The sequence below is a fragment of the Mesorhizobium sp. ISC15 genome, from assembly GCF_037162615.1.
GTDB classification, from domain to species: Bacteria; Pseudomonadota; Alphaproteobacteria; order Rhizobiales; family Rhizobiaceae; genus Mesorhizobium; species Mesorhizobium mediterraneum.
Window position 1 is genome coordinate 2,516,934 of sequence record NZ_JAVSPX010000001.1, and the last position, 56,448, is coordinate 2,573,381.

The 56,448-nt window shown below is 63.5% G+C and carries 55 protein-coding genes (2 of these 55 running past the window's edge); 25 read left to right on the top strand and 30 right to left on the bottom strand.

Annotation, left to right across the window (positions count from 1 at the left end):
• The 5 genes from RPG13_RS12135 to RPG13_RS12155 form a co-directional block, all read left to right on the top strand.
• Nucleotides 1–122: the 3' portion of an ABC transporter substrate-binding protein gene (locus tag RPG13_RS12135; protein WP_126103449.1), read on the top strand. The gene continues 1,168 nt to the left of window position 1, outside the view; only the last 122 of its 1,290 coding nucleotides appear in the window; its start codon lies off the left edge, out of view; it ends in the stop codon at nt 120–122.
• 245 nt (nt 123–367) lie between these two features.
• A complete protein-coding gene (locus RPG13_RS12140) occupies nt 368–1,276 on the top strand; it encodes an ABC transporter permease (RefSeq protein ID WP_337125095.1) in 909 nt (302 codons plus the stop codon).
• 4 nt (nt 1,277–1,280) lie between these two features.
• Entirely contained in the window at nt 1,281–2,099 is an 819-nt protein-coding gene (locus RPG13_RS12145; protein ID WP_337125096.1) for an ABC transporter permease, read from the top strand.
• A gap of 8 nt (nt 2,100–2,107) precedes the next feature.
• A complete protein-coding gene (locus RPG13_RS12150) occupies nt 2,108–2,854 on the top strand; it encodes an aspartate/glutamate racemase family protein (RefSeq protein WP_337125097.1) in 747 nt (248 codons plus the stop codon).
• A gap of 5 nt (nt 2,855–2,859) precedes the next feature.
• Nucleotides 2,860–3,696, top strand: coding sequence for a GNAT family N-acetyltransferase (locus RPG13_RS12155; RefSeq protein WP_337125098.1), 837 nt, complete (start codon nt 2,860–2,862; stop codon nt 3,694–3,696).
• A gap of 165 nt (nt 3,697–3,861) precedes the next feature.
• On the opposite strand, the gene RPG13_RS12160 is transcribed toward RPG13_RS12155, so the two are convergent.
• From RPG13_RS12160 to RPG13_RS12190, 7 genes are all read right to left on the bottom strand, one after another.
• The gene (locus RPG13_RS12160; RefSeq protein WP_337125099.1) at nt 3,862–4,521 is read right to left on the bottom strand and encodes a GDSL-type esterase/lipase family protein; all 660 of its coding nucleotides are present in this window, start codon (nt 4,519–4,521) and stop codon (nt 3,862–3,864) included.
• On the bottom strand, nt 4,514–4,708 hold the full coding sequence (locus tag RPG13_RS12165) for a hypothetical protein (RefSeq protein ID WP_292623226.1): 195 nt from the start codon (nt 4,706–4,708) through the stop codon (nt 4,514–4,516). The genes RPG13_RS12160 and RPG13_RS12165 overlap by 8 nt, the downstream gene beginning before the upstream one ends.
• Before the next feature lie 180 nt (nt 4,709–4,888).
• On the bottom strand, nt 4,889–6,187 hold the full coding sequence (locus tag RPG13_RS12170; RefSeq protein ID WP_337125100.1) for an NAD(P)/FAD-dependent oxidoreductase: 1,299 nt from the start codon (nt 6,185–6,187) through the stop codon (nt 4,889–4,891).
• On the bottom strand, nt 6,184–7,161 hold the full coding sequence (locus RPG13_RS12175; protein WP_337127012.1) for a branched-chain amino acid ABC transporter permease: 978 nt from the start codon (nt 7,159–7,161) through the stop codon (nt 6,184–6,186). Before RPG13_RS12175 ends, RPG13_RS12170 begins: the two co-directional genes overlap by 4 nt.
• Complete coding sequence (locus RPG13_RS12180) at nt 7,158–8,066, bottom strand: branched-chain amino acid ABC transporter permease (protein ID WP_292219562.1); 909 nt, start codon at nt 8,064–8,066, stop codon at nt 7,158–7,160. The genes RPG13_RS12175 and RPG13_RS12180 overlap by 4 nt, the downstream gene beginning before the upstream one ends.
• Nucleotides 8,063–8,830, bottom strand: a complete 768-nt coding sequence (locus RPG13_RS12185; RefSeq protein ID WP_337125101.1) for an ABC transporter ATP-binding protein — start codon at nt 8,828–8,830, stop codon at nt 8,063–8,065. Before RPG13_RS12185 ends, RPG13_RS12180 begins: the two co-directional genes overlap by 4 nt.
• Nucleotides 8,827–9,627, bottom strand: coding sequence for an ABC transporter ATP-binding protein (locus RPG13_RS12190; RefSeq protein ID WP_337125102.1), 801 nt, complete (start codon nt 9,625–9,627; stop codon nt 8,827–8,829). Before RPG13_RS12190 ends, RPG13_RS12185 begins: the two co-directional genes overlap by 4 nt.
• A 128-nt stretch (nt 9,628–9,755) precedes the next feature.
• On the opposite strand from RPG13_RS12190, the gene RPG13_RS12195 reads away from it, so the two are divergent.
• The 6 genes from RPG13_RS12195 to RPG13_RS12220 are packed head-to-tail and all read left to right on the top strand — an operon-like array spanning nt 9,756 to nt 14,140.
• Complete coding sequence (locus tag RPG13_RS12195; protein WP_337125103.1) at nt 9,756–10,493, top strand: GntR family transcriptional regulator; 738 nt, start codon at nt 9,756–9,758, stop codon at nt 10,491–10,493.
• On the top strand, nt 10,490–10,978 hold the full coding sequence (locus RPG13_RS12200; protein ID WP_292219574.1) for a DUF3830 family protein: 489 nt from the start codon (nt 10,490–10,492) through the stop codon (nt 10,976–10,978). Before RPG13_RS12195 ends, RPG13_RS12200 begins: the two co-directional genes overlap by 4 nt.
• Entirely contained in the window at nt 10,979–11,338 is a 360-nt protein-coding gene (locus RPG13_RS12205; RefSeq protein WP_095483805.1) for a TIGR04076 family protein, read from the top strand.
• Nucleotides 11,335–12,390 (top strand): aldo/keto reductase, encoded by a 1,056-nt coding sequence (locus RPG13_RS12210; RefSeq protein ID WP_337125104.1) that lies wholly within the window; start codon nt 11,335–11,337, stop codon nt 12,388–12,390. The genes RPG13_RS12205 and RPG13_RS12210 overlap by 4 nt, the downstream gene beginning before the upstream one ends.
• Nucleotides 12,387–12,827, top strand: coding sequence for a DUF4440 domain-containing protein (locus RPG13_RS12215; RefSeq protein WP_337125105.1), 441 nt, complete (start codon nt 12,387–12,389; stop codon nt 12,825–12,827). The genes RPG13_RS12210 and RPG13_RS12215 overlap by 4 nt, the downstream gene beginning before the upstream one ends.
• A 53-nt stretch (nt 12,828–12,880) precedes the next feature.
• On the top strand, nt 12,881–14,140 hold the full coding sequence (locus RPG13_RS12220) for an ABC transporter substrate-binding protein (RefSeq protein WP_292219586.1): 1,260 nt from the start codon (nt 12,881–12,883) through the stop codon (nt 14,138–14,140).
• A 74-nt stretch (nt 14,141–14,214) separates the two neighbouring features.
• Here RPG13_RS12220 and RPG13_RS12225 read toward each other — a convergent pair whose 3' ends face one another.
• A complete protein-coding gene (locus RPG13_RS12225; protein ID WP_337125106.1) occupies nt 14,215–14,754 on the bottom strand; it encodes an Lrp/AsnC family transcriptional regulator in 540 nt (179 codons plus the stop codon).
• Between the two features lie 48 nt (nt 14,755–14,802).
• Between RPG13_RS12225 and RPG13_RS12230 the strand changes: the two genes are divergently transcribed.
• Nucleotides 14,803–15,975, top strand: a complete 1,173-nt coding sequence (locus RPG13_RS12230; RefSeq protein ID WP_337125107.1) for an MFS transporter — start codon at nt 14,803–14,805, stop codon at nt 15,973–15,975.
• A 148-nt stretch (nt 15,976–16,123) separates the two neighbouring features.
• A complete protein-coding gene (locus RPG13_RS12235; RefSeq protein ID WP_337125108.1) occupies nt 16,124–16,549 on the top strand; it encodes a GNAT family N-acetyltransferase in 426 nt (141 codons plus the stop codon).
• A gap of 79 nt (nt 16,550–16,628) precedes the next feature.
• On the opposite strand, the gene RPG13_RS12240 is transcribed toward RPG13_RS12235, so the two are convergent.
• The 9 genes from RPG13_RS12240 to murA form a co-directional block, all read right to left on the bottom strand.
• A complete protein-coding gene (locus RPG13_RS12240) occupies nt 16,629–17,744 on the bottom strand; it encodes an anhydro-N-acetylmuramic acid kinase (protein WP_337125109.1) in 1,116 nt (371 codons plus the stop codon).
• Between the two features lie 7 nt (nt 17,745–17,751).
• A complete protein-coding gene (locus RPG13_RS12245) occupies nt 17,752–18,756 on the bottom strand; it encodes a serine hydrolase domain-containing protein (RefSeq protein ID WP_292219600.1) in 1,005 nt (334 codons plus the stop codon).
• A 232-nt stretch (nt 18,757–18,988) separates the two neighbouring features.
• A complete protein-coding gene (locus RPG13_RS12250; RefSeq protein ID WP_337125110.1) occupies nt 18,989–20,734 on the bottom strand; it encodes an ABC transporter ATP-binding protein in 1,746 nt (581 codons plus the stop codon).
• Nucleotides 20,731–21,570, bottom strand: a complete 840-nt coding sequence (locus tag RPG13_RS12255; protein ID WP_127203650.1) for an ABC transporter permease — start codon at nt 21,568–21,570, stop codon at nt 20,731–20,733. The genes RPG13_RS12250 and RPG13_RS12255 overlap by 4 nt, the downstream gene beginning before the upstream one ends.
• The gene (locus tag RPG13_RS12260) at nt 21,570–22,529 is read right to left on the bottom strand and encodes an ABC transporter permease (RefSeq protein WP_337125111.1); all 960 of its coding nucleotides are present in this window, start codon (nt 22,527–22,529) and stop codon (nt 21,570–21,572) included. Before RPG13_RS12260 ends, RPG13_RS12255 begins: the two co-directional genes overlap by 1 nt.
• Before the next feature lie 43 nt (nt 22,530–22,572).
• Nucleotides 22,573–24,111 carry an ABC transporter substrate-binding protein gene (locus tag RPG13_RS12265; RefSeq protein WP_337125112.1) on the bottom strand — a complete coding sequence of 513 codons (1,539 nt, stop codon included), beginning with the start codon at nt 24,109–24,111 and terminating at the stop codon, nt 22,573–22,575.
• A gap of 113 nt (nt 24,112–24,224) precedes the next feature.
• Nucleotides 24,225–25,148, bottom strand: coding sequence for an N-acetylmuramic acid 6-phosphate etherase (murQ, locus tag RPG13_RS12270; protein WP_337125113.1), 924 nt, complete (start codon nt 25,146–25,148; stop codon nt 24,225–24,227).
• Between the two features lie 190 nt (nt 25,149–25,338).
• Nucleotides 25,339–26,229 (bottom strand): N-acetylglucosamine kinase, encoded by an 891-nt coding sequence (locus tag RPG13_RS12275; protein ID WP_337125114.1) that lies wholly within the window; start codon nt 26,227–26,229, stop codon nt 25,339–25,341.
• Nucleotides 26,226–27,482, bottom strand: coding sequence for a UDP-N-acetylglucosamine 1-carboxyvinyltransferase (gene murA / locus RPG13_RS12280; RefSeq protein WP_337125115.1), 1,257 nt, complete (start codon nt 27,480–27,482; stop codon nt 26,226–26,228). The genes RPG13_RS12275 and murA overlap by 4 nt, the downstream gene beginning before the upstream one ends.
• 180 nt (nt 27,483–27,662) lie before the next feature.
• Between murA and RPG13_RS12285 the strand changes: the two genes are divergently transcribed.
• Nucleotides 27,663–28,520, top strand: coding sequence for a MurR/RpiR family transcriptional regulator (locus RPG13_RS12285; RefSeq protein ID WP_337125116.1), 858 nt, complete (start codon nt 27,663–27,665; stop codon nt 28,518–28,520).
• A gap of 39 nt (nt 28,521–28,559) precedes the next feature.
• Here the strand turns inward: RPG13_RS12285 and RPG13_RS12290 are convergent, their stop codons facing one another.
• The 5 genes from RPG13_RS12290 to RPG13_RS12310 all read right to left on the bottom strand — a co-directional run bounded on the left by RPG13_RS12290 (nt 28,560) and on the right by RPG13_RS12310 (nt 33,501).
• Entirely contained in the window at nt 28,560–29,342 is a 783-nt protein-coding gene (locus tag RPG13_RS12290) for an ABC transporter permease (RefSeq protein ID WP_337125117.1), read from the bottom strand.
• Nucleotides 29,339–30,205 carry an ABC transporter permease gene (locus tag RPG13_RS12295; RefSeq protein WP_095483821.1) on the bottom strand — a complete coding sequence of 289 codons (867 nt, stop codon included), beginning with the start codon at nt 30,203–30,205 and terminating at the stop codon, nt 29,339–29,341. The genes RPG13_RS12290 and RPG13_RS12295 overlap by 4 nt, the downstream gene beginning before the upstream one ends.
• Nucleotides 30,202–31,263 (bottom strand): ABC transporter ATP-binding protein, encoded by a 1,062-nt coding sequence (locus RPG13_RS12300; protein WP_337125118.1) that lies wholly within the window; start codon nt 31,261–31,263, stop codon nt 30,202–30,204. Before RPG13_RS12300 ends, RPG13_RS12295 begins: the two co-directional genes overlap by 4 nt.
• Before the next feature lie 106 nt (nt 31,264–31,369).
• Nucleotides 31,370–32,407: an ABC transporter substrate-binding protein gene (locus RPG13_RS12305; RefSeq protein ID WP_337125119.1), complete on the bottom strand. Its 1,038-nt coding sequence runs from the start codon at nt 32,405–32,407 to the stop codon at nt 31,370–31,372.
• A 110-nt stretch (nt 32,408–32,517) separates the two neighbouring features.
• Nucleotides 32,518–33,501 carry an isopenicillin N synthase family dioxygenase gene (locus RPG13_RS12310; protein WP_337125120.1) on the bottom strand — a complete coding sequence of 328 codons (984 nt, stop codon included), beginning with the start codon at nt 33,499–33,501 and terminating at the stop codon, nt 32,518–32,520.
• On the opposite strand from RPG13_RS12310, the gene RPG13_RS12315 reads away from it, so the two are divergent.
• The 5 genes from RPG13_RS12315 (at nt 33,500) to RPG13_RS12335 (ending at nt 38,866) form a co-directional block, all read left to right on the top strand.
• Nucleotides 33,500–33,634, top strand: coding sequence for a hypothetical protein (locus RPG13_RS12315; RefSeq protein WP_292504741.1), 135 nt, complete (start codon nt 33,500–33,502; stop codon nt 33,632–33,634). The genes RPG13_RS12310 and RPG13_RS12315 overlap by 2 nt on opposite strands.
• A gap of 89 nt (nt 33,635–33,723) precedes the next feature.
• Entirely contained in the window at nt 33,724–34,884 is a 1,161-nt protein-coding gene (locus RPG13_RS12320) for a carbohydrate kinase (protein ID WP_245467567.1), read from the top strand.
• Between the two features lie 30 nt (nt 34,885–34,914).
• Nucleotides 34,915–35,844 carry a pseudouridine-5'-phosphate glycosidase gene (locus RPG13_RS12325; RefSeq protein WP_337125121.1) on the top strand — a complete coding sequence of 310 codons (930 nt, stop codon included), beginning with the start codon at nt 34,915–34,917 and terminating at the stop codon, nt 35,842–35,844.
• 70 nt (nt 35,845–35,914) lie between these two features.
• Nucleotides 35,915–36,736 (top strand): enoyl-CoA hydratase/isomerase family protein, encoded by an 822-nt coding sequence (locus RPG13_RS12330; protein ID WP_127203660.1) that lies wholly within the window; start codon nt 35,915–35,917, stop codon nt 36,734–36,736.
• A 3-nt stretch (nt 36,737–36,739) separates the two neighbouring features.
• Nucleotides 36,740–38,866, top strand: coding sequence for an acetate--CoA ligase family protein (locus RPG13_RS12335; protein ID WP_337125122.1), 2,127 nt, complete (start codon nt 36,740–36,742; stop codon nt 38,864–38,866).
• On the opposite strand, the gene RPG13_RS12340 is transcribed toward RPG13_RS12335, so the two are convergent.
• The 8 genes from RPG13_RS12340 to RPG13_RS12375 all read right to left on the bottom strand — a co-directional run bounded on the left by RPG13_RS12340 (nt 38,867) and on the right by RPG13_RS12375 (nt 50,550).
• Complete coding sequence (locus RPG13_RS12340; RefSeq protein WP_337125123.1) at nt 38,867–42,337, bottom strand: indolepyruvate ferredoxin oxidoreductase family protein; 3,471 nt, start codon at nt 42,335–42,337, stop codon at nt 38,867–38,869.
• Nucleotides 42,334–43,752 carry an FAD-binding oxidoreductase gene (locus tag RPG13_RS12345; RefSeq protein ID WP_337125124.1) on the bottom strand — a complete coding sequence of 473 codons (1,419 nt, stop codon included), beginning with the start codon at nt 43,750–43,752 and terminating at the stop codon, nt 42,334–42,336. The genes RPG13_RS12340 and RPG13_RS12345 overlap by 4 nt, the downstream gene beginning before the upstream one ends.
• 292 nt (nt 43,753–44,044) lie before the next feature.
• Nucleotides 44,045–45,325, bottom strand: a complete 1,281-nt coding sequence (locus RPG13_RS12350; protein WP_337125125.1) for an amylo-alpha-1,6-glucosidase — start codon at nt 45,323–45,325, stop codon at nt 44,045–44,047.
• Between the two features lie 41 nt (nt 45,326–45,366).
• Entirely contained in the window at nt 45,367–46,407 is a 1,041-nt protein-coding gene (locus RPG13_RS12355; RefSeq protein WP_337125126.1) for an ABC transporter ATP-binding protein, read from the bottom strand.
• A 21-nt stretch (nt 46,408–46,428) separates the two neighbouring features.
• Nucleotides 46,429–47,271, bottom strand: coding sequence for a carbohydrate ABC transporter permease (locus RPG13_RS12360; protein WP_126103406.1), 843 nt, complete (start codon nt 47,269–47,271; stop codon nt 46,429–46,431).
• Entirely contained in the window at nt 47,268–48,113 is an 846-nt protein-coding gene (locus RPG13_RS12365; protein WP_126103405.1) for a carbohydrate ABC transporter permease, read from the bottom strand. The genes RPG13_RS12360 and RPG13_RS12365 overlap by 4 nt, the downstream gene beginning before the upstream one ends.
• 76 nt (nt 48,114–48,189) lie before the next feature.
• Nucleotides 48,190–49,455 carry an ABC transporter substrate-binding protein gene (locus tag RPG13_RS12370; RefSeq protein ID WP_292623189.1) on the bottom strand — a complete coding sequence of 422 codons (1,266 nt, stop codon included), beginning with the start codon at nt 49,453–49,455 and terminating at the stop codon, nt 48,190–48,192.
• A 36-nt stretch (nt 49,456–49,491) separates the two neighbouring features.
• A complete protein-coding gene (locus RPG13_RS12375; protein WP_337125127.1) occupies nt 49,492–50,550 on the bottom strand; it encodes a substrate-binding domain-containing protein in 1,059 nt (352 codons plus the stop codon).
• 218 nt (nt 50,551–50,768) lie between these two features.
• Between RPG13_RS12375 and RPG13_RS12380 the strand changes: the two genes are divergently transcribed.
• From RPG13_RS12380 to RPG13_RS12405, 6 genes are all read left to right on the top strand, one after another.
• The gene (locus RPG13_RS12380) at nt 50,769–51,743 is read left to right on the top strand and encodes a sugar-binding transcriptional regulator (RefSeq protein WP_095483838.1); all 975 of its coding nucleotides are present in this window, start codon (nt 50,769–50,771) and stop codon (nt 51,741–51,743) included.
• 44 nt (nt 51,744–51,787) lie between these two features.
• Nucleotides 51,788–53,233: an ABC transporter substrate-binding protein gene (locus tag RPG13_RS12385; protein ID WP_127203671.1), complete on the top strand. Its 1,446-nt coding sequence runs from the start codon at nt 51,788–51,790 to the stop codon at nt 53,231–53,233.
• 206 nt (nt 53,234–53,439) lie between these two features.
• The gene (locus RPG13_RS12390) at nt 53,440–54,363 is read left to right on the top strand and encodes a carbohydrate ABC transporter permease (RefSeq protein WP_126103401.1); all 924 of its coding nucleotides are present in this window, start codon (nt 53,440–53,442) and stop codon (nt 54,361–54,363) included.
• A gap of 9 nt (nt 54,364–54,372) precedes the next feature.
• Complete coding sequence (locus RPG13_RS12395; protein ID WP_337125128.1) at nt 54,373–55,230, top strand: carbohydrate ABC transporter permease; 858 nt, start codon at nt 54,373–54,375, stop codon at nt 55,228–55,230.
• Nucleotides 55,231–55,235: 5 nt separating this feature from the next.
• Nucleotides 55,236–56,354, top strand: a complete 1,119-nt coding sequence (locus RPG13_RS12400) for an ABC transporter ATP-binding protein (RefSeq protein WP_128243575.1) — start codon at nt 55,236–55,238, stop codon at nt 56,352–56,354.
• Nucleotides 56,351–56,448, top strand: partial view of an ABC transporter ATP-binding protein gene (locus tag RPG13_RS12405; protein ID WP_128243576.1) — the 5' portion only. Its footprint extends 1,027 nt past the window's final position; only the first 98 of its 1,125 coding nucleotides appear in the window; its start codon is at nt 56,351–56,353; its stop codon lies beyond the right edge, outside the window. The genes RPG13_RS12400 and RPG13_RS12405 overlap by 4 nt, the downstream gene beginning before the upstream one ends.

Sequence of the window (56,448 nt, forward strand, 5' to 3'; positions counted from 1 at the left end):
CGGGCGCCGTGCGCGACGGCGGCTCCTTCGTCGAGCGCATGGGCAAGGTCGCCTGCTGGAACTCGGTCATGGACGAGGACCGCTACATGGTGAAGCGCTGGAACGAATTCATCGCGGCGTAGTGCAAGGCTGAGATGTTGCATTCCTTCGCGCCCCCCTCTGTCCTGCCGGACATCTCCCCCACTTGGGGGGAGATTGGCAGATTCGCTGTTGGCGCCTCTTCTTGCGAAGTTGGAGATTGGCGAAAGCAGCGGCGACGGCCGATCTCCCCCCTAGAGGGGGAGATGTCCGGCAGGACAGAGGGGGGCGCGAAGGATCACTGCTTGCCGGATTGTCGGCCCTCCTCATCGTCCCGAAGGGTTTCCGGATGACCGTGGCTCTCGACCAGCCTATAGCCGCCGCCAAACCCGCCAGACGCCGTCGGCTCTCGATCAGCGCCGTCGTCCCCTACCTCCAGGCGACGCCGCTAGCCCTGATCCTCGGCGCGTTCCTCCTGCTGCCGATCCTGATGATCGCCGTGGTCTCCTTCTGGGACTATGATTTCGCGGCGATGTATCCGGATTTCCTGACCACCAACTACGCCGACACGCTCGGCTCGTGGGTCACCTGGAAAACCTATCTGAACACGCTGAAATATGCCGCCATCGTCTGGGCGCTGACGCTGTTGATCGGCTTCTGGGTCGCCTATTTCCTCGCCTTCCATATCAGGACCACGGCCATGCAGATGGTGCTGTTCCTTGTCTGCACGGTGCCGTTCCTGACCTCCAACATCATCCGCATGATCTCGTGGATTCCGGTGCTTGGCCGCAATGGCCTGGTCAACTCGACGCTGGTGCAGATGGGACTGATCCCGAAACCGATCGAATGGCTGCTCTATTCCGAATTCGCCGTGGTGCTGGCCATGGTGCATCTTTACACGCTGTTCATGGTGACGCCGATCTTCAACACGCTGATGCGCATCGACAAGTCGCTGATCGAGGCCGCGCGCGACGTCGGCGCTTCCGGCTGGCAGGTCCTTTGGAACGTCATCATTCCGCTCGCCAAGCCCGGCATGGCGATCGGCACCATCTTCGTCGTCACGCTGGTGATGGCCGACTTTTCGACCGTGCAGGTGATGTCCGGCGGGCAGAGCGCCTCCGTCGCGCTGATGATGAAGAACCAGATGTCGCTGCTGCAATACCCGGCGGCCGCCGCCAACGCGGTCGTGCTCCTGGTGCTGGTGCTGCTGATGGTCGCGGGCATTCTGCGCATCGTCGACATCCGCAAGGAGCTGTGAAGCGATGAGCCAGGACAAGCGCTCCCTCGAATTCTACGTGCTGGCAGCCTTCTTCGCTATTTTCGTGCTGTTTCTCTACGGCCCGCTTTCGGCGATTCTCATTCTTTCGTTTCAGGGCGAGAATGGCGGGCTGACCTTTCCGCTGAACGGCGTTTCGCTGCACTGGTTCGCCAATCTGTTCGAGCGCCAGGCGGTCGGCGATTTCGGCGGCAGTTTCAAACGCTCCTTCATCCTTGGCCTTATGGTGATGATCGTGACCGTTATCGTGTCGCTGCTTGCCGGTCTTGCCTTCCGCCAAAAGTTTCGTGGCGCCACCGCATTGTTCTATCTGGCCGTCGCCAGCCTCGTCGTGCCGTCGATCATCATTTCGCTCGGCATTGGCGTCGTCTTCCAGCAGATCGGCTTTCGCCCCGCCTGGTACACGTCCGCCTTCGGGGCGCACCTGACCTGGACCTTGCCCTTCGGCGTGCTGATCATGTTCGCCGTCTTCAACCGGTTCTCGCCGGCCTATGAGGAGGCCGCGCGCGATCTTGGAGCATCGTCCTGGCAGACCTTCGCGCATGTCGTCCTGCCGATGATCGCGCCCAGCCTGATCGGTGTCGGCCTGTTCGGCTTCACCCTGTCCTATGACGAGTTCGCCCGCACGCTGATGACCTCGGGCACGTTCAACACGCTGTCGCTCGAGATCTATGGCATGACGACAAATGTGACGACGCCGGTGCTCTATGCGCTGGGCACCGTGACGACCGTATTTTCTTTCCTGGTGATCCTGCTGACGCTCGGCGCAATCGTCTATGTCGGCCGTCGCCGGGCACGTATTTGAGAACCGCAGTGCAGATCCTCGTTGTCAATCCAAACACCACCGCCAGCATGACCGAAACCATTGCAGCGGCGGCGCGGCTCGTGGCCGGCGCCGGCACGGAAATCGTCGCTGTCACCTCGTCGATGGGTCCGGTTTCGATCGAAGGCTATTATGACGAGGCGCTTGCCGTGCCCGGGCTGCTGGTCGAGATCGCCGCTGGCGAGCGCTCGGGCGCGCAGGCTGCGATCATCGCCTGTTTCGACGACACCGGCCTCGATGCCGCGCGCGCCATGGCCAACATCCCGGTCATCGGCATTTGCGAGGCAGCGCTCAGCACGGCCTCCTTCCTCGCCCAGCGCTTCACCGTCGTCACCACGACCGAGCGCTCGCGCGTGCCGGTCGAAGGGCTGGTGCAGCGCTATGGCATGGCGGGGCGGGCACGCGTGCGCGCCGCCGACATTCCGGTTCTTGCCCTCGAAGACCCGGCATCGGACGCGATCCTGAAGCTGCGCGGCGAGATCGCGCGCGCACTCGAGGAGGATCGCGCCGAGGCCATCGTGCTCGGCTGTGCCGGCATGGCCGATCTTGCGGCTGCGCTGCAGCGGGAGTTCGGCGTTCCGGTCATCGACGGTGTCGGCGCCGCCGTGAAACAGGCCGAGGCGTTGATCGCGCTTGGCCTGTCGACATCCAAGCGTGGTGCCTATGCAAACCCACTGGCAAAGCCTTATCGTGGCGCCTTGAAATCCTTCGCCCCCGGTATAGTTGCCGCCGAGTGATCGCAATGTCCCGAACGATCAGAACGCTCGCACTTGAAGAAGTGGAAACGCTTGTCGACTGGGCGGCAGCGGAGGGCTGGAATCCCGGCCTCGGCGATGCCGCAGCGTTCCACGCGGCGGATCCCGACGGCTTCATTGGCGCCTTTGTCGATGGCGAGATGGTGGCCGGTATTTCGGCCGTGGCCTATGGCGACGATTTTGGCTTCATCGGCCTGTACATCTGTCGGCCGGACAGGCGCGGAGAGGGCCATGGCAAGGCGGTCTGGGATGCCGGCACGGCGCGGCTCGGCAGCCGCACGATCGGCCTCGATGGTGTCGTTGAACAGCAGGCCAACTACCGCAGCATGGGCTTTGCGCCGGTCTACCGGACGATCCGGTTCGTCGGAGCGCCGAATGTTTCGGCAGGCACCGACAGTGACATCCGTGCCATAGGCCCTGACCTCATAGCGGATCTCTTGGGCTACGACGTTCGGTTCTTCCCCGCTCCGAGACGGTCATTCCTGGAACACTGGCTGCGCCCGCCGCACATGGCGCTTGCGATCGTCAGGGATGGTGCGATCGAGGGATACGGCGTCGCGCGCCGATGCCGGGACGGCTGCAAGATCGGCCCGCTCTTTGCCGACAGCCCGGGCGCGGCAAGCCGTCTCTTCGCCGCACTCGCCAATGCTTCCGGACCCGGAAGTATCCATCTCGACGTTCCCGAGACCAGCGGGGACTTTGCAGCCCGGCTGTCGTCCGCCGGTCTTCAACCGGGCTTCGAAACGGCTCGAATGTACAAGGGAAAAGCGCCGGAGCTCACGCAGTCCGGGGTCTTTGCGATAACGACCTTGGAACTTGGTTGAGACGGTGAAAGTCGACGTCGTTGTAGTGCAGCGCGCAAAATCAGTTGGCACCTCCGCGCAACTTCACTTGGCACTAACTCGCGCGCTTTCTACGGCCGTTAACGGTGTCTTAAAGCCCAACGTCACAGGTCAAACATTCCTGTTGGGGAGATCCGTGATTTTTGTTTATCGTTCCGCTGAAACCGCAGCCATCATCGGCCGGAGCTGGTTCTCCCAAACCCGATAGCCGGCGCCGTTGAGGTGGATCCCGTCAGTCGTGAGGTCCGGTCGCAGGCTGCCATCTCGGGAGAGAGGCACGTTAAGATCCACGAATCGGCAGTTTGCAGCCTTTGAGCACAGGGCGATGAGCGCACTGTTCAATCGCTTTATCGCGGCGTTGTGGACCTCGCTGTTCGTGAGCAACGTCGACTGGACGACGATGCTCTCCACATCCGCCAACCGATCGATGATCTTGTCGTAGGATGCAGCCACGTCGTCGGGGCTGGTTGACCTGCGAATATCGTTGATCCCGAGCATGATGAAAACCAGCCGGGGCTGCGCTGCCGTAATCTGGTCGAGCCTCAGGAGCGCGCTACCGACGCGTTCGCCAGATATGCCGCGATTGATAATCGACAGTTTGGGAAACATCTCCTGCCAATGGCCACTCGCAGTGAGAGAATCGCCAAACATCACGATGTCGGCATGTCCTTTGAATTGACGGAATTCGTCGACTTTGGCTTGCCACGCAGCGTTTTCGAACCGCGTAGCAAGGGCCGTCACCAACAGAATCGACAGTATTGCGCCAAAGATCAGCGCTGCCGATGGATGGATGAAGCACTTAGGCATCTCGCGGCTCGCACACACGGATCAGATATTTTAAGGAATCGGGCGCCATGGCCAACCCGTCATTGCCAAGTTTTGCTCTCATTCTTGGCGAGGCGTTCGGCAACTGCTCATCGATCTCCTTCAAGCGTTGCTCTAGATTAGCAAGAATGGTTTTGTCGAAAGCCAGTTTTCCGGTCTCCTCCGACACGACGAACCTACTCCAGACGCCTTCCTTTGCACGAATAGCTCTTTGCCGTAGTCGCCCTCGCTGCCGAAGTATTGGCGGGTCTAGCAGAAAGGGCCGAGTGCGGCAGAGCTATCCAATCTTGCGCGTTGCATAATGCATGTCGTTGTCCCAAAACCGCTGCGCACTTTTGGGCGACATGCGTTAACCTGCCGCATCCAGCCGGTCGCGCAGCATGCTTAGGGGAAGCAGCATGTTTGGCGCATGCCGCATCAGGCTATGGAGCGGGATCGGCGACGGCGGCGCAAACGGCAGCGGCAAGTCCTGCGGCTTCGCTCCACCAGCCCAATCCGCAAGCACCTTGCCCATGCTTGTCGTCATGGCGATGCCGCGCCCGTTGCAGGCAAAGCCGGCGATCAGGCCGGGTCCGAGATCGACGAGGCGCGGCAGGAAGTCGGGCTCCACCGCAGCTATCCCCGACCAGCTATATTCAAGCGGCGGGATCTCCGGGAGGTCGAGATGCTTTGCCAGCCGCCGCCAGATCGCTCGCGGCACTCGGGCATCGGCGCCCGGACCAAAACTATGCATGCCGCCGGTTATCAGCCTGTTTTCGCCATCGAAGCGGAAGGTGAAAAGATTGCGCCTGGTGTCGCCGACGCCTTGCCCGCCGGGAAGCAGGCGGGTGCGTATTTCGCGCGGCAGCGGAGCCGTCGCGATCTGGAAGATTTTCAGTGGGAAGTAGGTTCGCTCCAGCGTGCGGTCGAGCGGTCCGCCATAGGCGTTGGTGGCAATGAGGACCTTTTCAGCACGCACCGAACCCGATGCCGTCTTCAAGACCCAGCCGTCCCCGATGCGATCGATCGATGTGACGCGCGTATGCTCGAAGATGCGCGCGCCGGCATTTTCCGCCGCGTCGGCCAGTCCGCCCGCATATTCGAGCGGATTGAGGACGCCGCCCGAACGGTCCATCCAGCCGCCGACATAACCGCGAACGCCGGTCAGCTCTTCGACCGCCCGCCTGTCCAGCGCAACAGTCGGTCTTCCGCGCCTCGCCCATTGTTCGGCGCGCGATCTGGTTTTTTCGAGAGCGGCCTGTGAATGGGCCGGTTGTATCCATCCGCTCTGGACTGCGTCGCATTCGATGCCGTGCCGCCTGATCAGGTCGAAGACGAGGTCGGCGCTGCCGGCCGCGAAATCGATGAGGCGTTCGCCACGTTCTGGCCCGAGTTGGGCAATGATATCGTCGGGGTCTCTTTTCGCGAAATTCGGCACCACGAAGCCGGCATTCCTGCCGGTTGCGCCCCAGGCGATGATTTCCGCTTCGAGGACGGCGACCGAGATGCCTTTCCCGGCGCTGTGCAGCGCGGTGGAAAGGCCTGAGAAACCGCCACCGACAATTGCCAGATCGACATCGAGTGCGCCTTCGAGCGCGGGCCGGTCACGGCGATTGCGGCTGACGGCATGCCAAAGGGAAATGCCGTGCGGCCGGATCTCAGCGCTCATGAGCCGCTCTCGCTCGGGGCCACGCGTGCACGCTTGCCGAACCTTGGACGCCGCGGCCTGTCGCCAAACAGGCCGTTCGGCCTGACCAGAAGGATGACGCACAGCATCACGCCGATGGCGACGATCTGCAGCGAGGCTGCGCGCGCCTGTTGTTCCGGCGAGAACAAGACGCTCGTCAAGGCTCCCGATCCGGCCCAAATCGCCCAGACCAGGATGCTGCCGATGACGGCGCCGATATTGCTGCCCGAACCGCCGACAATCAGCATCACCCAGACCTGGAAAGTCAGTGCCGGCAAATAATTGTCCGGCGCGATGAAGCCGGTGAAATGCGCCTGCAGCGCCCCGGCCAGCGCCATGATTGCACCGCCGACGGCAAAGGCCTGGACGCGGTAGAAACGCGCGCTTTTCCCCAGCGATATCGCGGCCCGCTCGTCCTCGCGAAGCGCCTTCAACACGCGCCCCCATGGGCTGCGCGACAGATGCTCCAGCGCGAGATAGACGATCAGCGTCACCACCGAGACGACGGCTAGGTTCGACAGGTTGAACAGCAACGGCGTTTCGGCGAGGCCGCCGAAGGGACGCGGAATGAAGCCGATGCCGAACGGGCCGCCGGTCAGTTTTTGGGCGTTGAGCGCCACCAGCTGCACGACGACGGCGACGCCGAAGGTGGTGATCGCCAGATAGTCCGATCTCAGGCGCAGCGTGGCGATGCCGGTGATCGCGGCGGCGACCCCGCCAACGACCATCGCGCCGAGCCAGCCGACAAGAATCGGCAGGCCGAAGCCGCCGAGGCGCGCGGCATCGTCGGGCGTGGTCAGCAGCGCCGACGTGTAGGCGCCGATGGCGACAAAGCCGGCGACCCCGACATTGAAAAGCCCGGTCAGCCCCCATTGCAGGTTGAGCCCGAGCGTGACGAGCGAAAAGATCAGCGCGGTGGTCAGGAAGAAAGCGCCGTAGCCGAGCAGATCCATCAGCGTTCTCTCACTCCGAAAAGGCCGATGGGCCGCACGAACAGCACGGTCATCAGGATGATGAAGGAGACGGCCGCCCGCCATTCGGCGCCGATCAACTGCACTGCGCCGGCTTCGGCGAGACCAATGATCAAGCCGCCGAGAACGGCGCCAGGCACGCTGCCGATGCCGCCGAGGATGGCGGCCGCGAACATCGGCAGCAGCATGTCGAAACCCATGAATGGGCGGATCTGTATGAGAATGCCGATCATGACGCCGGCGACGCAGGCTAGCGCCCCGCCGACGATCCAGGTGACGCGCACGACCTTGGCGACGTCGATGCCGACAATGCGAGCCAAGGCCGCGTTCTGGCTCAGTGCCTGCATCGAGCGGCCGGTCTGGGTGCGGGTCATCAGGAGATGCACGCCGAGCACCAGAACGGCGGTCAGAAGCAGCAGCGCGATCTGGTCGGGGGTGATGCGAATGCCGAAGCCGACCGGCATGGCGATCTGGATGGCCCGGCTGAAATAGGTCGGACGCGAGGTGAAGATAAATTCGAGCAGGCTTCTCAGCGCCATCGAGGCGCCGAAGCTCGCCATCACCACGATGATTGCCTGGCCCTTGGCCCGCAGCCGCGCGAAAAGCATCAGGTCGAGCAGCAACGCCAGCAGGCCGGTGATCGCCATGCCGATCACCACCGCGGCGATCAGCGGCCAGCCGAAGGAGAGCGGAGCGATCGGCGCGATCTTGCCGAACATCGCGCCGATGGCGCCGACGACGGCGAGCGTCGCATAGGCGCCCCAGGCCATGAAGTCGCCATGCGCAAAGTTCGAGAAGCGCAGGATCGAATAGGTGAGCGTCACGCCGATGGCGCCGAGGCCGATCATCGAACCTGCCAGCAGTCCGTCGACGACAAATTGCAGGTTCATGCCGCGCTTCCTTTGCCGGAGTGCCGGTCTCTTTCAGCATCGAGGCGGCGCTGGCCAAGATAGAGCTCGGCGACGACCGGGTCGTTCCAGAGCTCGGAGGCGACGCCCTCGTGCCGGTCCTTGCCTTCGACCAGAACATAGGCGCGGTCGCCGATGGCAAGCGCTGCCTTGGCGTTCTGTTCGACCAGCAGAATAGTGACGCCGGATTTGCGTATACCGGCCAGCATCTCGAAGACCATCGCCACGAATTTCGGCGACAGGCCGGCCGAAGGCTCGTCGAGCACCAGCACCTTGGGATGGACGATCAGTGCCCGGGCGACGGCCAGCATCTGCCGTTGTCCGCCCGAGAGGTTTCCGGCGGCGGTCCTGCGCTGACGGGCGAGATCGGGGAAGGCCGCATACATTTCCTCGATGCGGGCAGGGGTCTCGCGCGGCTTCAGGATCCCGCAGGCGACCTTCAGATTGTCCTCGACCGACATCAAGGGGAAGATGTTTTCGGTCTGCGGCACGAAGGCAAGGCCGAGGCGGACCATGGTGTGGGCGGGTGCGGCTGTGATATCCTTGCCGTCCAGCAGCACCGTGCCGCCGGTGATCGGGACAAGGCCGGCGATCGCCTTGATCAAGGTCGATTTGCCGGCGCCGTTGGGGCCGAGAACGACGACGATCTCGCCCTTGTCGACGGTGATCGAGGCGCCGCGCACGATCGGAACGCCTGGCTCGTAGCCGGCTTCGAGGTTGCGGACATCGAGAACCGTTTGGCTCATGCCGCGCCTCCGAGATAGGCCTCGATAACGCGTGGATCGCGTGCGACCTCTTCCGCCGTGCCTTCGCAAAGAAGCTGGCCGCTCGCCATGACCAGCACGCGGTGGCAGAGCCGCGTCACCATGTCGATATTGTGCTCGATCAGCAGGAAGGTGATGCCGCTCCTGTTGATGTCGCGGATGCGGTCGATGATGACTTCGAGCAGCGTCGCATTGACGCCGGCCGCCGGCTCGTCGAGCAGGATGATCGCCGGGTCGGCCATCATGACGCGAGCGAGCTCGAGCAGCTTGCGCTGGCCGCCGGAAAGCACGCGCGCCGGTTCATGTGCGAGGCGGGCGAGCGTGACGAGCTCGAGCAATTCGATGGCCCTCGTCTCGGCAGCTCGCTCTTCGGCGGCGACCCGCCGGGGCGTCAGGAAATTGGCGAGCAGCCTTTCTCCGGCCTGCCCCTGCGCGGCCAGCATGACGTTTTCGATCAGCGTCAGGTTTGGCAGCGGCCGGGGGATCTGGAACGTGCGGCCGAGGCCGCGGCCGATGCGGCGATGCGCTGCTTCCCCTGATACGAGCACGCCGTTGAGAAGGATCTCGCCGCTGGTTGGCAGGATGCTGCCGGCCAGCAGGTCGAACATCGTCGTCTTGCCGGCGCCGTTCGGGCCGATGAGGCCGAGTATTTCGCCCGGCTGGACGTCAAACGAGACATTGTTGACCGCGACGAGGCCGCCGAAACGCCTGACGACATTTCTGGCCGTCAGAACCGGCGTAGGGGTCTCCGCCCGCTGTCGTGCGGCTGTGTCACTCATGGAACCCTCTGGCCGAAAGCGATCATCGCCGCCTTCTGGTTTTGATTTGTGATCACACTTGCTTTGATCACGCTATTCGGCTTTAATTTCTTCCGCAAGCCGAAAACGGCCAAAGATCGGGACTGCCCATGCAGAAGGCCGCCATCGAACGGAACAACGAAACGATCGCGGCCCAGCTTACGCCGGTCGGCCGCGAGACCGTGCAGGATCGCGTCTATTCGGAGCTGCGTCGCGCCTTGATCGGCGGCCTTTTCGAGCCGAGCCAGGTTCTGACCATTCGCGGCCTCGCCGAAGCGCTGGTCACCAGCACCATGCCGGTGCGCGAGGCGCTTGGGCGACTGATCACGGAGAAGGCGCTGGAGGCGCTTCCCAACCGCTCCGTGCGCGTGCCGCCGATCACGCTGGAACGTATCGACGATCTCTTGCGCGCCCGCTCCCTGATCGAGGGCGAAGCGATTGCGCTGGCCGCCACCCGCATGAACCCGCGCCAGATTGCTACGGTCGAGGCCATGCTCGGCGAGTGGGACGAGATGCGGGCGCTGAAGCATAAGAAGGATATCGACCGCGAGGCGACGCTCAACCAGAGCTTCCACTTCGAGATCTACCGCTGCTGCGGCTCCGCCGTGCTGATCCCGATGATCGAGAGCCTCTGGCTGCAATCCGGACCCTGCATCCGCGTCGCGATTTACGCCTTTTCGGATGCCGGCGAGGTCGATACCGCCCACTATCACCGCAGCATCGTCGCAGCGCTTGCGAGGCAGGATGCCCAAGCGGCGCGCGAGGCATTGGTGGCCGACATCAGCCGGCCCTTCGCCTTCCTGCGCGACAAGCTCCAATCCGCAAGCAAAGAAGGATTGAGGGCATGACGACGCCTGCCATCAGGATCACTGAGGGACGCTCAAAGCTTTCCGTGACGGCGTTGCTGTTGCCTGAAAAGGCGCCCGACAATGCTGCCTTCCTGCTGGCCTATCTCGAGCAGCCGCGCGTCGTTGCCGGCATCCATGCGATGTGGACGGGGCCGGAGATCTCCTGCCCGGTTCCATCAGCGGATCTTGAGGGCCAAACCTATGCCAGGCCCCTGCCGGCGGAGAATGCAACGCTGACGCCGCAGCCGGGCGACATCGTGCTATCCTACGTGCCGCCCCGCATGTGGGGCGGCAGCCCGAATGCGATTTTCGACATCGGCTTGTTTTACGGACAGGGCGCGCGCCTGCTGTTCCCGATCGGCTGGCTTGCCGGAAGCGTGGTGGCGCAGGTGCGTCCGGAGGAGCGCGACCGCTTCGCCGCCGCCTGCGGCGTGATCCGACGCAACGGCGCCTGCGACATCACCTTCACTCGTGTGGAGACATGAATGGCTGAGGACGACGACAGTTTCGAACTCTTCGATCTTCGTGTCGAGGCGGTCATTCCTGAGGGCAAGCCGATCTATTGCGGTGCCAAGGCGGGTGACTATTTCGAGCTCAAGGGCGAGATGCTGTCGATGCCGGCGGGGCAGGGTTTTTCGATCTATTCGATATCAGCCGTGCTGCCGCTGCTCGCGGCAAAACAGCGCCCGACCCACAAGAACGACTGGATGACATCAGACGCCGAGATCGCCTGCCCCGATCCCAATTGCGCCAGCCGGCTGAGGATCGTCAGGACGGGCAAGCGGCGGTTCAGCCACGCCGAAACCACGGCGGTGCCGCTGCCGAAGGAGAATGACCAGAGATGACCGAAAAGTCCTTCGAGCTCAGCCCCGGCTATACGATCTCACGCGTCATCCGCGGCGGCTGGCAGCTTGCCGGCGGGCATGGCGCGATCGATCGCCAACAGGCGGTGACCGACCTGATCGCCACTTTCGACGCCGGCATCAGGACCTATGATTGCGCCGATATCTATACCGGCGTCGAGGAGCTGATCGGCGCGGCGCGGCTGCGGCTTGCCAATGAGCGCGGCCTCGACGCCGCCGCCAAAATGAAGGTTCACACCAAGCTGGTGCCTGACCTGGAAAGGCTTTCCAATGTCAGCCGCGACTATGTCAGGGGCATCGTCGACCAGTCGCTGCGGCGGCTGAAGACCGAGCGGCTCGATCTTGTGCAGTTCCACTGGTGGGATTATGCGCTGCCCGGCTATGTCGACGCGATGGGCTGGCTCAATGACCTTCGCCTGGAAGGCAAGGTGCGCAATGTCGGCACCACCAATTTCGATACGCCGCATTTGGCCGAGATCCTGGCCGCCGGGGTGCCGCTGGTCAGTCAGCAGCTGCAATACTCCGTGCTCGACCAGCGGCCGGCCAACAGCCTCGCGGCACTCGCCAAGCAAAACGGCGTCAGTTTCCTCTGCTATGGTTCGGTGGCAGGCGGCTTCCTGAGCGAAAAATGGCTTGATGCTGCCGAGCCGCAGACGCCCCTCGAAAACCGGTCGCTGGTCAAATACAAGCTGATCATCGACGACTTCGGCGGCTGGGAGCTTTTCCAGGAGTTGCTTCGCACATTGAAGGCCGTCGCCGACCGCCATGGCGTCGACATCGCCACCATCGCCAGTGCCTGGGTGCTGGAGCAGCCGCAAGTGGCGGCCGTCATCGTCGGCGCCCGCAACCAGGCGCACGCCCTTGCCAACGCCCGGATTATGGACGTCGCGCTCGATGCCGACGACCGGGCGCGGATCGCCGCCGTGATCGCGCAAAGCCGCGGCCCCCTGGGCGATGTCTACATGCTGGAGCGCGACCGTCACGGCCGCCACGGCTCGATCATGCACTACAATTTGAACGCAGGCCGGATATGAGCGCCGCCATGGACGAGAAGTCCTCTCTGCTTTCCCGCGCGAGCGCCGAGGTCGTCGATCTTCACCGCTTTTTCGTCGACTGGTTCGTTGCAGGAAGCGCGGACAGGGCGGATTTCAGCCGCTTCGAACGCGTCATGAACGAAAGTTTCTGTATGGTTGCGCCGGACGGCCAGATCCTCGATCGTGACGCAGTGGTCGACCACGTCAGGGTAAGCCGCGCTACCTGTGATGGCGACTTCACCATTTCGATCGAGAACATCAGGGCCAGCTGGCAGGCCGACGACGCGATTGTCCTCTGCTACGTCGAAACGCAGCAGCGCGCCGGCAAGCACAGCCGCCGTCGCTCGAGTGCCGTTTTCACCACCAGTTCATCGGCGCCCAATGGCGTTGAATGGCGACATCTGCATGAAACCTGGCTGCAGATGCCGGAAGACTGAACAGGCTCAAGACATGAATTGAATCAGTGTCGTGTAACGAAAGGGGAACAACAATGACAAAGACGCTACTTCAGATCACCACCGCGCTGGCTCTGCTGACAGCCGCCGGAGCAGCGCAAGCCGCCGATTGCAAGATCACGGTCGGCCTCGTCATGGAACTGACCGGCCCGGCCGGCGAATACGGCCAGGCCGGCGCCAAGTCGGTCGAAATGGCCTTCCGCGATATCAATGACGCCGGCGGCGTGCGCGGTTGCGACCTCGCCACCGACACGCGCGACAGCCAGAGCCAGGGCAACATCGCGGTCGACGCCGCGACCCAGCTCGTGCAGGTCAAGAAGGTGCCGGTGATCATCGGCGGCATCATCTCCTCGGTGTCGATTCCGATCCTGACCTCTGTCACCGCTCCGGCCAAGATCGTCCAGGTCTCGCCGGCTTCCTCGTCACCGACGCTGACGGCGCTCGGGCGCGACGGCAAGACCAACGGCATCTTCTTCCGCACCATCACCTCGGATGCGCTGCAGGGCGTCGCCGCGGCCAAATATGCCATCGACAAGGGCTTCAAGAAGCTGTCGGTCATCCACGTCAACAACGACTTCGGCGTCAACATGGTGGCGGAGTTCTCGCGCGCCTATAAGGCGCTCGGCGGCACCATCGTCTCCGACACGCCTTACAATGAAAAGCAGTCGAGCTATGCGTCGGAAGTCACGGCGGCGATGGCCGGCGAGCCCGACGGGCTTTATCTCGTCAGCACGCCCGTCGACGGCGCGACCATCGCCCGTACCTGGATTTCGCAGGGCGGTGTCCAGAAGTTCCTGCTCAATGACGGCATGAACAGCCCGGATTTTATCGAATCCGTCGGCGCCGATTACCTGAAGGACGCTTATGGCACTTCCTCGGGTACCAGCCCGACCGCATCGACCGAGTATTTCACCAAGAACTACAAGGAATTTTCGGGGATCGAACCGTCGAACCCGGCGGCCGACCGGTCGTATGATGCCGGCGCCATCGTCGGCTTGGCAATCGCCATTGCCGGCTCCGAGGATCCGGCCAAGATCAAGGACGCGATGTACAAGGCGGTCGATCCGGCCGGCACGCCGATCTATGCCGGCAAGGACGAGTTCGCCAAGGCGCTCGGCCTGATCAAGGATGGCAAGCCGATTCGCTACGAAGGCGTCATCGGCCCGGTCGCCTTCGACAAATACGGCGACATCACCGGCCCGTTCCGCCTCTGGAAGATTGTCGACGGCAAGGTGACGACCGATGGCGAAATGACGACGGATGACGTCAACGCCCTGCAGGCGAAGCTTCAGTAAGGCGCCTATATCTGTCCGGCGTCACCTCATTGAGGTTGATGCCGGACACCACCGTCCCGACTCGCGCGCTCCAGCTAATACAGCGGCTTGGCAATATGCCGGGGCGTCGGCCATTCGGTCGTGATCCCGGGCTGCACTGGCCGCTCCAGATAAGTCGACAAAACCACGTAGCTTCGCGTCGAGGTGACGCCGGGCGTTTCGTAGAGACGCGACAGCAGGCCTTCGAGCGCCCGAGTGTCCTCGGTGCGGACCTTGATCAGCATGCATGTGTCGCCGGCCACCGAATGAATTTCTTCGACTTCGGGGTGCTCGGAGATCGCCATCAGTTCTGGGGTCTTTCCCCAGCCCTTGGTGTCGATGTGCACGAAAGCAAGCAACGGCTTGCGCACCGCCTTGGGATCGATGATCGCCGCGGTGTTGCGGATGGCGCCGCTGCGCCGAAGCCGCTTTACCCGTTCATGGGCTGCCGGCGGCGACAGGCCGACGCGTTCGCCGAGCTCGGCATAGCTGATCGTAGCGTCGTCGACCAGAACGCCTAATATTTTTCGGTCGGTTGCGTCGACATCGCGGGCAGCAGGCCTGTTCTGCGGAATGCCATCTGTTTCTTCATCCATAATGAAATTCCTTATTGATACAGAATTTAATACGGCCATTATCGCCGTATGTCGAACAGTGATCAAGTCGCAACGTTGACGGCAAGGCCGCCTATCCCGGCGCTCGCTTTTCTGCTCACTGGATGCATCGCCGTGATCGGCTCCAACTCGCTGGTTCTCGGTCCGATAGCACCGGCGGTGGCCGCGTCGTTTGCGACGAGCGTGCCGGCCGTCATGATCGCGTCCGCCGCGTTCGGCCTCGGAACATCCGCAAGCGCCTTGTTCCTGGCGCGCTATATCGATCGGCTTGGCGCTCGCCGCATGCTGCAAGGGGCCTTGCTGCTGCTGGCGATAGCGCTTCTCGCCAGCGCCGCCGCGCCGACGGTGACGGCGCTGGTTGCGGCCCAGCTTCTCGCCGGCATCGCCGCCGGTATCGCCATGCCGGCAATCTATGCCAGCGCCGCAGCGATCGCGCCACTTGGCCGCGAAAGCGGGACGATCGGCGTCGTGCTGACCGGATGGACGCTGAGCATGGTAGCCGGCGTTTCGCTATCGGCGGTGCTTGCCGACCTGCTGCATTGGCGCGCCGTTTTTGCGGCGGTCGCGGTCCTTGCGGCGCTCGCGTTGACCGGCCTTACGCTGACGTCGCTGAGCGACGTCAGGAAGAGCGGTCCGGCGCCGACACCGCTCGGCGCTTTGGCCGTTCCCGGCATAGTGCCGCTTCTGGTGGCCTGCGGCGCCTTCATGACCGCCTTTTACGGTGTCTATGGCTATCTCGGCGATCACCTTCACAATGGATTGGGACGGCCGGTCAGTGCCAACGGGTTGGCCGCGCTCGCCTATGGCGCCGGCTTCGGCATGGCGGCATTTCTTGACGGCGTGATCGATCGGCTTGGCGCGCGACGCGTCATGCCGTTCGCCTATCTGCTGGTCGCGGTCGTCTATGTCGCGCTTGCCGCGTCAAGCAGTAGTTTTCATCTGACCATCGCGATTGTGGCGGTCTGGGGCCTTGCCAATCATTTCGGGCTGAACGTCCTGGTGATGCGCCTTTCGGCGCTCGACCCGGCGCGGCGCGGCACGATCATGGGTTTGAACAGCGCGGTGACCTATCTCGCGGTGTTTGTCGGCACCACGGCCTTCGGACCGCTTTATTCCAGCTTTGGCTTTGCGGCATCGGCCGTGGTCGCAGCGTTGCTCATGCTGGTTGCCGCTTCGGCGGCGGCGTGGCATTCGCCGCGGTAGTCGCGGATTATCGCAAGTTGCCGGTTTTGAGCCACGCGGCGCCGGAGCTTGCGCCTCCCTCCTGTCCTTCGATAAATGCAATGAAAGTGCCACAGCGACGCGCGGCGCTGTATACGGATATCCGGCTGCGAGCCCGTCTGGACATGGGATGAACACGACGCTTGAAACCACCGCAGACCCTTCGCCGAGAGAGCTCGCTTTTCTCGGGGAGCGGCTCAGCGCGTTCAACGACAGCGATGTCGGTCCGGCCAACAGGAAGGCGCTCGCGGTGTTCGTGCGCGATGAGCATGGCGCCGTTGTCGCCGGTATCTCGGGATACACCGCCTGGGGCTGGCTCTATGTGCAATGGCTCTGGGTTGATGAGCGCCTGCGCGGCCAGCACATGGCCGGCAATATGCTGGATGCGGCCGAACAGGAAGCCGTCGCGCGCGGCTGTCACGGCGCCCTGATCGACACGTTCAATCCGAAAGCGGCCAAGGCCTATGAGCGTCAGGGATATCGGCCTTTCGGCGTGCTTCCCGATTTTCCCGTCGGCCGCAGCCGCATCTTCCTGCAGAAGAAATTGTTGGCTTGAGTACGGTCGAGCCGAAGCCCGAAGGATTTGGCCCAAACCAGCCCGGCAAAATGACCAACCTGATCTCATCTTGCTCTAGTTAGCCGGCAAGGCGCCCGCCGCGCATCGGCTGTGGCACACCGGTGGTGGTCGGGAAGCTGATCGGCAGGCCCCTGAGCATGCGAACCGCAAGGAAGGCAAAGCACTCCGCCTCGACTGCGTCGCCCTTCCAGCCGAGCGCCTCCGCCGGCACCGCTTCGACGCCGGCGCGGCTGGCAAGCATGGCCATGATCGCCGGATTGTGGCGGCCGCCACCGCTGACCACCAGCCGCGTCGGCCGGCGCGGCAGAAGGTCGAGCGCCTTGCCGACGGCTGCGGCCGTGAATGCCGTCAGAAGTGCTGCGCCATCCTCAGCGTTCATCCCGTCCGCCATGGCCGCGCCGAAATCGAACCGGTCCAGCGATTTTGGATAGGGCTTGGCCAGATAGGGATGCTGCAACAGCTTGACCAGCCGGGCTTCGTCGACGGTGCCCGCGCGGGCCAATGCGCCGTCGCGGTCCATCTCACCCAAACCCTTCGACTTGATGAAATCGTTCAGCGGCGCGTTGGCAGGCCCGGTGTCGAAAGCGACGACATTGTCCTTGCCGTCCCACCAGGTGATGTTGGCAACGCCGCCGAGATTGAGCACAGCCGTGTCGCCGCTGGTATCGGCATCGCGCAAAAGCGCCGCGTGATAGGCGGCGGACAGCGGCGCGCCTTGCCCGCCGGCGCGCATATCGGCCGAGCGGAAATCATAGGCCACCTTGGTACCCAGAATGGCATACATCAAAGCGCCATCGCCGAGCTGGCGGGTCTGGCCGAGCCGGCCGACTTGCGGGGCGCGATGCAGCACCGTCTGGCCATGGAAGCCGACGATCCCAATATCGGCCATCGTCAGACCGTAGCTTTCGACCAGGTCCTTGACCGCCGCGGACTGGGCGCGCGTCAGCGCCTCTTCGGCCTCGCGAAAAATCGCCGGTTCCGGTCCGGTGAAATTCCACACCCTGGCCTGATCTAGCGTCTCCTCCAGCAGGGTCCGGATCGACCTGGGGTAGGGCGCCAGCGTGTAGGTGCCGAAATCCGCGATCCGCTCGCCGTCGGTCTTGATCAGCGCAACATCGATATTGCCGTCAAGGACGGTGCCGGTCATCAGACCGACGGCCCAGATTGGTTCCATAACTATCCTAGGCTCCGTTGACGAGATCGCCGATCGATTGGCGAAGCGCTGCGATCCCGCTGTTGAAATGACGTGTCGGATGGATCCGGTTGGTGAGCAAGGTCCATGCCTTGCCTTTGTCGAAGTCGATCCACAGGCCGGTGCCGGTAAAGCCGGTATGCCCGATCGTCCCAGGGCTGCACAGCCGGCCGCCGGACCAGCCTTCATAGGGTCGCTCCCAGCCATGGGTGCGCGTCGGAGAGAGCGGCATGCGCATCAGCGCGATCGAACGCTCGGATGCGCCGGTCCCGTCCAGCAACCCTTGTGCAAAGTCGAGGATAGACGCCGCCGTTCCGAACAGCCCGGCATGACCCGCACCTTGCAGCGCCGAGCAATTGTCGTCGTGGACCTCGCCGCAGAGCACGCGATGACGCCAGGTGCAGTCTTCCGTAGCCGCCGAGGCATCCGGCTCGGCGGAGAACGCAAAGCCCGGGCCGGGGTCCATGTCGCGGATGGCCTTTCCCGACACGCGCTCCAGGGCAAAGCCGAGCAGGATGAAGTTGATATCGGAATAGACCGGTTCCCCGGCCTGCCATTCGCGCTGCAGGACGAAGGCGCGCAACAGCTCGGGGTCGCGCCCGTAGGTGTAGATTGGCGCGACGGCGGGAAACTGTGTCTGATGACCGAGGCACTGGCGAAACGTCACCTTCCGCTCCCAGGCCTTTTCATCATACTGGCGAATATCTGATAGAACCGAGATCAGCGGTGCATCGAGATCGATAACGCCGTCTTCGGCCAGCGCCAGGATGCGCGGCGTGGTGAAGATGATTTTGGTCAACGAGGCGAGATCGAACCAGGTTTCGACATGCATCGGCCGCACCTTCGGCACGATTTGAGCCGAGCCGATTGCCCGGACGAAGCGGTCGCCATGCCGATCGACCATGCCGAGCACGCCGCCGGGAATGCGTGAGGCAGCCACCGCCGCTTCGAGAGGGGCGAAGGCGCGGTCGAAGAAGTGGGCGAGGTCGGTCAATGCCAGCCTCCGCTCGAAACTTGGCGCTTTACGACACCCCCCTCTGTCCTGCCGGACATCTCCCCCTCAAGGGGGGAGATTGGCAGTTTTGGCGCCGCCGTCCATTTCTTTCCGCGTTGAAAATTGGCGAAACCGAAGGCGATATCCAATCTCCCCCCTTGAGGGGGAGATGTCCGGCAGGACAGAGGGGGGCGCTGTCCCGCTGCGTCTGGATAATTTTGGGCGACATGCATCACGCTTCCACCCTCGCTCTGTGATCCGGCCCGAACTCATCCCACCTCGCCGGCTCCGGTTCAAATCCCAGCGGCCGCACAAGCGAGGGGACCTGGCGCGTGTCCAGTTCGAAATGCTCGCGCCGCCGGTCGATGGTGGGAACCGCCGCAATGAGCTTCTTCGTGTAGGAATGCTTCGGCTCCGACAACACCGATGTGGCGTCGCCGATCTCGACGATCTGGCCGGCATAGATGACCGCGATGCGGTGGGCGATCCGCTCGACGACAGCCATGTCATGCGAAATGAACAGATAGGCCAGCCCGAACTCGCGCTGCAGGTCGACCAACAGCTCCAGAACCCTGGCCTGCACCGAGACATCGAGCGCGGAGACCGCTTCGTCCAGGACGACGACGGAAGGATTGAGCATCAGCGCGCGGGCGATGCACAGTCTTTGCCGTTGGCCGCCCGAGAATTCGTGCGGGTATCGTTCAAGACTACTTTCCGGCAGGCCGACGCGCTTCAGCAGCGCGGCCATTTTCTCCCGCGTCTGCGCGTTCACACGGCCGGTGGCGATCACCGGTTCCGCCAGAATGCTGGCGATGCTGAGCCTGGGATTGAGCGAAGCGTAGGGGTTCTGGAACACCATCTGCACTGGCAGGGCGCTCTGCTCGGCGGCAGCCTTCCGCGCGCCGGCCGAGAATGTGCCGCGCGTCGACCGCACAAGCCCCAGGATCGCGCGCGCGGTGGTGGATTTGCCGGAGCCGCTCTCGCCGACGATGGCCAGTGTCTCGCCGGGCATCAGGTCGAAATCGACGCCGTCGACCGCATGCACGGCGCCGCTGGCGCGGCCGAAGAAACCTGATTTGACCGGAAACCGCACCACCAAGCCGTCGACCTTCAGCGCGGGTTCGGTGCCTTTGTCCTGTTCGCGTCGCCCGTCCGAGCGCGTCGCGTGACCGCTGGCGAAATGCGGCACGGCGTGCAGCAGATGCTGCGTGTAGGGGTGCTGCGGATGGTCGAGTATCTGGTTCAACTCGCCCTGCTCGACGGCCTCGCCGCCCTGCATCACCATGATCTTGTCGGCGATGCCGGCGACCAGGCCGATGTCGTGCGTGATGAAGATCATCGACATGCCGGTTTCCCGCTTGAGCTCGGCGAGCAGCGCCATGATCTGCGCCTGCACCGTCACGTCAAGCGCCGTCGTCGGCTCGTCGGCTATGAGCAGGCGCGGATTGCAGGCGAGCGCCATGGCGATCATCACGCGCTGCAGCATCCCGCCCGACAGCTGGTTCGGCGTGTATTCCAGCCGCCGCGCCGCATCCGGAATGCGCACGCGATCGAGCGCATCCTTCGCTGCAGCCGTAGCCTGCCGGCCGGTCAGGCCGCGATGCAGGCGAAACGATTCCTCGATCTGCGTGCCGATGGTCAGCACCGGATTGAGCGAGGTCATCGGCTCCTGGAAAATCATGCCGATCTCGGCGCCGCGGATCTTTGTCAGTTGCGGCTCGGTCGCCGTCAACAGGTCGAAGACGCTGTTGTCGGCCCGTCTCAGCTTGATCGAGCCGCCGGTGATGCGGCCGCCGCCATAGTCGACGAGACGGTTGATCGACAGAGCGGTGACCGACTTGCCCGAGCCGCTTTCGCCGACAATTGCCAGTGTCTCGCCGTCGGCGAGGTCGAAACTGACGCCGCGAACGACCTCATTGGCTTGCGGCTTGCGGCCGAAGCCGACGCGCAGGTCGGTGACGGACAGAAGCGGGATCACGCGATCGACCTCCGCATCTTCGGATCGAGGATATCGCGCAAGGCATCGCCAAGCAGGTTGAAGCCCAGGATGCTGACCATGATGGCGAGCCCCGGGAAGATCATCAGCCAGGGGGCTGTTTCCATGAGGTTGCGGCTGTCGCTCAGCATCAGTCCGAGCGACGCGGCGGGCGGCTGTGTGCCAAGGCCGAGGAAGCTCAAGCCGGCCTCCGTCAACAATGCCCAGGCCAGCGCCAGGGTAACCTGGACGGTCAACGGCGCCACCAGGTTGAGCAGCAGATGCCGGGTCAGGATGTAGCTTGAACTGGAGCCGAAAGTGCGCGCGGCGTCGACGAATTCACGCGCCTTGAGCGACAGCGCAGGGCCGCGCACGACGCGCGTGAAAATCGGCGTGTAGACGATGGCGATGGCAACGATGCTGGTCCATGTTCCCGGCCCTGCAACCGTGACGATCAGCAGCGCCAGAAGGATCGCCGGGAACGCCAGCAGCACGTCCATGATGCGCATCAGCAGGCCGTCCCAGCGGCGTCCGAACCACGCTGCCGCGAGCCCGAGAACGGTGCCGGCGAGCGTTGCGAAAGCGACCGAGAAGAACGCCACCGTGAAGGATTGGCCGATCCCGGTCATTAGCCGGCTTGCCACATCGCGGCCGAACAGGTCCGTGCCCATCCAGTAGGCGCTGTCGGGCGCATGCAGCCGGTCGACGCGATACTGCATCAGCGGATTGTGCGGCGTCAGTCCCAGCATTCCGAGGATCGCAAGCAGCAGATAGAGCGCGACGATCGCGCCGCCGATCCGGCCGCTGGTATGCGCGAAGATGGCGCGCAGAATACGCATCAGCGCTCCCCCAGCCGGATGCGCGGATCGAGCGCGACATAGGCGAGGTCGACCAGGAGGTTGACGATCATGAAGTTGAAGGCGATGAACAGGACGCTTCCCTGCACCAGCGCATAGTCGCGCTGCAGGATCGCATCCAGGACCATGCGTCCGAGACCCGGCAGCGCGTAGATCTGCTCGACGATGACGGCGCCGCCCAGGAGGTAGCCGAACTCGATGCCGCTCAGCGTGACGACTGGGATCAGCGCATTCGGCAGGGCGTGGCGCCAGATGACGCTGCGGTTGGAGGCGCCCTTGCTGCGGGCCGTCCTGACATAGTCGTCGCTCAGCACGTCGAGCATGGCCGACCGCGAAATGCGGGTTACCGAGGCCGCGAAGGCAAATCCAAGCGTCACCGCGGGCAGCAGCAGCTGGCCCAGATTGCGCAGCGGATCCTGCCACAGGGGCGAAAACGCGCCCATTGCCGGCAGCACGCCAAAGCCGGCGGACAGAGTGTAGATGATCAGTAGGGCAAGAACGAAATTCGGCGTCGACTGACCGATCATAGCGACCACGCGCACGCCGAGATCGGATAGCTTCTCATTGTGGGTGGCGGCGAAAACCCCCGCCGGCATGCCGACCATAAGCGCGATGATCATCGCCAGCAGCGCCAGCTCGAGCGTGAGCGGGAAGCGCTCAAGGATAACGTCGAGCACCGGCTTGCCATAGGTGACCGAGATGCCCAGATTGCCGTGCAAGAGACCGAGCAGCCAGCGCCAGTACTGGATGAACCAGGGCTGATCGATGCCGAAATAGGCTGCAAGCGCATCACGCTGCGCGGGCGTAAGGAGGCCGGCTTCGGTCCCCAGCATCGCCGTGATCGAGTCGCCCGGAACCATCCGGATCGCCACGAAAACGAGAACGGACACGCCAATCAGGACGAGAGGAAACGTCGCCAGCCGTCGCATCAGATAGTTCACGCGAAGAATACCTCTCGGGCGATAGGTCCGAAGCCGGAAATGGTTACTGCTGGAGCGTCACCTTGGCGAGGCTGAACAGCGATCCGGTCGGCACCGGCACGAATCCCCCGACATTCTTCTGCTGGGCCGTATAGCTGTACGAGGTGTAGAGCCAGATCCAGGGCGACATCTCGGTGATATGTTTCTCGAAATCGCCAAAGATCACCTTGCGTGCCGCCGGGTCGGTCTCGGTGCGGCCCTTCTGCATCAGTCCGTCGAGCGTGTCGTCGATATAGTTCGCCACCTTCTGCAGATTTCCGGCCTTGGTCCAGTAGCGATTGTACATCGTGTAGGGATCGGCCCTGCCGCCGTTCAAGGCGATGGCCATGTCGAAGTCGCCCTTCAGCCAGGCATCGACATAGACATTGAGCTCCATCATCTTGATGTCGAGCTTGACGCCGATTTCGGCGAGCTGCGACTGGATGACCTGGGCTTCGGCTGTCGCCGTCGGCGGCTCGCCGGTGGCGCCGATCACGCTCGCCGAAAAGCCGTCGGCATAGCCGGCCTCGGCCATCAGTTTCTTGGCCTTCTCGACGTCGCGCGTGTAGCAGAACAATTGGTTTGGATCGGTCGCCAGAGCAGGGATCGTCAGCGGACCGGTGATCTTGCCTTCGCCAAGCGAGGCGGTGTCCAGCACCTCCTGCCGATCGATCGCGCAAGAGATGGCTTGACGCACCTTGAGCTCGGTCATCGGCTTGCGTGACGGATTGAGCTGCAGCACGTGATAGGCAAGAACCGGCACGCGGTTCAATTGCAGGCTGGCTTCCTTTGGAACCAGCGTGGCGACAAGCGGGTCGTTGAGCAGCGCGAAATCGATCTGCTTGGTACGCAGCGCCGCCAGGATCGCCGTCTCGTCCGGAAGCACCGAGATGTCGATGCCGTCGACGCCGGTCGCGCCACCGGCCCAGTCCTTGTTGGCCACAAGCACTTCCTTGGAATTCGGATCCCATTTCTCGAGCTTGAACGGACCCGAGCCGATCGTCGTCGTGCCGATCGAGCCGGCGGCGATTTCGCTGGCAGGGACAATGGCTGCGTTGATGTCGCTCATCGCCGTCAGAATCGGAACATCCGGCTGCGACAGGTGAAACACGACGGTGGCCGAATCTGGCGTATCGATGCTGGCGATCGAAAGGAAGTTGGCGCGGGCGGCTGCACTTGTCTTCTCGTCGAGTATCCGTTCGAACGATGCCTTTACATCGGCCGACGTCACCGCCGCGCCGTTCTGGAATTTTGCTTTCGGATTGAGCTTGAAGGTCAGCTCCTTGCCGTCCGCCGAGAACTGCCAGGAATCGGCGATGGCCGGAGTGATTTGCAGGCTGGCGTCGAGCCGCACCAGCGGTTCGTAGATCAGTTCCAGCAGCCGCAGTGATGAAAAGGCGGTCTGCTTGTGCGGATCAAGCCCGGTGGCGTCCTGTGACCAGGCCATACGCAACGTCGCCGCATCCGCCTGCGCCGGGACTGCCGCAATGCCGAGCATCGCCGCCAAGGCAATGCCAGGTAGCGTCATGCCGGAAAGCAGTTTCTTGGTAAGGTGCTGTACCATCGTCGTCTCCCATTATGATCGAACTCGATGCCTTGCAGTTCCGCGGACCGCTTCAAAGGGACACGCGTCCCCAGAATGTCGGCCCAGTCTATCGGCCCAGTATCCATGCGGCTTCACACCGTCTTTTCGCCTGTCGCCTTTCGCAGGAACCCCCCGGCATTGCCAAGCGCCTCGCGCGCCTCTTCGACGCCCATGCCGGTGATCCTAACCAGTATCGCCAGCTTGACGTCATTGCCGGTCTGGTCGAGTGCTTGTCGTGCCTGTTGCGCCGCGCAACCGGTCGTCTGCATGACGATCCGGACGGCCCTGGCGACGAGCTTCTTGTTGCTGGGGTTAAGGTCCACCATCAGGTTCTGATAGCTCTTGCCGATGCGGATCATGCTGGCGGTCGTCAGCATGTTGAGGACGAGCTTTTGCGCCGTTCCCGACTTCAGCCGGGTCGAGCCGCTGAGAACCTCGGGGCCGACAAGCGGAGAGATGGCGATGTCGGCAAGGCCGGCGATGATCGATTTGGCATTGCAGGAGAGCGCCACGGTCGTCGCTCCCACCTGCCTTGCATAGGTCAAGCCGCCGATGACATAGGGCGTGCGCCCGCTGACCGCGATGCCGACCACCACATCGTCGGCGGTGAGATTGATCTCCTGCAGAGCCTTCATGCCCTGTTTTGGATCATCCTCCGCGCCCTCGGCGGACCGCACCAGCGCATCGGGACCGCCTGCGATCAGGCCCACCACCATGCTCTCGGGCACGCCGAAGGTGGGCGGACACTCCGAAGCGTCGAGGACCCCCAGCCGGCCGCTCGTGCCGGCACCCATATAGACAAGCCGCGCACCTTTCTGGAACGCACCCACGATCCGGTCTACGGCGGCGGCGATTTCCGGGATGACCTTTTCGACGGCGGCCGGAACGCCTCTGTCCTCATCATTGATCTTGCGCAGGATATCGATGGTCGGCAGCAGGTCGATATCCATCGTCTTCGGGTTCCGATCCTCGGAAACCAACCGCTCCAGCTCCGACATCAACCCTTGTTCGCTCATCCGCTTGCTTTCAAAGTTCTTGCCGCCAGCAAGTACTAATGTGATGCCGCGCCAAGCGTCGACCAGTGCCAGTGGTTGGCATTGGCTTCGTGTCGGCTGTCCCGGTTTCTGCTTGTTAACTTTCTAGAATTGATTATTCGCAGTGTCAACGGATAGTGGAATATAATATTCCATTCCTTGTGTTGGGACGCTATCGGTCGCCGAGGGACTTTTTGGCCAGGATGATGGCCCCTGAAACCGCGTCGCCATCGGCGGGTTTCAGACGCCGGCGGACGTCGGGAGAAAGCCACGGCTCGAGCGGGCTGGACAACCCTCCAAGCAACGTCACCCGTGGCGCGCCTTTTTCGAAAAGCACCCGCACGAAAGTATCGACTTGCTCGGCCGCACCTTGCACGATGCGTCGTCCGACCGAATCTCCCTGGTCGGCGTGGCGGATCACCATGGGTGCGAAGGCCGCATAGTCTGTCGCTGTGGCGCGGTCCATCCAGGCGACCACCTCGATCGGGTCGTCCTTGAAACGCTGCATGACCTCCGCCAGCAGCGCCGTGCGCTCGTGCCGGCCATCGTGGGCGCGCAAGGCGAGCTGCACGGCCTTCAGTCCAAGATCGGCGCCGCTTCCCTCGTCGGAGATCGGAAAACCGTAGCCGCCGACGCGCAGCTCGCGCCCGTCGACAAAACCGATGCCGATCGAGCCGGTGCCGGCAATGACGATGGCGCCGTCCTGGCCCGAATGCGCGCCAAGGCAGGCACCGACGCCGTCGCTGACGAAGTCGATGCTGGCAAAGGGATGTGCGATCGCACGAAACGCCTCCAGCGCACCCTTGCGCCCGATGCCGGCAAGGCCAATGCCCGCGTGGATGCGGGCGATTTCAGCCGCCTCGAAACCCGCCTCCTCGATCGCCGCGTCAAACGCTTTGGCAACGGAGGCCCAGGCCGCGTCGATGCCGAGCCGCGTTGTTGCCGGGCCCGACAAGCCCTGCCCCAGCACCGTTCCCGCTTCGTCTTCGATGCGGGCGCGGCAGCCGGTTCCGCCGCCGTCGACGCCCAGGAAATAATGCGCAGACGCCGCGCTGGCACTCATCCGCTTATCCGCTCAATCTGGGCGCCGCACAGGCGGAGCTTGCGGTCCAGCTGCTCATAGCCACGGTCGAGGTGGTAGACGCGGTTGATGACTGTCTCGCCTTCGCAGATCAGCGCCGCCAGCACCAGCGAGACGGAAGCGCGCAGATCGGTGGCCATCACCTGCGCGCCTTTCAGCTTCTCGCCTCCGCGCACCAGCGCCATGGTCCCTTGCAGCTTGATGTTGGCGCCGAGCCGCATCAGCTCAGGCACATGCATGAAGCGGTTCTCGAAGATCGTCTCGCGCAACAGCGCCGCGCCGTCGGCACAGCACATCAATGCCATGAACTGGGCCTGGAGATCGGTCGGAAAGCCTGGATAGGGTTCCGTCGTGACGTCGACTGCCCTCAGCGGCCCGTCCCTCGACACGATCAGTCCGCGGTCGCCGGGCCAGATTTTCACGCCGGTGGCCTCGAGCAGCTGCACCACCGATGCCATGTGCTCGAGCCGCGCATGGGTCAGCTCGAGCTGGCCGCCGGTGATGGCCGCGGCAATCGCGTAGGTGCCGGCCTCGATCCGGTCCGGGATGATGTCGTGCGTGGCAGCACGCCAGTTGCTGCTGCCCTCGATCAGGATGCGGTGCGTGCCGGCGCCTTCGATCCGGGCGCCCATGGCGTTCAGGCAGGCGGCGAGATCCGCCACCTCCGGTTCGCGCGCCGCATTGAGGATTTCGGTCTCGCCCTTCGCCGCGGTCGCGGCCATCATGGCGGTTTCGGTCGCTCCGACCGACGGCGAGCTCAAAACGATGCGCGCGCCTCTCAACCCGCTCGGTGCTGAAGCGACGATCAGCCCGTTCTCGATGGCAATGTTGGCGCCAAGGGCGGCGAGCGCCGCGACATGCATGTCGACCGGCCGTGCGCCGATCGCGCATCCGCCGGGCAGCGAAACCCTGGCATGGCCGAAGCGGGTAAGCAACGGGCCAAGAACAAGCACCGTCGCGCGCATGCGCCTGACCGTGTCGTAGGACGTCTCCTTCGAGAGGGCAGCACTTGTGTCGATGGTGGCGGCATGGGCCGATCTGGTGATCTCGGCGCCGTGCAGTCTCACCACGCCAAGCATATTTTCCACATCGGTCACATCAGGCAGGTTCGTCAGCTCCAGCGGATAGGGGCTGAGCAGTGCTGCCGCTATCTGCGGCAAAGCTGCGTTCTTCGCGCCGGAGATGGTCACCGCGCCTTGCAGCCTTTGCCCGCCGACGATCCGCAATTTGTCCATGGCTCTGGAACCTGACCTGAGATCTATGCGAGCTTACGCGCTTGCGGGGAGTCTTTCATGCCCGAATCTGGGCTGGTCGCATCGGCTCGAGAGTCGATGGATCATTCCTGGCTGTCAATCGTGGCCGGAATAATTTATTCCTTTGTTTGGCATTGCCTGCAACTGGCGACAAGGGAACACATGTCCGTCCTGAAGAAGATCGAGGCCAAGCTCGAAACCATGGCGCCCGGTGATCGCCAGATCGGGCGATTCATCATCGACCATCCGGACCAGATGCTGCGCCTGTCGACGGCGGCTCTCGCGGCAGAGATCGGCCGCAGCCAGTCGAGCGTCGTCAAGTTCAGCCAGAAGCTGGGTTATTCCAGCTATCAGGAACTCAAGCTCGCGGTCAGCGAGGCGAAGTTGCAGGAATGGCAAGTGCCGGCTGGAGTGATCCACGGCTCGATCGAGGTCGGCGACAGCTACCAGATCATCCTGAAGAAGCTGACCGGCAGCAAGCTTCTGTCAATGCAGCAGACCGTCGCCGCCAACAGCGAGCGGATCATCTCCAGGGCGTTGGAAATGCTGGACCGCGCGCGTCGCATTCATCTGGTCGGCGTCGGCGCCTCCTCGCTGGTGGCGCGCGATTTCTCCTACAAGCTGATGAAGCTCGGCCGTAATGTGCTGCACGACAGCGACAGCCATGTGCAGATGGCCAATGTCTCGACGCTCGGACCCGGCGACGTGCTGTTCGCGCTCTCCTATTCCGGTGCCAGCATCGAAACCTTGCGGATAGCCGAACTTGCCCGCAAGCGCGGCACGACGGTGATCGCCGTCACCGGCCTGCATGACAATCCGTTGAGCCGCGTCGCCGACATCCGCCTCTACACTATCGCCGACGAAGAGCGTGCACGCTCCTCGTCCATCACCGCACGCGATGCGCAGCTGACGCTGACCGACTTGCTGTTCATCCTGCTCGTGCAAAAGCAGCCGGACGCCAATGAATATGTCCACAACAGCGAAGTGGCCGTCTCGGTGCTGAAGGCGGATCGATCATAGCGCTGCCGGTGTGTTGCAGATGACAAGCGCAGCATCATCTCAGAAGCGATGGATGCGCAGGCCCAGCACTTTCTCCGAGACGATCACCACCGCCAGCGTCAGCACGATCGATACGGTCGAGACGGCTGCGGCTTCCGGCGTGAAGTTGGTGCGCAGATAGTCGAACAGCTGGATCGGCAGCGTCGACGTCCCGATTCCCTTCAGCATGAACGAGATGGTGAAAGTGTCGAAGGATATGATGAAGGCAAACAGCGCGCCGCCGATGACGCCGGGCTTGATCAGCGGCAGCATGATGCGGCGAAACCTTGTCAGGCGGTCGGCGCCCAGCGAGCGCGCCGCCATGTCCCAGGACGGGTCGAAGCTTTCCAGCGAGGCCGAGACGTTGATGAAGACGAAGGGCAAAGTGATCAGCACATGGCCGGCGACCATGCCGATCATGGTCGTGGTGCCGATGCCGATCGCATAGACGAAGAACAGCAGCGCGATCGCCGTCAGCACTTCGGGCAGCAGCAGCGGCGCCAGCATGGCGACGCGCACCGTTTCCTTCCAGCGGCCGGCATGCTGGACGTAGTAGAGCGCGGCCATGGTGCCGATGGTTCCGGAGATGACGGTGGCGACCGCCGCCACCCACAGCGAGGTGCGGATCGCGCGCATGAACACGTCGTTGTTGAAGAACGTCACATACCAGCGCAGCGACAAGCCCTGGGGCGGGAACGTCAGAAAATTGCCGGCATTGAAGGAAGCGCCGACGACGACCACGATAGGCGCCAGCAGAAACGCGTAGACCAGCAGGCAGTAGAGCGTGAGCACCGGCCGCTTCATGGTCGCGCCACCTTCCATTTCATGCGGGTCAGCCGCGCGAAGATGACGACGCAGAGCGCGCCGGTGACGGACAACATCAGCGCAAGCGCCGAGCCCCATGGCCACTGGAACGTGTCGATCAGCGCATCGACGACGGTGACGGCCATGGTCTTGACCCTGAGGCCGCCGATCAGCGACGGCGTCACATAGGCGCTGAGCGACAGCACGAACACGAGGATGCAGCCGGCCTGGATGCCTGGCGTGCACAGCGGCAGGACGATGCGGCGGAAGGCGGTGAAGCGTGAGGCGCCGAGCGAGCGCGCCGCCGATTCCAGCGACGGGTCGACGCCCTGGATCCCCGCCATGATCGGCAGGATCATGAAGGGCAGGAAGACATGGACCAGCGCGATGACGATGCCGAGCGCATTGTACATCAGCGGCAGCGGGCGATCGATGAGGCCCATGCCGGTCAGCGTGCGGTTGATGAGGCCGGCATTGCCCAAAAGAATCGTCCAGCCATAGGAGCGGATGACGATGCCGACCAGCAGCGGCGACAGCACCAGCCCGTAGGCAAGTGCGCGAAAGCGCATGGTGCCGCGCGCCAATTGCCAGGCGACGGGAAAACCGACGACAAGGCAGATCGCGGTGGTGAGCAGGCCGATCCACAGCGTGTTGGCGACCTGGTGCAGGTAGAAACTGTCGGCGAAGAACTTGGTGTAATTGCCTGTCGTGAAGCCCGGGCCGTAAGGCGTGCCTTGCCCCGGCATGCGAAAGCTCATCACCACGATGTTGAGGTAGGGCAGGATGAGAAAGATGCCGAGCAGCACCGCCGCCGGCGCGATCAGGACCAGCGGTCCAAGGCCCTTGCGGCGCGCCGCCCTCATTTTGCTGCCCCGAGCAGCCAGAACCCATCCGCCGGCGCGTGCACGCTGACGCGGTCGCCTTCGGCAATCCGAATGTTCGGAAAGGTCTGGACGTGCAGCGTCTCTCCGGAATCGAGGGCGACGCGGTAATCGATGATGCTGCCGGAATAGTAGCGCGCGGCAACCTTTCCCGGTGCGCCGCCCTGACCTGCGGGCCTGAGCTCGATCGCCTCCGGGCGCAGCGACAATGTGACGGCGGTGCCCGACGCATAGTCTTCGCGGCTGTCGACGGCGACTTCGCCAAAGACGGACGTGACGCGGCTTTTGCCGACTTCCGCCTTCCCACTGACCGTGCCCTTGATCAGGTTCACTTGGCCGACGAATTGCGCGACCTCGAGATTTTCGGGGCGCTCATAAATGTCGGACGGCGCCCCGATCTGGGCGATGCGGCCGCCGAACATGACCACGACCCGGTCGGACATCGTCATCGCCTCGGCCTGGTCATGCGTGACATAGACGGTGGTGATGCCGACGCGGCGCTGCAGGTCGCGGATGAAGACACGCATTTCCTCGCGCAGCTTGGCGTCGAGATTGGCGAGCGGCTCGTCGAGCAGCAGGATCTTGGGTTCGATGACCAGCGCGCGCGCCAGCGCCACGCGCTGCTGCTGACCGCCGGAAAGCTGGTTCGGAAAGCGCTCGGAATAGCCGCCGAGCTGCACCATATCGAGCACCTTGGCGATGCGGCTGCGCATTTCGGGCTTGGCGATCTTGCGCATCTCCAGCCCGAAGGCGAGGTTCTGGTCCACCGTCATGTGCGGAAACAGCGCGTAGTTCTGGAACACCATGCCGATATCGCGCTTTTCGGCCGGCACGTTGACGACGTCCTTGCCGTCGAAGCGGATCGCGCCTTCGCTCGCCTCCTCGAAGCCGGCGATCATCTTCAGCGTCGTCGTCTTGCCGCAGCCCGACGGACCGAGCAGCGAAATGAACTCGCCATCGGCGATGCGGATCGAGATGCCGTCGACCGCGCGTGCGCTGCCGAAGGTCTTGGTCAGCCGCTCGATGCTAACCTCGGTCATGAATGCTCCACTTCACAGGCGATCGACCGCCACCGCAGGTGCGGCGCGGCTGGCGGGAGGCGCGCCCCGAAAGCGAGACGCGCCATCCCAAGTTCAATGTCAGCCCTTAAAGGATCGTCTTGGCCCAGCGCTCGGCCAGCTCGCCCTGCTTCTCGTTGACGAAATCCCAGTCCCAGGTGAGTATCTTGGTCATTGCCTCGCCCGAGACCGGCACGTCGGCCTTGAGGTCGTCCGGAATGACCACCTTGGAGTTGGTCGGCGACACGAAGAATTCCTTCGCCATCAGCATCTGGATTTCCGGCGACAGCAGGAAGTCAGCATATTGATAGGCCAGCTCCTTTTCCGGTCCATTGGCCAGGATCGAGACCGTCTGGTCGAACATGAACATGCCTTCCTCGGGAACGACGCATTCGACCGGCAGGCCCTGCTTGCGCAGCCGCGCGATCTCGCCGAAATCGAACGGCGCGACGACGATTTCGCCTGAGGACAAAGCCGTGGAGAGGTTGAAGTCGACCTGGATCACCTGGCCGAGCTTGGCGAGAGCGTCAAAGCCGGCATCGACATCATACTGGTCCTTGCCGAAGATCTTCGAGGCCAGCAGCAGCTCCATCTTGCCGGCGCTGTTGGCGAAATTATAGAGGCCGATCCGGCCCTTGAATTCCTCGTTGCTCCAGAGGTCCTTCCACGCCTTGGGCGGCGTCTGCACCAGATCGGTGCGGTAGCCGATGCCGATCGGCGAGATGGCGCCGGTGGCGCCGAAACCGTCGGCGATCTTGGCCAGCGGATAGAGGTCGTTGTAGTTCGGCAGCTTGGCCAAATCGAGTTTTTCGAAGAAGCCCTCCTTGCGCAGGCCGGACGCGAACACCTCATTGGTCATGATGATGGAGTAGGGCGGCTTGTCGACGCCGGCGGCACGCAGATTGGCACCGAAGACGCGGCCATTGCCGACATCGAGCGTCACCTTGGCGCCCGAGGCCTTCTCGAAGGCCGTGGCGATGGTCGAGCGCCAGAACTGTTCCCAGACGCCGCCGAGCGTCGGCACGATCAGCGTCTTCTCCTGTGCGATGGCTGGCATTCCGATGAGCCCGGCGGCGCCGATCGCGCCCATGCCGGCAACCGTCTGTCTTCTGGTGAATTTCGTCATCACAATTCCCCTTGTTGATTTCTTGAATCAATTCGTTCTTTGGGACGGTCGTTTTTGGAGCCGTCCGGCTGAGCTTGGCGAGGGCGATTGCGCCCGAGCCCCGGCTTCGGTCAGCGGCCGAATGCCTGTTTCGTCTTCAGCTCGATATAGTCTCCATAGGTGATCGGCTCATACTTGGCCTGCTTGCCGTCCGCGCAGAACGGCTCCAGGCAGGAGATCATCGTTTCCTTGCTGGGGTTGACGAAGAACGGGATCGACTGGCGGCGCGAGCTGCCTTTCCTGTTGCGCGGCGGATTGGCGACGCGGTGCGGCGTCGAGACCCATTCGTCGTTGCTCCAGCGCATGAAGGCATCGGCGATGTTGACGACATAGGCGCCGTCGATCGACGGCGCATCGAGCCAGCGGCCGTCGCGTGTTTGCACCTGCAAGCCGCCGGACGATGCTTCCGAACGCAGGATGGTCATGAAGCCGTAGTCGGTGTGGACGCCGGCGCGAAGCTGGCCGGGCAGGGGGTCCAATTCCTGCTCGGGATAATTGATGACCCGCAATGCCGACAGATGGTTCTCGAAAGCTGGCTCGAAATAGTCGGGCTCGAGGCCGATCGCCTGGCAGAAGATCCGGCGCAGATGCCCGGCAAGCGACTCCATTTCGGAGAAATAATCACGAAAGGCGCTCTCGATACCTTCGGGCTGGTCCGGCCAAGTGTCGCCGTTGAGGCGCAGACCGAAATTCAGGCTTTCCTTGTAATCGCCGGGTGTCTTGATGCCCTTGGTGGCGGCCAGCGCTTCGTCGGCGATCGGCGAGAAGGCGACGCCGCCGTTCAGGCCGGTTCCGCGCCCGTGGTTGCGCTTGTAGTCCTCTGGAAGATCGAAGAAGGCGCGCGCCAGATTATAGAGCCGCATCGTCCTTTCCGGCGACACGCCATGGCCGGTGACCAGAAAGAAGCCGGTGGTCCGGCAGGCGGTCTCGATAGCCCTGACGACAGCGCCGGCGCCGGCCTCGCCGCGAATGAAAGGCCCGACATCGACGACGGGAATCCCCTGATCTGTCGCTTCGCCCTGATCTGTTGCTTCGACTTGAGGCGCAGGCTGCATGATCGCGATCACCTTCCTGTTGGAATTGTCAAACGCAGAAGGCGAAAACCAGGCATGGCCGCTTCAGGATGTTGAAGCAGTGAAAGCGGGCAGGGCGGATGATCTCGCATGCGCATCGCTGTGCCTTCTCTAGTGCCTTGTCCCCGCTTCGAGAGAAGCCGGGGAAACGCCGGTTTGATGGACGTTATAGCTACAAACGAATGTTGACAAGATCATCTGTTGTTGTCCATATCGAAAATGTTCAGCGACGAATTGGACGGGCCGGGTGAGACGATGGACGACCTTGGAGCACAGGAACAAGCGGTTCTGGATCTCATCGCGGCGAACCCGTTCGCCGGCCAGCAGGACATAGCGACCGCGCTCGGCATTGCCCGTTCGACCGTCGCGGCCCACATCGTGCAGCTCGTCAACAAGGGCTATATTCTCGGCCGCGGCTACGTGTTGCCGGCTTCCAAGCGCATGATTTGCATCGGTGGCGCGGTGCTGGACCGCAAGTACCACGCCAAGAAGGATCTGATTTTCGAGACGTCGAACCCTGTCGACGGCTATCGCAGCTTCGGCGGGGTCGCCCGCAACGTCACCGAGAACCTTGTCCGCCTCGGTGTCGACGTAAGCTTCGTCTCGATTGTCGGCGATGATGAAACCGGCCGCTCTCTGGTGCGGCATTTGCGCGATCTCGGCGCCGACGTCAGCCAGGTGATCACCACGACGGAGCGGCCGACGGCCGAATACGCGGCCATCCTCGATCTCAACAACGATCTCGTGCTTGGCATCGCCGACATGGAGATTTTCGATCTGTTTTCACCGTCCTATCTCGACCGCTTCTGGCCGCATCTGGCTTCGGCGACTTGGGTGTTCATCGACTGCAACCTGCCGGCCGCGACGATCGCCGCGCTGATGTCACGCAAGCAGGGCGCGCGTTTCAAGCTCGCCGTCGATACGGTGTCGTCGCCGAAATCGGCACGTCTGCCGAAGGACCTGACCGGCATCGACCTGTTGTTCACCAATCACGACGAGGCCAATACGATGCTTGGCATCACCGATGCCGACAAGCGGCTGAAGCCTAAAGACGCTGCCGCTGCCTTGCGCGCGGCCGGTGCCAGCGAAGTGATCGTGACCATGGGCGCGCATGGATTTGCTGTCGCGACCGAGAGCGGCGTGGCGACGATGCGCTCCGTGCCAGCGCGGGCCGTCGACATCACCGGCGCCGGCGATGCGATGATTGCCGGCACCATGTACAAGGTGCTTTCGGGCGATCCCGTGCCCCACGCAGCGCGCACCGGCGCGCTGCTCGCCACGCTGACCACCGAGAGTGAATCCAGCGTTCATCCCGATCTGTCGCCGCGCTTCCTCACCGCCGGCATGTACCGCATTCCCGCTTGAAAGCGAGACGACCCTGAAAGCGAGACGACGATGAAAACTTCCCTTCTCCACCTGAACGACGAAGTTGCGGCAGCACTTCGGGAAGGCCGTGCGGTGGTGGCGTTGGAATCGACGATCATCACCCATGGCATGCCTTATCCGGCCAATCTGGAGACCGCCCGCGGTGTTGAAACCGTGGTGCGCGAGAACGGCGCTGTTCCCGCCACGATCGCGGTAGTCGCCGGCAAGATCAAGGTCGGGCTTGACGACCGAGAGCTGGAGCAGCTGGCAGCGGCAAAAGACGTGGTCAAGGCCTCCGGGCGCGACCTCGCGGCAATCATGGTGGGCGGCGGATCGGCCGGCACCACGGTCTCGGCGACGATGCGGATCGCAGCATTGGCAGGCATCGGCATTTTCGCGACGGGCGGCGTCGGCGGCGTGCATCGCGGCGCCGAGGCCACTTTTGATATCTCGGCCGACCTGACCGAACTCGGGCAGACCGGCACCACGGTCGTCTGCGCCGGCGTGAAATCGATCCTCGATATCGCAAAAACGCTGGAATATCTGGAGACCCAGCGCGTGCCGGTGATCGCCTATCAGAGCGATGATTTTCCGGCCTTCTATACGCGCTCCAGCGGACTGAAAGCCGATCATCGCCTCGACACGCCGGAGGAGATTGCTAGGGCCATGCTGCTGCACGAGCAGATCGGCTCGGGCACCGGCATCCTCGTTGCCAATCCAATTCCGGAAGTGGATGCGCTCGATCCGGCCTTCATCGACGGCACGATCGCTGCGGCTGTGGCGGAAGCCGAACAACGCGGCATCGGACGCAAGGAATTGACGCCGTTCTTGCTCGCCCGCATCAACGAGCTTTCGCAAGGCCGCAGCCTGAAGGCCAATATCGCGCTGGTCCGCAACAACGCCGAGCTCGCCGCTCGCATCGCCGTGGCGCATGCGCGGCTGAAGCGCATGGCCGCGTAGACAAGGTCAACTCTCAGCCCGGCTTCACTGACCTCCGATTTCCGACTGCCGAAAATACCAGGAGAACCGCATGAGCGAGCAGGCCACCTACGAGACGATCCTTTACGAGAAGGACGCGACCGACAAATTCGCGACGATCACCATCAATCGTCCCGACAAGCTCAATGCGATGAACAAGACGGTGATCCGCGAGATCGACAAGGCACTCGCCGCCGCCGTTGCCGATCCTGATATCAACGCGCTGGTGATCACCGGCGCCGGCCGTGCCTTCTCCTCCGGCTACGATCTGCAGGGCGGCGACTTCGATGTCGACATCGATTTCTGGCGCGAGGACATGGGCGAGAACGCTGAAGCGCTGCTCAACATCTGGCGCGCGCCGATCCCGGTCATCGCGTCGGTCAACGGCTATGCGCTGGCCGGTGCGCTGGAACTGATGATGTGCTGCGACCTGGCGATCGCCGCCGACAATGCGAAATTCGGCGAGCCTGAGGTGCGCCACAATTCCGGGCCGCCGGCGCTGATGATGCCTTGGCTGCTCGCCACGCGCGACGTGCGTTGGCTGATGTATACGGGCGACCTTGTCGACGCCGAGGAGGCGCTGCGCATGCATCTGATCAACCGGATCGTGCCGGCCGATCAGTTGAAGGAAAAGACGGAAAACCTCGCCCGCAAGCTGGCGCGCATGCCGGTTCCGGCGCTGAAGTTCACCAAGGCGTCGATCAACAACCAGCAGATGGTGGCCGGGCTGCTGCCGTCCTTCCAATACAATATCGAGGCGATCGCAGCACTGCATGTCACCAAGCAAGGCCGTGAATGGATGGCCAACCTCGCCAAGATGAGCCTCAAGGAATATCTCGCTTTCCGTGACGGTCCGTTCAAGGGCCTCGACTGAGCCGTGACCGACCTCGCCGCTTCGCATGAGGCGATGCGGGCGCTGATGGCGCCGCGTTCGGTCGCCGTCATCGGTGCTACGGAACGGGCTGACGCGTCGTCGAGCTACGTCATGCGCAATTTGATGGCGTTCGGATTCTCCGGCACCATCATCCCCGTGCATCCGAAGGCCGAAAAGGTGTTCGGCATTCCGGCCATTCCGTCGCTCGACCGGCTCGATGCGCCGGCGGACGTGGCGGTGATTGGCATCGGCGCGGCTCACGTTCTGAGTGCGCTTGAAGAAGCCGGCAAGGCCGGCGTCAAGGCGGCTGTCGTGCTTGCCAGCGGCTTTGCCGAAACCGACGACGAGGGCAAAGCGCGCCAGCAGGCGCTGGTCGGGATCGCGCGAAAATACGGCATGGCGATTTGCGGGCCGAACTGCCTCGGCCTGTTCAATCTGCAAAGCGGTGCAGCGCTCTATTCCTCGACGCTGTCGGCCAATCTCAGGAAAGGCCAGCTCGCCATTCTGTCACATTCCGGCGCCAGCGCCATCGCGCTCTCCAACACCGGACGCTTCGGCTTGAGCCACATCATATCGTCGGGTAATAGCGCGGCGACCGATCTTCCCAACTTTCTTTCTTATCTCGCCGACGATGAGGCGACGCGCGTCATCGGACTTGTCGTGGAAGCGATCCGCGATCCCGCCGCCTTCACCTCGGCGATGCAGGCGGTGCATGCCGCCGGAAAGCAAGTGATTGCCCTGCGCGTTGGCAAGTCCAGCAAGGGCGCGGAAGCCACCGCCGCGCATACCGGTTCGCTCGCTGCCGCCAACGAGGCCTATGAAGCCTTCTTCCGGCGGACCGGCGTGATCGAGGTCGCCGACATGGACGAGTTCGTCGAGACCGCCGCGCTCTGCCTGTCGCTGAAGGCCAGGCCAAGGCGCAGGGGCGTCGCGGTCGTTGGGGTCAGCGGTGGCGGTGTCGCCCATGTCTCCGACATCGCCGACCAGGTCGGCATCGACCTCCCGGAGTTTTCGCAAAACACCATCGCGCGGCTGAAGGCCTTGCTGCCGCCCTTCGCCACGCCGCAGAACCCGGTCGACACCACGGGCGTGGTTTTCGCCGATGGCGCGATCTATCGCCGCGTGTTCGACATCTTGGCGCAGGATCCCGCCGTCGGCCTGATCGTCGCCGCGCAAGACGCGCCTGTCGGCCTCGATGCCGGCGGCGCTGCCGAATATGTCGGCATTGCCGACGCCGTTGCCGCTTACGCAAAGGATGCGACCGTTCCCGTCATCTTCATGAGCAATCTCTCCTCCGGACACCATCCCGTGGTCCGGGACAGGCTTGCCGGCGTGCCGGTGCTCAACGGCACACGTGCTGCGCTGCGTGCCGTGCGGCGGCTGCTGGACGCGACCGGCGCCACGATACCGAACGCCCCGGCGATCGAACCGGCCGGCGAAAACGATCCGTGGGCAAAGCGTCTTGCTGCCGGCAAGAAGCTGATCGAGCGGGAGGCCAAGCAGTTGCTGGCCGAGAACGGTCTGAGAGTGACGCGCGAGCGTCAGGCGGTAACGGCGCAAGAGGCAGGCGAGGCTGCAGAGGCGATCGGCTTTCCGATCGTGCTGAAAATCGAATCGCCTGACATTCTCCACAAGACCGAAGCCGGCGGCGTGCAGCTCGGCATAGGCAGTGCAGCCGAAGCTGCCGAAGCCTTCACGGCGATCATGCAAAATGCCGGGGCCTACGCACCGGGTGCGGAACTGCGTGGCGTGGTGGTGCAGGAAATGGCCGGGCGCGGCGTCGAAGTGCTGGTCGGCCTCATCCGGCACGAGCCGTTCGGCCTCGGTATCGTCGTCGGCATCGGCGGCGTTCTTGTCGAGCTGGTCAAGGACGCCGCATTCGATCTGCTGCCGATCGATTGCAAGTCGGCCGAGGCGCTGATCGATCGGACACGACTAGGCCCTCTGCTCGAGGGCTATCGCGGTGCGCCGCAAGCCGACAGGCAAGCGCTGGTCGAGACGATCCTGGCGCTGTCCGATTTCGCCGGCCGCTACGGCCATCTGATCGAGGCTGTCGACCTCAATCCGGTCGTCGTGTTCGAGAAGGGCGTCTGCGTTCTCGATGCGCTGGTCATTCCGAGAGCGGAATAGTCACGCCGCCGTCTCCAACCGGCTTTCCCTGCCCAATTTTGCCAGCAGCGCTTTCTTCCTTGCCTCGAAACGTTCGACCGCCGCCATCTTGACGTGGCCGAAGCCGCGCACCTCTTCCGGCAGCCGGGCAAGCTCGGTCGCGACGGCATGATTGCCCTGCGTCAGCCGCGCCGAAAGATCTGCTATCAGGCCTTCATATTCCTCCATCAGGCGCCGTTCCATCCGCCGCTCTTCGGTGCGCCCAAACGGATCGAAGCGTGTTCCGCGCAGGCCCTTCAGCCGCGCCAGCATGGCGAAAACCGGATTGATCCAGGTGCCGAAAGCGATCTTGCCAGGATGGCCGGTGCGTGGGTCGATGCGCGAAATCATCGGCGGAGCGAGATGATGCCTGATCCTGAAATCGCCCTCGAACTGCTCGGCCAGTTTTTTCCTGAAGGATTGATCGCGATGTAGCCGCGCCACCTCATATTCATCCTTGTAGGCCATCAGCTTGAAGGCCCCGACCGCCACGGCTTTGGCAAAATCCTCGGAGCCGGCTGAGGTCCCGGCTTCGGCCGCGCGGGCGGTCTCCACCAGCTTGCGGTAGCGGTTTGCGTAGGCAGCATTCTGATAATCGGTCAGGAATGCCATCCGGCGCGCAACCATGGCGTCGAGCGTCTCTGGCTTCGTCGCCTCGGCGCTGCCTATCTGCGCCGTATTCAGCACCGCCGCAAGGTCGATCGCCGCGCGGCGGCCCCAGCCGAAGGCAGCATGGTTCATGGCGACGCCCGCGCCGTTCATCTCGATCGCTCTGTCGATCGATGTCAGGCTGATCGGCACCAGTCCGCGCTGCCAGGCATTGCCGAGCAGGAACATGTTCGCGGCGATGGCGTCGCCCATCAGCGCGAGGCCAAGCTTCGTCGCCGAAACCAGCGTGACCGCCTCCTCGCCGGCTGCCCGGCGCAATTGCTTCAGCGTCGCTTCCTGGCGGAAGTCGATCGCGGTGTTCTGCACGAAGGAGGCGGTCGGCGCGAAATGATCGTCGAGCACGGCTCTTGTGCGGCCATGCGCAAAGGTCGAGAGCGATGTCGCGGACGCAGAGACGACGATGTCGAAGCCAAGCACCAGATCGGCCTCGCCTGGGCCTATCCTGACCGTGTTGAGCAAGTCGGGGTCTCGCGCCAGCCTGATATGCGAGATCACCGCGCCGTTCTTTTGCGCCAGCCCGGTCTGGTCGAGGGTCAGAAGGCCGAGCCCGTCGAGATGCGCCGCCTGGGACAGAATGGCGCTGACCGTGATGACGCCGGTGCCGCCAATGCCGGCCAGCAGCATGTTGTAGGGGCGGTCGAGCGCCGCCAGCGCCGGCATCGGCAATTCACCGGAACCAGCCGTCACCGCGCGCGCTTTCGGCTTGCGGATCGTGCCGCCTTCCACGGTCACGAAGCTCGGGCAAAAGCCCTTGATGCAGGACAGGTCGGTGTTGCAGCTCGACTGGTTGATCCTCCGCTTGCGGCCGAACTCGGTCTCCTCAGGCTCGATCGAAATGCAGTTGGAGACGGCCGAGCAATCGCCGCAGCCTTCGCAGACCAGCTCGTTGATGAAGGCCCGTTTTGGCGAGACCGGATAGGCGCCGCGCTTGCGCCGGCGGCGTTTTTCGGCGGCGCAGACCTGGTCGAAAACCAGCACCGTCACGCCTTCGATCTCCCTGAGCTCGCGCTGCACGGCGTCGAGCTCGTCGCGATGGTGGATGGTCACGGACCGCGGCAGGACGCCCGCCCAGGCCTCAGGCTTTTCGGACACCACGACCACGCGTTTCGCGCCCTCCGCCAGCGTCTGCTCGACGATGGAGGGCACGGAAACCTCGCCGTCATGACGCTGGCCGCCGGTCATGGCGACGGCATCGTTGTAGAGGATCTTGTAGGTGGCGCTGACCTTGGCGGCGATGGCAGCTCGGATCGCCAGCAGTCCGGAATGGAAATAGGTGCCGTCGCCCATATTGACGAAAATGTGCCTCTCGTCGGTGAACGGTGAGAGGCCGATCCATGAGCCCCCTTCGCCGCCCATCTGGGTGAAGGTGGAGGTCTCGCGCTCCATGCCGATGACCATCATGTGGCAACCGATGCCGGTCGAGGCGCGGCTGCCATCGGGCACCACGGTGGAGATCGAGTGCGGGCAGCCGGAGCAGAAATAGGGATCGCGCTTCAGCGCGATCACCTCGCCGGGTGCTGACGCCGCGACGGCCTCGATTGTCTTCACGTGCAGGCCAAGCTCCGCGTCCGGCACGCCGAGCCGCGAGACGATGGCGCGGGCGACCGAAACGGCGCTGATCTCGCCGATGGAAGGCAGCAGCGGCGCGCCGCGCTCGTCCGTTTTGCCGAAGACGCGAGGGCGATTGGGTGCGTTGAACAGCAGCGCCTTGATCTGGTCCTCGAGCACCGGCCGCTTCTCCTCAACGACGAGGATTTCCTCCAGCCCTTGCGAGAAGGCCTTTAGCCCCTCCGGCTCGAGCGGCCAGACCATGCCGACCTTGTACAGCCGGATGCCGAGCTCGGCCGCGCGCCGCTCGTCGATCCCGAGCGCCGACAGCGCGCCAAGCAGATCGAGCCATGACTTGCCGGTCGAGACGATGCCGAGCCGCGCCTTGCTGCCGCCATGCACGATACGGTCGATACCGTTGGCACGGGCAAAGGCATGCACCGCCGCCATCTTGTGCTCGATGCGGCGCTCCATCGCATGCGGGCCATCCGGCCAGCGCAGCGACAGGCCGTCGGCGGGGAGTGGCAGCTCTGGTGTAACGATACCAAGCCGCGCCGGATCGACGTCGACGGTCGCCGTGCATTCGACGATCTCGGTCTGGCACTTGAAGCCGATCCAGGCGCCGGAATAACGGCTCATCGCCCAGCCGAGCAGGCCGTAGTCGATATATTCGTCGACGCCGCCCGGCGACAGCAGCGGCACCATGGCCGAGATCAGATTGTGCTCGCTCTGGTGCGGCAGCGTTGACGAGACGGCGCCGTGATCGTCGCCGACCAGCAGCAGCACGCCGCCATGTCGGTTGGTGCCGACGGCATTGGCATGACGGATGACGTCCATCGTCCGGTCGACACCGGGACCCTTGCCGTACCACATGGAAAACACGCCATCATAGCGCGAACCCGCGAACATGCCGGTCTGCTGCGTGCCCCAGACGGCGGTCGCGGCCATGTCCTCGTTGAGGCCGGGATGGAAGACGACGTGGTTTGCCCTGAGATATTTGCCGGCGCGCTGCATCTCGCGGTCGAAACCGGCCAGCGGCGAGCCGCGATAGCCCGAGACATAGCCGGCCGTGTTGAGGCCGGCGGCCAGGTCACGCTGGCGCTGGACAAGCGGCAGCCGTACCAGCGCCTGCGTGCCCGAGACCAGGATGCGGCCGCGTTCCAGAACATAGCGGTCGTCAAGGCTGGCCGGAACCGCATTCGCTTGTCCGCTTTTCGGGAGAGCGGCAGCCGTCATTGGGGCATTCCTTCACGCGCAACATCCACCGGCGCGAGGTCGAAGACCCGCCCGGCATTGAGGATATTGTTCGGGTCGAAGGCCGCTTTCAAGCGCCGCATGGCCGCGATCTCGGCATCGCTGCGCGCCAGATGCAGCCATTCCTTCTTGTCGAGGCCGATGCCATGCTCGGCCGAGACGCCGCCGCCGGACGCGGCCACGCCACGATAGACGATGTCATACGTCGCAGCCGGATCCACGGTGCGAACCTGATAGTGCAGATTGCCATCACCGAGATGGCCGAAGACATAGATGTCGGCGCTGGGATCGATTGCCCGGATCGCGGCTTCCGCTTCCTGCAGGAAAGTCCCCATCCTCGCCAGCGGGATGCTGATGTCGACGCCGATCAGGCCTTTCATCGAAAACAGAAAACGATTGGCGTCCTCTCGCACCGCCCAGAGCGCGCGGAATTCGCGCGGCGACTGCGAGACGACCACGTCGTCGATGACGCCGTCCTCGACCGCCTGCATCAGCACGGCGGCAAAACGTTCGCCGTCGCGGTCGGGCTCATGGCCCTGTATCTCGGCGAGTACATAGACGGGCGAGCCGACCGGCAGCGGCGCCGGCGCGTCCATGCCGGCGACCATGGCGCCGTAGAGCGGCGCGAAATTGACCTCATAGGCCGAGAGCAACGGTCCGAGCTTCTGCCTGAGCAGCCCGAGCAGCGCGATCGCCGCATCCAGCGAGGCGAGCGCGCAGAAGGCATTGACCTCGGTGGCCGGCTTTGGGTGCAGCCGCAGGCAGGCGCGCGTGATGACGCCGAGCGTGCCTTCGCTGCCGATGAAGAGCTGGTTGAGGTCATAGCCGGAATTATCCTTGGGCAAGCCTTTGAGCGAGGTCAGGATGCTGCCGTCGGCAAGCACGGCCTCGAGGCCGAGCACCTGCGCGCGGTACATGCCGTAGCGCAGCACGCGGATGCCGCCGGCATTGGTGGCGACATTACCGCCGACCGTGGCCGTGCCGCGCGCGCCGATGTCGACGCCGAACAGCAAGCCGGCCGCGTCGGCCGCTTCCTGCACCATTTGCAGCGGCGCGCCGGCCCCGGCGATGATCGTCGCCGCTTCGCGGTCGGGCGCCTCGATCGCCGTCATGCACTCCAGCGACAGCACCGCTTCGCCGGGCTGAATGCGCGCCGCACCGGCAAGCCCGGTCCGGCCGCCCTGGACGACAAGCCGCTGCCCGACCTCATTGCACAGGCGCAGAATGTCGGACACTTCGCCGGCCGTGCGCGGACGCAGGACGATCGCCGGCGGGGCGCCGTCCTTGCCGTCCGGGTCTTCCTGATAGCGCGGTCCGGCCTCTTCGGCCGAGACAATCGCGGATCTGTCCAGCCGCTTTTCCAGCCGCGACAGAAGCTCGGCAATTCTCTGGGGCATGAGGCTCAAGGAAACGAATGACCCGGACGCTTCGATGCGGCCGGGAGAGTTGTGGATGAAGGCCGCGAAAGCGACGGCAGCCGATTTCTGTCGTCCGGCAAACGAGCGGAAAACCCGCCAAAAATACAGCCGGTTGTTTTCGCCATGCGTCGCTCCTGTAACAGGTCGACCATAGGCGCGGCCTGCTATTTGTCAAACCTATGGGGGCCGCAATGCAGGTCGGCGACAACATCCGCTCGACCATTCTGGACGGCACGCTGAAATGGGGTCTTTGGCAAGAACCCCATTTAACTCATCTCTCACTCTTCAGGAACTCGATCACCATTGCCGCCGTCCAGGTGAAACGGCCGCCGCCGAGCGGTTCGCCGCTGAGCGGATCGTAATATTCGGCAAAGCCGCTCTCGGCGATCAGGTCGACGCTCGACCGCGTGATCCGCTGCGCAACCTGCGTGTGGCCAGAGGCGGCAAGGCCGTCGGCGATCATGTAGTTGACCACCAGCCAGACCGGCCCGCGCCAATAGCGCTTGGCGTCGAAGCGCGGATCATCGAGGTCGTGCGACGGGACGATATAGCGTGCCTTGCCGGCGATACGCTCGATGGTGGCGGCGATTGCAGCGATACGGGGTTTCGGGATGGCCGAGAAGACCGGCAGGATGCCGCCCACCGAAGCGCTGTCGACGAGCTTTCCCATAGCGCGGTCGAGGCAGAGATATTGGCCGTGCGCATCGCTCCACAGCCGCTCCATCGCCAAAAGCCCTTTTTCGGCGCGGGCGCGATTGGCTTTTGCGATCTCCATTTCGCCAAGCGTCTCGGCGAGATCGGCAAGGTCGGCCGCTGAGCGGATCAGGATGGCGTTGAAGCCGGGATCGACGATCTGGAAGGGTGAGGCATCGTGCAGCTTTGCATTGTCCCAGCCAAGTGCGCGAAAATGCTGCAGCAGCCAGAGGTAGCGGTCATATTGCGCCTTGGTCGGCCGGTGCGCCGGGTCGGCATGCAGGGTGTCGCGGCGTGTGTAGGCCTCGACGCCTTCGGTCGGCACCCGCTCGAAGGCGTCGTCCCAGTCGATCGAGTTGTCGCGGCCGGACTCCCATGGATGAATGATTGCGACCAATCCTTCGCCCCTTGGATCGCGGTTTTCGTAGAACCAGCGATGCCAGGCGTCGATCTTCGGCAGCAGCGCGCGGGCGCGCTCGGCCGCCAGTTTCTTATCCTTGGCCCGGTCGAACAGACGGCGCACGGCAAAGCCCGCCACCGCCGGCTGGGTGATGCCGGAGGTGGCAGTCGGGCGGTTGGTTCTCCAGACCTCCGGCCCGGGGAAATAGCTGTCGTTCAGGACATGGAAGACGATATGCGGCACCATGCCGTCCGGCCATTGATGGGCGAACAGCGTCTCGATCTCGGTCCAGGCGCGCGCCTCGTCATAGTGGGCAAGACCGAGAGCGGTCAGGCAGGAATCCCAATTCCACTGGAACGGATAGAGGCCCTTGGTCGGGATGGTGTAGTCGCCGTGGTCGTTTTCCCTGAGCACCTCGACGGCACGGGCGATGGTTTCGTTGACGGCAAGAGAGATCATTGAAGCGTTCGTACTTTCGGGATTGAAGGGCGTTGGCGGGATCAAAGGGCGTTGGTGGTTTCAGGGTCGAACCAGCGGATGCGATCGGCTTTGGGCGCAAGTCGCAGGTGGTCGCCGACGGCGATCGCAGCGCTCGATTCGAGGATGGCGCGAAACAGCCCACCCTCGACATCGCAGGTGACCAGCGTATGCGGACCGAGCGGCTCGACGACGCGCACGGTGGCATGCAGCCCCTCGTCACCTGCGTCGACATCTTCGGGGCGAATGGCGAATTCAATTTTGTGCTTGTCCGATTTAGGGCCGGGCAGCGTCAGCCCGGCGACGGTCCAGCTGCCGTTCGCAGTCTTCGTCGCGGGGATGAAATTCATCGGTGGATTGCCGATGAAGGAACCGACGAAGCGTGCGGCCGGATTGCGATAGACCTCGACCGGCGAGGCGGCCTGGACGATACGGCCCTGATGCATGACGGCGATGCGGTCGGCGAGGCTCATCGCCTCGACCTGGTCATGGGTGACGTAGATGGTGGTGGTCTTGGACGCGGCAAGCACGCCCTTGAGCTCGGCGCGCATTTCGAGCCGGAGCAGCGCGTCGAGGTTGGACAGCGGCTCGTCCATCAGGATGACGTCGGGCTCCATGGCGAGCGCGCGGGCCACCGCCACGCGCTGGCGCTGGCCGCCGGAGAGCTGGCCCGAATAGCGTTTCAGCAATTGCTCGATATGCATGAGCTCGGCGGTGCGGGTGACGCGGCGTTCGACCTCTTGCTGCGGCAATTTCTTCATGCGCAAACCGAAAGCGATGTTCTCGAATACGGTCAGATGCGGGAAGACGGCATAGTTCTGGAACACCATGGCGATGCCGCGGTCGCGCGGCGGCAGATGATCGACGCGACGGCCGCCGATCCAGATCTCGCCCTGGCTCGGCGTTTCCAATCCGGCGACGATCCTGAGCAATGTCGTCTTGCCGCAGCCTGAGGCGCCGAGTAGCACCATGAATTCCTGGTCGGCGATGGTGAGGTCTATCGAATGCAGCGCGGTGAAGCCGCCGAAGCGTCTGGCCACCTGTTTTATGGCGATCTCAGCCATCGGCTTTCTCCCTCTCGCGCGTCATCGGTTGGCGATCCCCCACATGGCGAACAGGTATTTGCGGACGGCAAAGATGAAGATCAGCGCTGGGATGACCAGTGCCGCCCCACCGGCGAATTTGAGATAGAGCGGCGACTCGCCGAGGCTCTGCAGCAGGAAGGCGGTCAGCGTCCGGTTCTCTATGGTGAGCACGGCGGCGGCAAACACCTCGTTCCAGGAGATGGTGAAGGCAAAGACCGCCGAGGCCGCGATGCCGGGCAGTGCCAGCGGCAGGATGACTTTGCGAAAAGCCTGTAGGCGGGTGCAGCCGAGCGTCCAAGCCGCTTCCTCGAGCTCTACCGGAATGCCTGAGAACAGTGAAAAGGTGATCAGCACCGCGAAGGGCAGCGCCAGCGTGGTGTGGACCAGCGCCAGCCCGATGGCGGTGTCGTCGAGGCCGGTGCGGATGAACATCACCGCAAGTGGCAGCGCCAGCAGCGGCAGCGGAAAGGCGCGGGTCATCAGCACCAGGAAACGGAACGTGCCCTTGCCCGGAAAATCGAAGCGCGACAGCGCGTAGCCGGCGGGCGCGCCGAAGCCGATCGAGAGGATCATCGTCAGCGTGGCGACGAGGACCGAGTTCCACAGCGCCCTGCCGACGCCGGCGAAATTGATGAAGAAAGACAGGCTGCCGAAATCGAAGGAAGGGAAGAAGCGTTTCGGAAAGGCAGTGACCTCTTCCGGCGACGACAAGGCGTTGACTATCAGAAGATAGATCGGCAGCAGCACCCAGACGGAGAGCAGGATGACGGTGGCAACCAGCAGCCAGTTGCCGGCCTTACGGGCCGCGGGCGCGGCGATTGGCATCTCTGCGACGGCGCTCATATGCGTGCTTCCTTCGGCACGCGCAGCACTCGCAGGAAGAACAGCGTGAGCCCGACCGAGATGGCGAGGATGAGCAGCGCGAAAGCGGCGGCAACGTTGCGGTCCTGCAACGAGAATTGCCAGTTGTAGGTCTCACCCATCAGCACCGGAAAATTGGTGCCGCCGAGCGCCGCCACCACGGCGAAAACCTCGAAGGCGAGGATGACACGCAGGATGATCGCCGTCTGCAGGCTGGGACGCAGCAAGGGGAGCGTGATCTTGACGAAGCGCTTCCACGGGCTCGCGCCAAAGACCTCGGCTGCCTCGTGATATTCCCGCGGGATGAGCCCCATGCCAGCGACCAGGATGACCATCATGATTGCGGTCGCGCGCCAGATCTCGGCCAGCACCACGGCGACGAAGATGGTCAGCTTGCTCTGGTAGCCGAGAAACATGACGGGCCTGTCGACGAGGCCAAGGTTGGACAGCAGCGTGTTGAGGAAGCCCGACTGGTCGAAGATGGCCAGCCAGATCAGCCCGGCGGCGAGATCGGAGATGCCGAGCGGAATGGCGAAGATGTAGAGCGCCGCACCCCGCCCGGTTTCGAGCCTGGACACCACCGTGGCCATCAACAGCGCCATGACCAGCTGGATCGGCACGACGATAGCTGCGAGCAGGATTGTGTTCCAGAATGCGACCGGGAATTTCCAGTTGCCGGTCATGGTGCGAAAATTGTCCAGCGTGAAGCCGCCATCGCGGGTGAAAGCCTCGAAGGCGACCAGCGCGAACGGGTAGAGGAAGAAGACGCACAGGAACAGCGTCGCCGGCATCAGCAGCAGATAGGGCAGGGCCTTGCCGTGCATGGTGTGTTCTCGGTGCGGCGTATGAAAGGGTGGGCGCCCGGAGCGCAACAGGTTCCGGACGCCCCTCGGGAGGATTCTAGTCGACCGGGCAGGCGCCTTCGGATGGCTTGTCGGGCGCCCAGCACGGTGCCTTGGACTGGTCGATGAGCGCCTTGAGCGCCGTCGCCTGTTCCTCGAGCACGCCACGCACATCCTGGCCGCCGAGCACGATGCGCTCGAAGCTGTCTGTGTAGACCTGGTTGAACTTGCCGCCGAGATCGCCGAGCCCCATTGGCAGCAGCGCCGGCAGCGCATCCGAAGCGCCGGTCATGGTGGCGATCACCGGGCCAAAGGCTTTCACAGAGGCCGGCATGTCGTCGGGCAGCTTGACGTCGACCACGGGGAAGAAGTTGGTGGCCTTGAGCGTCGCGATCTGTGTTTCCGGCTTCAGCATGTAGGCGACCAGTGCCTTGGCCTTGTCCACGTCCGGCGAGGTCTTCGGAATGGCGACGCCGGCGACCACCGGCATGTAGCCGCGACCCGCAGGGCCGGCCGGCGCCGGGAAGGCGACGAACTCGTCGGGCTTCTGGTTGAACGCATCGGCAAGCCGCGCCACGTGGTCGAACGCCACCCACACTTCGCCGGTCAGCAGCGGCTCCTGCATGAAGGCATAGTTGGTCGAATTCGGGTTGGTGTACTGCCACAATTCCTTGAACTTATTCCACGCGGTCTCGGCCTCCGCCGAGCGGAACTTGGTCACCATCGAGCCGGTGTAGGATGGGTAGAGAAAACCCTCGAAGAAACGGTGCTTCAGCCCCTTCGGTCCGGCCGGGAAGCCGAATTTCGGCGAGCCGGTCTTCTCGGCGATGTTCTTCGCCCATTCGATCAACTGGTCATAGGTGATGGTGTTGAGATCGACGCCTGCCGGCAGATATTGCAGCGCCTGCTTGTTGGCCGCCATCAGGAAGGTGGCCTGCATCCACGGCATATATTTCTGTTCACCTGTGCCGAGCATGCCGAGCTTCTTGTAGTCTTCATTGAGCTTGACACCGCCGACATCGACGCCGGACAGATCGACAAGGTCCGCGCCGACCGTGGAGAAGTCTCCGTGCAGGCCGCCGAGCACGCCGATGGTTCCGGAGCCGGCCTGCAGCTCGGCCTGGAGGCGGGTGAGCCAGGGCCCGTCCTCGGCGACTTGGTAGTCGACCTGTCCGTCAAATGCCTTCAGCACTTCGCTGCGCATTTTCTGTGTCTCCTCCACAGGCCGCGCCTGCGTCGACCAGAACAGCACCTGGGCTTGCGCGCCGCCGATCGCGATCGACAGTGCGAGTGCGGCGCCGGCCAATGTCTTCAACGCATTCATCGTGGTCTTCCTCACTGCTTGTGCGCCGCCCCGGCGTCAGTTTTTTCCTACGGGTGCCGGTCCTGTGGGTGCTGGGCCATGGCTTGCCCGCGAAACCAAGGTCGGCCGGATCAGCCGCGTCAGCGGTGCGGCGGACCCGTCGCCAATGACGGTCAACAGCATCTCGCCGATCTCGCGCGCGCATTGGCGGATCGAGGCATCGAATGTGGTGAGGCCCGGCGGCGCATAGGCCGAGGCGGCGATGTTGTCGAAGCCGATGACCGAGAGGTCGCGAGGGATGGTCAGGCCGGCGCGGGTGGCCTCTTCCATGACATTGAGCGCCAGTTCGTCGAACAGCGCGACGATGGCCGTCGGCCGTTCGTCAGCATGCAGCAGCCGGTTGATGGCCTGGATGCGGGCGCCGCGATCGAAGCGCGGCGCTGTCGCCACATCGAGCCTGACTGACGGATCGCCTCGGCGCGCGATCGCTGCGGCGAGCCCGTCTTGCCGCAGATGGCGAAACGTCATCGGCTCGGCGATCGTCACCAGGCCGAGATGGCGGTGCCCGAGATCGTAGAGCATATCGAAGGCTTCGCCGAAGGCGTGCGCGCCATCGGTGTCGAGCCAGTTGTAGGCAAAGTCGGTGTCGAGCAGCCGGCCATGGGCGACGAACGGGAAATTGCGTTGGCGCAGGTAAGCGAGCCGTTCGTCGACTTCGGCGATGCGGGTGACGACGACGCCATCGGCACGTCCGGATTCGACAACATGGCGAAGCACGGAAAGTTCCGACTGGCCTTGTGCCACGGCAGCGAGGATCAGGTCGGTGCCATGCGAAACCAGCCCTTCGCCAAGCCCGGTGACGAATTCGCCGAGAAAGGAATCGACCAGATTGGCGCCGCGGATCGGCAGCACCATGCCGACAAAGCCGCTGCGGCCTGAGACCAGCGTGCGGGCTGCCGTGTTGGGCACGTAGCCGGCCTGACGCGCGGCTTCAGTGACGCGTTCGCGCGTCTTCAAGGCGATCTGCTGATGGCCGGCAAGCGCCCGCGACACGGTGGTGATCGACAGGTCGAGCTGCGCAGCAAGTTCCTTGAGCGTAGTGACGCGTGCCGGCACCGATCCTCCCGAACGAAGTGTTTGAAGCGTTTGTAATGCGTTTCAGTCAGATTGCAAACGTTTTAAATCCGGGCCGGGTCAATGATGGTCTTTCGCTCCACGGCAGCCAATGGCCGGTTTTTGGCCTGCTTAGCGTGATTTGAACCACGTAGTGCTTGACTCCGGCGGCGCCTTGTGAAAAATTTTGCACCAACTGATAAAAATATCTTAGGGCGGAAATGGTTGGTTTTGGAAACGGCCTCCTGCGCGACGATGAGACCAGTATGGCGACGCGTGCCGCCTGGCTTCATTATGCTGGCGGCCTGACCCAGTCGGAGGTCGCCAAGCGGCTGGGCCTGACCAGCCTCAAGGCGCACCGCCTCATCACCAAGGCCAATCAGGAAGGGTTGGTCAAAGTCTATATCGACGGCGAAGTGTCGGAATGCGTGGCGCTCGAAGACGAGTTGTCCAGCCGCTACGGCCTCGATTACTGCGAGGTCGTTCCCGACTTCGATGGCGAAGACTTGCCCCTCAAGGCGCTCGGTATCGCCGGCGCGCAGTTTCTCAAGCGAGAGATCGAACGTGGCGAGGATACGCTGATCGGCGTCGGTCATGGCCGCACGCTCGCCGCCTGCGTGGAGTATCTGCCGCGCATATCGGCCGAAAAGACCCGCTTCGTCTCGCTGCTTGGCGGCCTGACGCGCAAGTTCTCGGCCAATCCGCACGATGTCATACACCGTCTGGCCGAACGGACCGGCGCGGAAGCCTATGTGATGCCGGTGCCGATGTTCGCCAACACGGTCGAGGATCGAACCGTGCTGCTCGGGCAGAAGGGCATCAGCGAGGTCTTCGATCTCGGCAAGGCCGCCGACCTGCTCATTGCCGGTATCGGCACTGCCGAGCGCGAGGCGTCGCTGGTCGCCACCGGCATGATCGAAAAGGGCGAAATGGAGGAGATCCGCCGCAAGGGGGGCGTCGGCGAATTGCTCGGCCATTTCTTCGACGATGCTGGAAAGGCGGTCGAGACGACGCTTTCCAACCGGGCGCTGGCGCTGGCCCGCGAAGATATCAGCAATCGCAGGATTGTCGCCGTTGCCGGCGGCAAGGTGAAGGTTCGTGCCATCAAATCGGTGTTGGAGGGCCGCTATCTCAAGGGCTTGGTCACCGATGAGCGGACGGCGCGATCACTCGTGGAGCAGACGCCGGTCGGGTAGCCGGCAACCATTCGATTGAAACTACCCTGTGGAGGAGAAGACAAATGCATGAGAAAGAAAAAGACCTGATCGATGCGTTCCTGCGCGGACAAGTCGATCGTCGTGGGCTGATCAAGGGCCTTGGCGCAATGGGCCTTGCCGCCGGCACGGCCGGCACGCTGCTCAATATGGGGCAGACCCGCGCGCTCGCCGCGGATTTCGACTGGCAGGCGCACAAGGGCAAGACCATCAAGCTCTTGCTCAACAAGCATCCTTATGCGGATGCGATGATCGCCAACCTCGAAAACTTCAAGAAGTTGACCGGCATGGAAGTCGTCTATGACGTGTTTCCAGAAGACGTCTATTTCGACAAGGTCACCGCTGCGCTGTCGGCCAGCTCGCCTGAATACGATGCCTTCATGACCGGCGCCTACATGACCTGGACCTACGGCCCGGCCGGCTGGATCACCGACCTCAACGAGTGGATCAAGGATCCGACCAAGACCAACGTGAACTATGCCTGGGACGACTTTCTGCCCGGTGTCAGGAAGTCCTGCGCCTGGAACGGCCAGCCTGGCGGCGTGCTCGGCTCCGACGACGCCAAGCAGTGGTGCATTCCGTGGGGCTTCGAACAGAACAACATCACCTACAACAAGGGTATGTTCGACAAGGTCGGCGTCAGCGTTCCCGGCAATATGGACGAGATGGTCGCTACGGCGGCGAAGCTTACCAAGGATGTTGGTGGCGGCGTCTACGGCATCGGCGTGCGCGGCTCGCGCTCCTGGGCGACGATCCATCCCGGCTTCCTGTCGGCTTACGCCAACTTTGACCAGAAGGACCTGAATGTCTCGGCTGACGGCAAATTGTCGGCCGCGATGAACACCGCCGAATCCAAGGCTTTCCACAAGCAGTGGGTCCAGATGATCCAGGAGAGCGGTCCGAAGGACTGGTCGACCTATACCTGGTATCAGGTCGGCACCGATCTCGGTGCGGGCGCCTCGGCGATGATCTTCGACGCCGACATCCTCGGCTACTTCATGAACGGCGGCGACAACAAGATGGCCGGCAAGCTCGCCTTTTCCGCCTTCAAGGCCAATCCCGCCGCCAAGGCGCCGACGCCCAACATCTGGATCTGGTCGCTGTCGATGTCCAATTTTTCGAAGGACAAGGACGCCACCTGGTACTTCATGCAATGGGCATCAGGGCCCGAGCATGCGCTATTCGGCGCGACCAAGATGGATTTCGTCAATCCGGTCCGTCAGTCGGTCTGGAAGGACGAGATGTTCCGCGAGAAGCTGAACAAGAGCTATCCGGGCTATGTCGAGATGTTCGACGTCTCGGCGCCGGGCGCCAGCATCAAGTTCACCCCGCAGCCGCTGTTCTTCGATCTGACCACTGAATGGGCGGCGACGCTGCAGAAGATGGTGGCCAAGGAAGTGCCGGTCGACGAAGGCCTCGACATGTTGGCCACCAGCGTCGACGGCCAGCTCAAGGAAGCCGGGCTCGGCTGAGTCCTGGCGAACGGCTGGCCTGCTTTTGCGGGCCAGCCGGCCATTCCACTGCGAAGCGGCGCCTGGAGCATCGGACCCAAAAGTGGAAACCGGTTTTGGGAAAATCCGATGCTCAACCACTGGCGGTGCCGCCACTCGCCCAACCGGCCGCCTAGCTCCCTGGGCGGCCGGCAGGGCGAAGCAACAGAGATGACGGGTGAGCCACGATGACTGCGGCGACAATGCAAAGAAACAGACCTTCCGGCTTCAGGATCAGCAAGAGGGTGCTGCCCTATGTGCTCAGCCTGCCGGCCTTGCTCGTCTGCATCGGTATCCTGATCCCGTTCTTCACATCGGTCGTCTATTCGTTCCAGCGCTACCGGCTGAGCCAGCCCTGGGCGCGGCAGTTCAATTGGGGCGACAATTATATCTCTTTTTTCACTGACCCGAGGTTCTGGAACACGCTGGAGATATCGCTGCTCTATGCCGGTATCACCGTTCTGCTCGAGCTGCTTCTCGGTCTCGGCATCGCCCTGCTGCTGCAGAAGCGTTCGACGCTGAACAACTTCATCTCGATCATGCTGTTGATGCCGCTGATGACGGCGCCGGCGCTCGCCGCGCTGATGTGGAAGCTGATGACCAATCCCGGCTTCGGTGTGCTGAGCTATCTCGCCAGCCTGATCGGACTGCAGGATTTCCGCTGGGCCTCGTCGCCGTCGACCGCACTTTTCACCGTGGTTCTTGTCGACATCTGGGTCTACACGCCGTTCATCATGATCCTGCTGCTTGCCGGCCTGCGCAGCCTGCCGACGCAGCCCTTCGAGGCGGCAGCCCTTGACGGTGTGCCGAGGAGTTTCGTGTTCTTCCGCATCACCTTGCCGATGCTGACGCCCTACATCCTGACGGCGACGCTGTTCCGGCTGCTTGATTCCATCCAGCAGTTCGACATCATCTATGCCATGACCCAGGGCGGTCCGGGCGATACGCTGACCGTCTTCCAGGTCGAGGCTTACCTCAACTTCTTCCAGTCGACCAATGTCGGCCGTTCAGCGGCGCTGATGATCATCCTGTGGGCGATCACCTACTTCCTGTCCAACATCTTCATCAAGAACTGGCTGCGGCTGCGCGAACGCGCCCGCGGCCAGGCATAGGAGGCCGGGATGGAACACACCTCGCTTCTCGAACGCATCCTGCGCGGTGCGGCACTCACGCTGGTGGTGATCTTCTTCATGTTCCCGATCGTCTGGATCTTCATGATGTCGTTCCAGACCAACGAGACCATCCTGCGGATTCCGCCACAGCTTGTCTTCAAGCCGACGCTGGCCAACTACACCGCGCTCATCACCGGAAAGCTGACGACGGCGGCCGGTACGCTCGACATCGCCTTCATGCGCAACCTCTGGAATTCGGTGTTCCTGTCGGTCACTTCGGTCGCCGTCGCGCTGTTGCTCGGCGTTCCCGCGGCCTATGCCTTTGCGCGGCATAAGTTTCGTGGCTCGGAAAACATCGCCTTCACGCTGCTGTCATTCAGGTTTGCGCCGGCGCTGCTGGTGCTCCTGCCGCTGACCCTCTATTTCCAGAAGCTTGGACTTGCCAACACCTATATCGGGCTGATCTGGGTCTATCAGCTGATCTGCCTGCCGCTGATCCTGTGGATCGTGCGCGGCTATTTCGAGGACATTCCGGCCGACATCGAATACGCCTATCGCATCGCCGGCCATTCCTGGTTCGCCACCTTCCGCAAGATCGCGCTGCCGCTCGCCGGCCCCGGCATTGCGGCTGCCGGCCTGCTCGCCTTCATCTTCGCCTGGAACAACTTCGTCTTCGCGCTGGTGCTCGCCTCGGCCGACAAGCAGCCGGTGACGGTCGGCGCGCTGGCTTTCATCACCTCCTCCGGCATCCAGTATGGCCAGATCTCGGCGGCGATCGTGCTGTCGATCACGCCGACGCTGGCGCTCGCCCTCTATGCGCAGCGCTATCTCGTCGAAGGCCTGTCGCTCGGCGCGGTAAAGGGATAGTTCTCATGGCCAGCCTCGAACTGCGAAACGTCGTCAAGCGCTACAAGAGCCAGACTGTTCTCGACAATCTGTCACTGACCGTCGCCGACGGCGAAACCCTGGTCCTGTTCGGACCGTCCGGCGCCGGCAAGACAGTGCTGCTGCGGCTGGTCGCCGGCGTCATCGACCCCGATGAAGGAAAGATCTTCATCGGCGGCGAAGACATGACCGACCTCGATGCCGAGTTCCGTGGCGTCGGCATGGCGTTCCAGAATTTCGCGCTGTTTCCGCACATGACCGCCTTCGACAATATTGCGACACCGCTGGAAGCCAGCCGTTCGTCGCAAAGTGCGATCAAGGCGGGCGTCCAAAGCGTCGCCAAGCTGCTCAAGATCAGCCATGTGCTCAGCCACAAGCCACGGGCGCTGTCCAACGGCCAGAAGCAGCGCACCGCGCTCGCCCGCGCTCTGGTCGGCTCGCCGCCGGTGCTCCTGCTCGACGATCCCCTGCGCAACGTCGATGCCAAACTGCGCTTCGAAATGCGGCTCGAATTGCCAAGGCTTTTGGCCGACCGTGGCGCGACCGTCGTCTACGTCACCCAGGACTATAAGGAGGCCATGGCGCTCGGCGATCGCATCGCGGTGATGTCGCAAGGCGTCATCAAGCAGCTCGGCACGCCCGAGCAGATCTATCGTGAGCCGGCGAACATCGAGATCGCGCGGCTGTTTGGCGATCCAACCATCAACCTGCTCGACGTCAAGCCGTCGCGCGATGCCAAGGGCATCTATGTCGGCCTGTCGAACGTCCAGGTCCATCTGACGGGCGCCTATGATGCGACGGTCGGCCGCGATTGCGTGATCGGCTTGCGGCCGGAAGCGCTGAGCTTCGTCGATGAAGGCACGCCGGCCGCCATACCGGTGACGGTCGAGGCCGAGACGCCGCTCAACGAAAAGATCGTCACGCTGGTGCGCACCGTGCGCGGCCGCGAAATCCTGGTCTCCCGGCCGGCCGGAACACCGGGTCAGAGCGAAGGCAGGGCCCACATCGCCGTCGACGGCAAAAGCGCTTTGCTGTTCGATCGTGCGAGCGGCGACCGCATCGGCTCGAAGAACGTCGTCAATTTGCGCAGCGGAGAAGCGGCATGAGCCAGAGCGCACTCGCCATTTCAGGCGTCGACAAGTTCTACGGTCCGATCGACAGGGGCGTGCATGCCGTCCAGAATCTGACGATCGAAATCGA

Bases quoted from the DNA above. Each gene is read 5' to 3' on its own strand.
- RPG13_RS12230 (WP_337125107.1), top strand. From the start codon at position 14,803: ATGTCGAACAGTGATCAAGTCGCAACGTTGACGGCAAGGCCGCCTATC.
- murA (WP_337125115.1), bottom strand. From the start codon at position 27,482: ATGGACAAATTGCGGATCGTCGGCGGGCAAAGGCTGCAAGGCGCGGTG.
- RPG13_RS12300 (WP_337125118.1), bottom strand. From the start codon at position 31,263: ATGACCGAGGTTAGCATCGAGCGGCTGACCAAGACCTTCGGCAGCGCA.
- RPG13_RS12345 (WP_337125124.1), bottom strand. From the start codon at position 43,752: ATGCCCCAGAGAATTGCCGAGCTTCTGTCGCGGCTGGAAAAGCGGCTG.
- RPG13_RS12350 (WP_337125125.1), bottom strand. From the start codon at position 45,325: ATGATCTCTCTTGCCGTCAACGAAACCATCGCCCGTGCCGTCGAGGTG.
- murQ (WP_337125113.1), bottom strand. From the start codon at position 25,148: ATGAGCGAACAAGGGTTGATGTCGGAGCTGGAGCGGTTGGTTTCCGAG.
- RPG13_RS12195 (WP_337125103.1), top strand. From the start codon at position 9,756: ATGCAGAAGGCCGCCATCGAACGGAACAACGAAACGATCGCGGCCCAG.
- RPG13_RS12330 (WP_127203660.1), top strand. From the start codon at position 35,915: ATGAGCGAGCAGGCCACCTACGAGACGATCCTTTACGAGAAGGACGCG.
- RPG13_RS12385 (WP_127203671.1), top strand. From the start codon at position 51,788: ATGCATGAGAAAGAAAAAGACCTGATCGATGCGTTCCTGCGCGGACAA.
- RPG13_RS12370 (WP_292623189.1), bottom strand. From the start codon at position 49,455: ATGAATGCGTTGAAGACATTGGCCGGCGCCGCACTCGCACTGTCGATC.
- RPG13_RS12360 (WP_126103406.1), bottom strand. From the start codon at position 47,271: ATGAGCGCCGTCGCAGAGATGCCAATCGCCGCGCCCGCGGCCCGTAAG.
- RPG13_RS12390 (WP_126103401.1), top strand. From the start codon at position 53,440: ATGACTGCGGCGACAATGCAAAGAAACAGACCTTCCGGCTTCAGGATC.
- RPG13_RS12255 (WP_127203650.1), bottom strand. From the start codon at position 21,570: ATGCGTATTCTGCGCGCCATCTTCGCGCATACCAGCGGCCGGATCGGC.
- RPG13_RS12355 (WP_337125126.1), bottom strand. From the start codon at position 46,407: ATGGCTGAGATCGCCATAAAACAGGTGGCCAGACGCTTCGGCGGCTTC.
- RPG13_RS12285 (WP_337125116.1), top strand. From the start codon at position 27,663: ATGTCCGTCCTGAAGAAGATCGAGGCCAAGCTCGAAACCATGGCGCCC.
- RPG13_RS12210 (WP_337125104.1), top strand. From the start codon at position 11,335: ATGACCGAAAAGTCCTTCGAGCTCAGCCCCGGCTATACGATCTCACGC.
- RPG13_RS12380 (WP_095483838.1), top strand. From the start codon at position 50,769: ATGGTTGGTTTTGGAAACGGCCTCCTGCGCGACGATGAGACCAGTATG.
- RPG13_RS12215 (WP_337125105.1), top strand. From the start codon at position 12,387: ATGAGCGCCGCCATGGACGAGAAGTCCTCTCTGCTTTCCCGCGCGAGC.
- RPG13_RS12170 (WP_337125100.1), bottom strand. From the start codon at position 6,187: ATGAGCGCTGAGATCCGGCCGCACGGCATTTCCCTTTGGCATGCCGTC.
- RPG13_RS12395 (WP_337125128.1), top strand. From the start codon at position 54,373: ATGGAACACACCTCGCTTCTCGAACGCATCCTGCGCGGTGCGGCACTC.
- RPG13_RS12190 (WP_337125102.1), bottom strand. From the start codon at position 9,627: ATGAGTGACACAGCCGCACGACAGCGGGCGGAGACCCCTACGCCGGTT.
- RPG13_RS12235 (WP_337125108.1), top strand. From the start codon at position 16,124: ATGAACACGACGCTTGAAACCACCGCAGACCCTTCGCCGAGAGAGCTC.
- RPG13_RS12325 (WP_337125121.1), top strand. From the start codon at position 34,915: ATGAAAACTTCCCTTCTCCACCTGAACGACGAAGTTGCGGCAGCACTT.
- RPG13_RS12225 (WP_337125106.1), bottom strand. From the start codon at position 14,754: ATGGATGAAGAAACAGATGGCATTCCGCAGAACAGGCCTGCTGCCCGC.
- RPG13_RS12160 (WP_337125099.1), bottom strand. From the start codon at position 4,521: ATGCCTAAGTGCTTCATCCATCCATCGGCAGCGCTGATCTTTGGCGCA.
- RPG13_RS12310 (WP_337125120.1), bottom strand. From the start codon at position 33,501: ATGCAGCCTGCGCCTCAAGTCGAAGCAACAGATCAGGGCGAAGCGACA.
- RPG13_RS12365 (WP_126103405.1), bottom strand. From the start codon at position 48,113: ATGCACGGCAAGGCCCTGCCCTATCTGCTGCTGATGCCGGCGACGCTG.
- RPG13_RS12200 (WP_292219574.1), top strand. From the start codon at position 10,490: ATGACGACGCCTGCCATCAGGATCACTGAGGGACGCTCAAAGCTTTCC.
- RPG13_RS12140 (WP_337125095.1), top strand. From the start codon at position 368: ATGACCGTGGCTCTCGACCAGCCTATAGCCGCCGCCAAACCCGCCAGA.
- RPG13_RS12290 (WP_337125117.1), bottom strand. From the start codon at position 29,342: ATGAAGCGGCCGGTGCTCACGCTCTACTGCCTGCTGGTCTACGCGTTT.
- RPG13_RS12155 (WP_337125098.1), top strand. From the start codon at position 2,860: ATGTCCCGAACGATCAGAACGCTCGCACTTGAAGAAGTGGAAACGCTT.
- RPG13_RS12145 (WP_337125096.1), top strand. From the start codon at position 1,281: ATGAGCCAGGACAAGCGCTCCCTCGAATTCTACGTGCTGGCAGCCTTC.
- RPG13_RS12265 (WP_337125112.1), bottom strand. From the start codon at position 24,111: ATGGTACAGCACCTTACCAAGAAACTGCTTTCCGGCATGACGCTACCT.
- RPG13_RS12295 (WP_095483821.1), bottom strand. From the start codon at position 30,205: ATGAGGGCGGCGCGCCGCAAGGGCCTTGGACCGCTGGTCCTGATCGCG.
- RPG13_RS12185 (WP_337125101.1), bottom strand. From the start codon at position 8,830: ATGAGCCAAACGGTTCTCGATGTCCGCAACCTCGAAGCCGGCTACGAG.
- RPG13_RS12240 (WP_337125109.1), bottom strand. From the start codon at position 17,744: ATGGAACCAATCTGGGCCGTCGGTCTGATGACCGGCACCGTCCTTGAC.
- RPG13_RS12205 (WP_095483805.1), top strand. From the start codon at position 10,979: ATGGCTGAGGACGACGACAGTTTCGAACTCTTCGATCTTCGTGTCGAG.
- RPG13_RS12275 (WP_337125114.1), bottom strand. From the start codon at position 26,229: ATGAGTGCCAGCGCGGCGTCTGCGCATTATTTCCTGGGCGTCGACGGC.
- RPG13_RS12305 (WP_337125119.1), bottom strand. From the start codon at position 32,407: ATGACGAAATTCACCAGAAGACAGACGGTTGCCGGCATGGGCGCGATC.
- RPG13_RS12220 (WP_292219586.1), top strand. From the start codon at position 12,881: ATGACAAAGACGCTACTTCAGATCACCACCGCGCTGGCTCTGCTGACA.
- RPG13_RS12315 (WP_292504741.1), top strand. From the start codon at position 33,500: ATGATCGCGATCACCTTCCTGTTGGAATTGTCAAACGCAGAAGGCGAA.
- RPG13_RS12340 (WP_337125123.1), bottom strand. From the start codon at position 42,337: ATGACGGCTGCCGCTCTCCCGAAAAGCGGACAAGCGAATGCGGTTCCG.
- RPG13_RS12180 (WP_292219562.1), bottom strand. From the start codon at position 8,066: ATGAACCTGCAATTTGTCGTCGACGGACTGCTGGCAGGTTCGATGATC.
- RPG13_RS12400 (WP_128243575.1), top strand. From the start codon at position 55,236: ATGGCCAGCCTCGAACTGCGAAACGTCGTCAAGCGCTACAAGAGCCAG.